This window comes from Bacteroides sp. NSJ-39 (assembly GCF_014287315.1).
In the GTDB taxonomy this organism is placed as follows: domain Bacteria; phylum Bacteroidota; class Bacteroidia; order Bacteroidales; family Bacteroidaceae; genus Bacteroides; species Bacteroides finegoldii.
The window spans coordinates 344,777-402,447 of sequence record NZ_JACOOB010000001.1 but is presented as its reverse complement, the minus strand read 5'-3'; the positions used below and the strand labels follow the sequence as shown (position 1 = coordinate 402,447).

The window sequence follows — 57,671 nt, the reverse complement described above, 5'->3', positions numbered from 1 at the left end:
AATATGCGTCGTTATGTGGATTATCTCAAGACTCGTGCAGATAAGGGTATTCTTTCTTTCGGATTGGGAGACTGGTATGATTACGGAGATTTTCGTGCGGGATTCTCACGGAATACACCCGTTCCTTTGGTGGCTACTGCGCATTATTACATGACAGTCATGTATTTGGTACAAGCTGCGAAAATGGTAGGTAATGACTTTGACATTCGTTATTACACTTCGTTGGCACAGGATATAATGGTTGCATTTAATAAATGTTTTCTTCATAAAGATACTGCACAATATGGTACAGGAAGCCAATGCAGTAATGCGCTTCCGCTGTTTCTCCAAATGACGCAGGATGCAGATGAACAAGGTAACTACCGACCGGATGCAGATTTGAATGAGAAAGTATTCGCGAATCTGATAAAAGATGTGGAAGCACATGGCAACCGTTTGACTACCGGTGATGTGGGAAACCGTTATCTGATTCAGACATTGGCGCGTAATGGAGAACATGAACTTATTTATAAAATGTTCAATCATGAAGAAGCTCCCGGATATGGTTTCCAGTTAAAATTCGGCGCTACAACTTTGACCGAGCAGTGGGATCCCCGTCAAGGTTCTTCCTGGAATCACTTTATGATGGGACAGATTGATGAATGGTTCTTTAATTCACTGGTCGGTATTCGTCCTTCTACCACTCCAAAACAAGGTTATCAGAAGTTCATCATCGCTCCCCAACCTGTGGGAGATTTGAAATATGTCAAAGCGTCGTATGAAACTTTATACGGTACCATTAATGTGGACTGGACTTGTGAGAATGGGACTTTCACTTTAAACGTGTCTGTTCCGGTGAATACTACCGCTGTTGTTTACCTCCCGGGCGAAAAAGAACCGAAAGAAATACAGAGCGGAACATATCAATTGGTTTGTGCAAAATGAAAGAACCTTTTTGTATATATTTGTAGAATTAAAAAAATATATGCATGATTTTTTAGAAGACAATGATAAAATATAATTTAATAATATCGATTATGAATTTACGAACAACTCTTATCGTCTTTCTTTGCTTCTGTGCAACCACAGTTCTTCGTGCCGAGCGTGTAGATATGCTGAAGGCCGGTGCAAAAGCAAATGGCAAGACTCTTAATACAAAGCTAATCAATTCAACGATTGACCGTTTGAACCGTGGTGGCGGAGGTACTCTTTTCTTTCCTGCCGGAACTTACCTGACGGGGAGTATCCATCTGAAAAGTAATATTACGCTGGAGTTGGAAGCCGGAGCTACCTTGCTCTTTTCCGATAACTTTGATGACTATCTTCCTTTTGTCGAGGTTCGTCACGAAGGAGTGATGATGAAAAGTTTCCAGCCTTTGATTTATGCGGTAGATGCCGAGAATATTACGATCAAAGGAGAAGGAACTTTGGACGGACAAGGAAAGAAATGGTGGATGGAGTTCTTTCGTGTCATGATTGATTTGAAAGACAATGGCATGCGTGATGTGAATAAATATCAGTCCATGTGGGATGCAGCAAACGATACGACAGCAATTTATGCTGAAACGAACAAAGATTATGTAAATACATTGCAACGTCGCTTTTTCCGTCCTCCGTTCATTCAGCCCGTTCGTTGTAAGAAAGTAAAGATTGAAGGAGTGAAAATCATAAATTCTCCCTTCTGGACGGTCAATCCGGAGTTTTGCGACAATGTAACCATAAAGGGGATCACCATAGATAATGCGCCCTCACCAAATACGGACGGAGTGAATCCGGAATCCTGCCGCAACGTACATATCAGCGACTGCCATATATCAGTAGGAGACGATTGCATCACAATCAAGTCGGGAAGAGATGCGCAGGCCCGTCGTTTGGGAGTACCTTGCGAGAATATCACTATCACCAACTGCACCATGCTTTCCGGTCATGGAGGCGTTGTTATCGGCAGCGAGATGAGTGGGAGTGTACGTAAAGTTACTATTTCCAATTGCGTGTTTGACGGAACAGATCGTGGAATCCGTATTAAGTCAACCCGTGGAAGGGGAGGAGTCGTTGAAGATATTCGTGTCAGCAACGTCGTAATGAGCAACATTAAACAGGAAGCTGTTGTATTGAATTTGAAATACAGTAAAATGCCTGCTGAACCTAAGAGTGAACGCACTCCGATATTCCGTAATGTACATATCAGCGGAATGACTGTGACAAACGTAAAGACTCCGATCAAAATAGTGGGCTTGGAAGAAGCGCCGATATCTGACATCGTTTTGCGTGATATTCATATTCAAGGAGGGAAACAGAAATGTATCTTCGAAAATTGTGAACGTATCACGATGGATGACGTAATCATCAATGGTGAAGTAATTAAAAGCACCACAGATACCACAGATTAACACAGATTTTTAATTCGACTAAATTATAAAAATAATAAATCTGTGAAAATCTGTGTAATCTGTGGTGAAAAAACAACTTGCATAAATTAAAAATAAATGAAACGAATCCTTTTTACTATGCTTCTTGCCGCATCTCTTTCGGCCGAAGCACAGACGCAAACATACGAGACGGAATTTGCTCGTCCCTTGAATGAGGTACTGACGGATATACAGAACCGTTTCGGAGTCCGTTTGAAATATGACATTGATACGGTGGGAAAAGTGCTGCCTTATGCCGATTTTCGTATTCGTCCTTATTCCGTGGAAGAATCCTTGACGAATGTATTGGCACCTTTCGATTATAAATTTGTTAAGCAGAAAGGAAATATGTATAAGCTGAAAGCATACGAGTATCCACGTCGTACAGATGCAGACGGAGAGAAGATGCTGGCTTATCTGAATACACTCTATACAGACCGACAGTCTTTTCAACTTCGTGCCGATTCTCTGAAAAAAGAGGTACGTCAGCGTTTAGGTATCGATACTTTGTTGGCTCAATGTGTCAAAACCAAACCTATTCTTTCAAAGATACGTAAGTTTGATGGCTATACCGTGCAGAATTTCGCACTTGAAACACTTCCCGGGTTATACGTTTGCGGTTCTATCTATACGCCCCAATCGAAAGGAAAACATGCGTTGATAATCTGCCCTAACGGACATTTTGGTGGCGGACGTTATCGGGAAGACCAACAACAACGTATGGGAACTTTGGCACGTATGGGAGCTGTTTGTGTAGACTATGATTTGTTCGGATGGGGAGAGTCGGCTTTGCAAGTTGGCAGTGCGGCACACCGTAGTAGCGCGGCGCACACTATTCAGGCAATGAACGGCTTACTGATTCTTGACTACATGCTTGCTTCCCGTAAGGACATTGATACCAGCCGTATCGGTACGAATGGCGGTTCGGGTGGAGGTACCCATACTGTATTGTTGAGCGTATTAGATGATCGTTTCACCGCTTCAGCTCCGGTGGTGAGCCTGGCTTCTCACTTCGACGGTGGCTGTCCCTGCGAAAGCGGAATGCCTATTCAACTATCTGCAGGAGGAACCTGTAATGCGGAATTAGCCGCTACTTTTGCTCCACGTCCACAACTGATCGTATCGGATGGCGGCGACTGGACGGCCAGTGTTCCTACTCTTGAATTTCCTTATCTGCAACGAATCTACGGATTCTACCAGGCAAAAGATAAAGTAACGAATGTACATCTTCCCAAAGAGAAACATGACTTTGGCCCGAATAAGCGGAATGCCGTTTATGACTTCTTCGCAGAAGTATTCAAATTGGATAAAAAGATGTTGGATGAAAGCAAGGTCACCATTGAACCGGAATCCGCTATGTATAGTTTTGGTGAAAAAGGAGCTTTGCTTCCTGAAGGCGCCATCCGTTCTTTTGACAAGGTAGCTGCTTATTTTGACAAGAAGGCTTATGCTAATTTAAAATCAGATGCTTCTCTCGAAAAGAAAGCCATCGACTGGGTAGCTTCTTTAGAGTTGAACGATGATAAAAAGGCAGGTTTTGCAGTAACTGCCATTTATAATCATCTTCGTAAAGTGCGTGACTGGCACAATGAGCACCCTTATACAACAATCCCCGAGGGTATCAATCCTCTGACAGGCAAACCGCTTTCCAAGCTCGACCGTGAAATGATTGCAGATTCCGCTATGCCGAAAGAAGTGCATGAAAGGCTAATGAAAGATTTACGCAGAGTATTGACGGAAGAAGAGATTGAACAAATCCTGGATAAATACACGGTAGGTAAAGTTGCTTTTACCTTGAAAGGTTATCAGGCCATTGTGCCCAATATGACGGAAGAGGAAACGGCTTTCGTTCTGGAACAGTTGAAACTGGCTCGCGAACAGGCTATTGACTACAAGAATATGAAGCAGATTTCTGCTATCTTCGAAATTTATAAAACCAAATGCGAACAGTATTTCAATGAGCATGGTCGCAACTGGCGGCAGATGTTCAAAGATTACGTGAATAAGCGAAACGCAGAAAAGAAGGCTCAAGGAAAGAAATAAAATGAAGGTAAACCCTTAACCTCCTACATAGCCGGAATATCTCCGGGATAATAGAAGAATATAATAGAGCTATGCTTTGCAACTGACAAAGCATAGCTTTATCATATCTAAAGCTATGCTTTAGTTCCCCTAAAACACTGCTATAATTTATTTCTTCACGATTACTAAACATCTTTTTCGCAGAAAATGTGTTATTTTGTAGATGGCTAACAGAAATTTATATGATATGGATAAGCAAAAAGTAGCATTAGTCCTTTCCATGGGGGGAGCACGTGGAATAGCACATATAGGAGTAATTGAAGAATTACTTCGTCACAACTTTGAGATTACTTCCATTGCAGGAAGTTCCATGGGAGCAATGGTGGGAGCAATGTATGCTTCAGGAAAAATGGAAGAATGTAAAGAATGGCTGTATAGTTGGGACAAACGCAAGATGTGGGAATTGGCGGATCTTACCTTAAGCCGGGATGGATTAGTGAAAGGTGACCGTTTTATTAAAGAACTGAAACAAATTATTCCGGATATGAATATCGAAGACCTGCCTGTCCCTTATGTAGCGATGGCTACGGATATTGTCCGCGATCAGGAAGTCAGGTTTGACAGAGGGAGCTTACATGAAGCTATCCGTACGTCTATTTCTATCCCTATGCTTTTCCGTCCGTTGAGAAAAGACGGTATGGTATTGATTGATGGAGGTATTCTGAATCCTCTTCCATTGAGTCATGTGCAACGCACTGAAGGAGACATTCTGATAGCTGTCGATGTGAATGCACCGATTGATACCGGAAAGAAAAAGAAAATATCTCCTTATAATCTGTTGACAGAATCTTCCAGGATGATGATGCAACAAATCACTCGTTACCAGATAGAACGTTGTCAGCCGGATATCTTAATTCAGATTTCCGGCGATACATATGATATGTTGGAGTTCCATCATGCTGCTTCGATAGTGAAGACAGGAGTGGAAGTCACCCGAAGCGTGTTGAAAGAGTCTCATGGCGATTAATGATATAATAAAGACATATCATTGTATCTGATAAATTCTCAAATTACTCCAGATAAATCATCTTTTTCGTCATTCCTCCGTCAATCGTGATATTTTCTCCATTGATGAAATCATTGTTTTCTTCACAGAGAAACAAACACATACGGGCAATATCTTCCGGTTTGCCTACCCGTCGCGAAGGATGTTGTGAATGATCTTCCGGCTGGAGTTGGTCATAATCATGAGTTTGTATCCATCCCGGAGCAATAGAGTTGACGGTGATATTCCATTCGGATAACGATAAAGCCAGTGCATGAGTTAAAGAATAGATACCGCCTTTAGAAGCTGCGTAACCTTCACTTCCTGGTTCACTCATCAGGTAACGTGTGGAGCAGATATTGATAATCCGACCGTATGGGTTAGGAGAGGACTGTTCTTTACGATGTATGGCAAGCAGGCGGGAGGTGATAAATACAGGACGTAGGTTGATAGAAAGTATTTTGTCGAAATCCTCTACGCTTGTTTCGGTGATAGACGAAAATTGACTGATACCGACGTTGTTGACAATAATATCAATATCATTCCATTCGGAAAGAATACGTTGTATACAACTTTCAAGTGCATCCTTATCGCTGACATCGACTTTATGGAATATAGATCCGGTTGCTTTTGCAGTCTCTTGTCCCGCTGTTTCGTTTATATCACAAAAAGCGACTTGATCGCCGGACAGGCAAAAAGCTTCTACTATTGCCTTGCCTATACCTTCCGCTCCTCCTGTTATAAATACTCTTTTGGGGGAGGTCTCTGGTTTTGAGGCCATTGGAGTACACGAAGCCGATTTGACCGGATGAACGGTTGTAGATTTCTTCTTACCATATTTCTGTGCTTGTTTCCAAGCAGCCTTTCTGGCTTCATATAGCTCTTGCTGTTTTTCTATATAGTTGTCTGCCATCGTTCTTTTTATTTATTGCAAATGTAAAACATAAAACGGATAAAAACAAAGAATCGACTGCTCGATTGAATAAGAACAACCGCTCGTCTGCGGAGAAAGGACCGTAGGATTATGACAAATCGACCGCTCATTCGGATAGGAATGAGCGGTCGATTTATGTAAAATGACTATTCGATTTTTAGAACTTCAGCGGATCTATCTCGGCATATTTTATCCGTTGACGACGCCAAGTGTAAATGGCATGCAGCTTTCCATCTTTACCTTCAATAATGCTAGGATAAGAATATTGACTGATCGGGCTATCCTCCAATGTGAGAACAGGCTTCCAGCTGATTCCATCCTCCGATATAGCTACACAAAGCGGTGTACGAGGCCCTTTCGGAGTTCCGGGCAATGTAGAGAAATTATTATAAATAAGCACATGCCTGCCATCTTTCATTGTCACGGCGTCTGTACCGGAATTATTATTCGGAACATCCAGCAGCGTTACTTTGCTCCACGTATCACCATTGTCACTGCTCCAGGCTGTTGCAATCTGTGCATTGCGCGTACGGCAGAGTATCTGCAATTTTCCGTCCTTATGCTTTAAAATACTAGGTTGTATCGCATAAATAGGTTTAGCGCCTTCCCCTTTGATGGCTTCCCCGCCTTCCTGATCATCCGTATTTATTCCTCCTTTTTTACGGTTCTGAGTCGGTACGGACAGTTCTGCTTCCAAAGGTCCTACCATTTTCCAGGTTTTTCCTTTATCATCAGAAATCTCGAAATGAACACGCCAGCCCTTACTCCCTTCCGTACTGGAAGGACAGATGATACGACCGTCGATATATTCCGGCTTATTCTTGATAGGACCTAGAAAACCTTTAGGAAGAGGTTCACGCTTGCTCCAGGTCTTTCCTCCGTCACGCGAACGAACCAACCATCCTGTCCAGTCACTCACTTTCAGACCTATTTTGTAGAAGAGAATCAAATCTCCGCCCGGAATTTGAAACAGTACCGGATTCCAACACGCTTTCCGACGTGCGACGAGTTTCCCTTTTGCATCTTTTACCGGTGTACAGGTGGAGTCGATTCCCGCTAATATAGCTTGCGGATCTTTGAGTGAAAACACACCATCGGCAGCAAGTTTGGGAGCACTCCACTCTTTGGCGCCTTTCGGCTTACGGCATACCCAAATACAACAATCGGGATTGCGTTCTTTCGTTCCTCCAAAGAAAGAGGCGACAAGATCTCCGTTCTTCATCTCTACAATAGTAGCTCCGTGACATTCGGGGAAAGCGGCCTTTTCGTACAGAAATTCATCACTTAGAATGGCTGTGTTCTTAGTCGGTATATCTACACTAAAATGATGTTTTCCCGAACCGATCTTCTCTTTTCGACCATCTGGCAAATGTACTTCGCCTGTTGTATTGGCAGGCAATTCAATATCCCATTCCAGATGCATGGGCGTTTTCTTCCATCGGCTGGTTATTTTTCCATAGATACTCATATAAGATGCATCTACATTGCTTAACTCTTGAATCTCAAAAGTCGGCTGGAAAATAATATGTTTGTAACCGGACTTCCAACGGTCTGCACGGATACCTGCCAGATTATTGAAACACCAAGGCAATAAATCTCCTAAAAGCATGACATGGTTGCCACTGTTCATTTCTGGATTTGCCGTATCACCATTCCATAATTCCCAAATGGTGGTAGCACCTTTTCCAACCATATACCCCCACGAAGGATACGTTTTGTTGGTAGCCAGCAAGTAAGCCACATCGGCATAACCACGACGGCTTAATTCACGCAACAGCCATTGCACACCAATGACTCCGGTGCTGATATGTCCCTTATTGGTGGTAATAATGGAAGTTACGGCATTTTTGGCAACCTCATGGATGTAATTCTTTGGCACTAACCCGAAAGCAAGTGGCAGAATATTGGCAGTGACCGTATTATTACCATAGTAGATACTGTCCGGATATAATGTATGTCCCGGCACATGGGATGTTCCCTCTTTTATATGCAAGAAGCGGGCATTGAATGCGTCTTTCATACGATGTTCCAGTTCTTCCCATTCTTCTGCATCGGCTTTCAGTCCTTGCAGGCTGGCAAAACGATGCATCAGTTGCAACACTTTCAAATAATAGGCAGTGGCGATCAGCGCACCGTCAGTCTTGCGGGAAGGATCCTTACTGTGAATCAGTTCCAAAGATTCGGGAGGAACACACCAGTCACCATATTTATCTTTAGTTATGATATATTCCTTTGTCATATAGTATTCACGGATATGAGCCACCCATTTTTTGATAGCCGGATAATTCTCCTCTATCGGACGTTTATCTCCGAAATTGGTAAAAAGCATATCACAAGCCATAGGCAACGCCGCGGGCCAAGTCACATTGTCCGAGTAATAATTCCAATAGGCCGGAGCGACATCGGGAATACAACCGTCTTCACGTTGTGCTTCGCGGATATCACGTGTCCATTTGGTATACATTGCGTAATTATCGAAAAGCATACTCTCTCCCCAACATCCCATGGTGCGGTCGCCCAACCAAGGCTGACGTTCATTCCGTTGCGGACAGTCTACCGGCATACCTTTATAATTACTCCGGATTCCCCAAAACGCATTACGGACAATCTTATTCAATGTCTCGTCAGAGCAACTGAAAGATCCTGTATGCGTCATCTCGTCTTCCACGACTTCAGCTACGAAGTCTCCAAGTTGCGCATCCGGATAATTGCTGACCTCCACATAACGGAAGCCATGATACACGAAACGAGGTGCCCACGTAGTGTCCTTCACTTCGCGTCCGCTTACGATATACGTATCTGTGGAACGGGCGTCACGTAGATTCCGGGTATAGAGTTCCCCATTGGCCTGCAAGGTTTCTGCGAAACGGAGACGAATACTGTCACCGGCTTGTCCTTTAATGCGGAACCGCACCCAACCAGCCATATTCTGACCAAAATCAAGGATGTACTTATCACCAAGTTTTTGGATGGAAACAGGTTTTAATGTATCCATTACTTTCATACCCGGCATTATTTGGGCACGCAATGTTCCTGAAGGAATACTGACTCTTTGTGCCGCTATCCAGCTTTTGTCGTCATAACCGCTTTGTGTCCAGTTGCCCAATTCCTTGCGGGCATCATATTCTTCGCCGTCATATTCGTTATTGCTACGGATAGCACCTTCGGTTGTCAGTTTCCATGAAGTGTTTGTAGCAATCGTTTCTTTACTGCCATCCATATATTCCACAATCAGATTCAGGCGGAGTTTGGGATAGCCGAATGTCGGTATCTTGTACGGTTTGTAATTCTGGCGCATCGTATAGAAACGTCCGTTGCCCAATGTCACACCAATAGCATTCTCTTTTCGAAGTTGTGGCGTCACATCGTAAGTGTTGTACAGAATTGTTTTCCGATAGTCGGTAGGAGCGGGGGCCAACACTTGATCGCCAATACGCTGTCCGTTAATAAATAATTCATAAAGTCCCATTCCAGCAATGTGTACCGTTGCACGTTTCACCTCTCTGCTCAAAGCAAATTCTTTGCGGAGATAACGGGCTGCCAAGCGGCTCCATTGGGTTTCACTGTCACCGGGAGCGGCACGGTCCAATCCAATCCACTGGCCTTGCCAGTCCGCTTCATTCAGCAATCCCATACTCCAAAAGGCCGGAGCACTCCAGTCCGCTTCCCCTCTATTAGTATAGACCTTCACTTTCCAATAATAGCGGGCATTACGCTTTAGCGGTTTACCTTGATAAGCAATCCATTGGGAAGCGTCGGACTCTATCTTTCCTGAATCCCAAATATCTCCCTTTCCTTGCGCCAGCAAGTCGGCAGAAGAAGCAACAAGAATGTGATACGCTGTTTGCATCACATTCTGTTCATCCGATTCGATGCGCCAACCCAATCGGGGCTGGCGCACGTCAATACCTAGCGGATTCTTTAATTGCTCCGTTCGCAGTTCGGTTATGCCTATGGCTGCATAGACTGAACCTGCTAAAAACAGAAACGCAAAGAATGCTACTATAAATATTCTCTTATTCATCATTTATCGCTGATATATTTCAGTTGGGCATCGGGAAGTTCCGTCCATGTCTTACCGAGGTAGTTTTTATTGCTGTCCACCACAATCAGAATATGATCGTTTCCACTGCAATAACCGCTATCGTGCTGGAAGGTATGTACACCGTTATTAAATTCACCGATATATTCCAGCTTACCGTCCTTTGTCGTATACCACCAGGCATTCTTCTTTGCCCCGCTAATCTTGCTGAAATCAACTTCCATCGGACGTCCGGTATAATTATACACCATCAGATAATCATTACCGCGTGTAGCGATGGCACGGTCGTAACGTTCTCCGTTCTTACCTGCGATGACAGACTGATCCGGTATACGTTCGAAGAACGGGAAAGTCAGCATCAGGTTTTTCAAATATTTCATTTGATTATAACCGGGATCATTCAATGCTTCATACCAAGGCTTCTTGGCTCCGTATGCACCACCCACACCCGGTTTGATAAACTGCATAATGGAATTATGCCCATACGTATGCCCGAAAGAACCGGCGAATACAGACCAATAAGCATAGCGGCGTACATCGTAATCTTTCCATAACAACTCGTTCTCGTCATGCAGGCCGTGAGGAATTTCTTCATAGATAGGTTCTCCATCGATAACCGGTTTCATGGGTTTCATAGCCATACTGCGCTCAACGAAACGCCAGTTGTCTTCTTCCGTATTCTCTTCGATAGGATAGTCGCCGTCACCAAAACGTTGTCCGTAACGACGGTGTCCGCTTTGAAACATATTGAAGTCCAGCCAGGAAGCGTTGTTGAACCAAGTTGCTGAGGTTGTTCTGCCACGCGGATGGAAGGTCATCAGGTGATTCTTGTCGATTGCTTTGATAGAAGTTGCCAATGCCTCCCATTCGGCTGTTTTCACATCACCGCGAATGTCTCCACCGATAAACCAAATGATATTCGGTTCGTCCTTATAACGTTCCGCCAGGAACTTTCCGTATGCTTTCGCCTGTTCGACAGTCATTTCTCCACGATTCACGGGACTTCCCCAGATACAAACCATACCGATATACAGTCCTTTTTTTGCAGCCGTACGAATGATATAATCCATGTGATCCCAATAACCATATACACCTTTCCGGTCGATGTTCTTGAAGTTATATCCATCTATCATGGAATATTGTCCGTAGATATTCATGGATGGCACATTATTCAAGGTCTGAACTTGAATTACATTGTATCCGCGATGTTTGCACTGTTCCAGATAATATTCGGCTTCGTCACGATTCAGACGCTCTGGGAGCAACCATCCTGTTTCCCCCAACCAGAAGAAAGGAGTACCATTTTCGTGTTTCAGATAACGCCCCTCTTCGGAGACTACAAGTTTACCGTTGCTCCAGGGAATATACGTTTTCTGTGTTTTCTTTTGTGCCGCCACTGAAGTACTCAAGCTCAGCAGTAGCAGTAAAAAAGGAAGAATCTTGAATTTTTTCATTGTTTTTTTATCGTTTTTAGTTTATTCCAGTTCACCACAAATTATTTCTCAATCATTTTTTCAAATTCAATTGCAGCCAGGATAAATGCTCCTACTGACTTCGGATCATTCTCGATAATCGGTTCGCTGATATAATACTCAAATGAACCGTCACGGTATCTTTTAGAGTCTCCGCCCAATCCGGCTACGGCACAACAATTGGTGATGGTATAACTTCCGTCTTCCTCCAAAAGGGTGAAATTTCCGGTCATGCCGTTGAAAGCTTTTCTTACCGGTTCGATATATTCATTTCCGATATATCCTTTGTTAATGGCTTTGGCGAGCGTATAAACAAACAAAGCGGTTGCCGAAGACTCCAGGTAATTACCTTTACGTGCACCTTGATCTGTCACTTGATACCATGTGCCGGATTGAGGGTCCTGATATTTTACAATCGCTTCGGCCAGCCTTTGAAGAATTTGCATGACGCTGTCCCGTCCTGCTGTTTCTTGTGGCAGATAATCCAGAACATCCACTATCGCAGCACCATACCATCCGATACTGCGGCTCCAGAAATTCGGAGAACACCCGGTTTCGGGATTTGCCCATTTCTGTTCACGGCTTTCATCCCATCCGTGATAGTAAAGACCGGTAGCCGGATCATACGTTTTACGGGCAATCAAAAGTATTTGCTTCACCGCTTCGTCAAACAAAGCCGGTTCCTGGAAAGTCGCACCATATTGTACCAGATAGGGAGAAGCCATAAAGATACCGTCCAACCACATCTGATGGGTATATTTCAATTTGTGCCAGAAGCCTCCTTCGCTGGTACGCGGCTGTTCGGTCATCTGCTTACGAAGCGTATCCATAGCCGTTTTGTAACGTTCATCTCCCGTCTTTGCGTAGAGGTCGAACAAAATCTTACCGCCATTTACATTGTCGATATTGAAAGAAAGATATTTCATGGTCTTTATACGTCCGTCAGTGTCAATCAGACTATCCGCATAAATCTTGGCATACTCGTAATATGTACCGTCGCCCGTATGTTTCCATGCTTCGAGCATTGATTTTACCACAAGGCCATGCGTATATCCCCATCGTGGTTTTTTAGCTTTTTCAATCATCCAGGGCTCTGGGAAACGTTTCATTTCGGAACGTGCCATACGTTCACTCCACTTTTCGGTTTCTGCTTTCTTGGTGGTCGTACAAGCAATAAAGCAGACAATTCCGCAGGCAATAATCGCCTTAAATAAATTTTGATTCATATAGTTGAGTTTTTATTTTCCAATCAGGATATATTCTTTTCCCGCTTTTGTGGGCAGGTCATACAAATAGGTTTCCGTCAGCTCTATTTTATTCAATTTTGCTTTCCCGTTAATCAATGGTTTGGTAATAGCGGGGACGGCAAAGAGAGGATTAGGGTTCTCGCCTTTGGCAGGTTTCAGTCCTTTACCTTTTAGCGGGTTGAGTGAGCGGAGACGACAGTTTCCTCCTTTGTGGGATTTTACTATCAGATGATTTACTTTTCCGTCTTTCCAACTCAAGTCAAGCTCAAAACCACCACGTGCGATAATACCTTTCACCGAACCTTCCTTCCACAAAGTAGGAAGGGCGGGAAGTAAATAGATGAATCCGTCATAACTCTGCATCAGCATTTCTACGATTCCTGCCGTACAACCGAAGTTCCCGTCAATCTGAAAGGGTGGATGTGCATCGAACAAATTAGGATAAGTACCACCTTTTTTCTTTTCGTTGCGTACAAGAGTCAACTGATCTGTTATCAGCTTATAAGCATGGTCACCATCAAGCAGACGCGCCCAAAGACAAACTTTCCATCCCATACTCCAGCCGGTAGACGGATCCCCGCGATGGATGAGCGAGGTGCGCGCCGCATCAAACAATTCCGGTGTGCGGTATGGGGAAATCTGATTGCTGGGGAACAATCCGTAAAGATGGGAGACATGACGATGTACGTCGTTCGGATCATCCCAATCGAACATCCATTCTTGCAATTGTCCCCAATGACCTATTTGCATAGGAGGCATTTCTTTCAAGCGTTGCTTTAGATGAGTTGCGAAATCTTTGTCGGTATCCAGAATTTCGGAAGCTGAAATAATAGCCGTCCAAAGATCGAAAATCAACTGATTATCCATCGTACATCCGGCGGCTGTCGTTGCCTTTCCGTTACTGCCCGAATGTACATTCTCCGGTGAATTGCTAGGACAAACCACCAACCAGTTGTGTATCGGTTCCTTTACCATGATTTCATCGAAGAAACGGCCGGACTCTTTCAGTATAGGATAGATGGAACGCAGAAAATCGGTATCTCCGGTATATAAATAACGTTCCCATAAATGTCGGCAGAGCCACGCTCCACCACTAGGCCACATGCCCGAAGGGGCTTTGTCAATTGCTCCTGTGACGCGCCAGATATCTGTGTTGTGATGGAGTACCCAGCCATTCGCTCCATACATGATTTTAGCCGTTTCCTTGCCTGTCTCGCTGACCTCTTTTATCAGCCGGAAAAGAGGCTCGTTCAGCTCGCTAAGATTGGTAACTTCAGACGGCCAATAGTTCATCTCCAAGTTGATGTTGCAAGTGTATTTGCTGTCCCAAGAAGGAAATAATTTATCATTCCAGATACCTTGCAAGTTAGCGGGTTGTCCGCCGGGTTGTGAAGAACAAATCAATAGGTAACGCCCGAACTGGAAGTAAGTAGCTACCAAATGAGCATCATTTGTATCTTTGAAGTTTTCTACACGTTTATCGGTTGTGATGTTTTCATATCGGTTTTTACCTAAGTTCAAAGATACTCTGGTCAAGTATCGGCGATAGAAATCAGTATGATTTTTCTTGGCTTCCGGAAATGGATGTTTCATTGCTTTGGAAAGATAGTCTTTAGCCCGTTCTATCTGATTTCCTGTGATATCCAGATAATTATTGAAATTGGTGGCTATTGACACGTAAATGATAGCTTCATCAGCTCCTTCTACCGATAGAATTCCATCTGCACATGCTATTTTTCCACCTCTATTCCGTGCAGTCAGCCGTCCTTGAAATTCCACTTTCCCTTTGAGACCTTCATGCCAGGAAGAGACACCGGAAAGCGTAACGCAATTTCCTTCCTCAGAGGAAATCATTACATCCTGATGAGGAGAGGTCAGTTGGGCATTAAAGGTTATTTGTCCCGGACGGCTGGCTGTCAGTCTGACCATTACCACTTGATCGGTAAATGAGGTAATCGTTTCGCGTTGGTATTGTACTCCGTCTACCTCATATCGCACGATGGCGCGGGCGGAATCCAGACTTAGCTCCCGATAGTAGTCCGAATAACGGGTATGTCCGGGAAAAGCGATTCGCAAGTCCCCGAAACTTTGATAAGGCATTCCCGAGTTTGTCTTAGCCATCACCTTCTCGGTAGCAAGAGTTTGCGCTTCGAGATATTTTCCTGCAAAGACCAGTTCACGCACTTTGGGAATATACTCAAGTGCGTTCGGATTGGCGTTGTTGTTAGGGCGTCCTGCCCAGATAGTTTCTTCGTTTAGTTGTATTTGTTCTGTACCCGGTATTCCATATACCATAGCTCCCAAACGGCCATTGCCCAAAGGCAGGGCTTCCGTCCATACCTGTGCGGGACGGTCATACCATAACTTATATTCTTGCGTAGAAGCGTTCGTTTCTTGTGCATGAATAGAAGTTACAGACAGCATGACGAGCACATATCCGATCAATCTCTTTTTATTCATTATCATCTAACGTCTTTTATACTTTTATAAAAGGACGGTTGAACGGATTTTTTGTACCCAATAAGTCGCTAAAAGAATATAATTACTCGGACATTATTTTTATCTTTTCAATCGGCTGCTGCCTGACGGTATCCATTGGAACAGCCCGATAATGCACTTTGGAAAAATCAATAGAGCGCAAATCAATGCTGCGGATCGTACTGTTGTACATCGTTCGGAAATAGATAATCCGGTTATTCATATCCGTTGCTGATGTCCATTGCGTGGCACTTGGAACGATCGTTTTTTCCATAAACAAATTACTTGAAAATAAGTTTGAAAGGAGACTGTCATATCCTCTGTATTTTCTTGTCATTTGAAATATACTTTCCTATATTTGTCAGTAAAATCATTAATCATTTCCGTTGCGAACGGAAATGTTAGCACAAACCGTTACTCCAAATAAGAAGTACATCACAAGGGAAGTAAAGAATGTGAGCAATATTTTTTTAATTTGAAGAAAAAAAGAACAATATGGAAACTATAAAGATTACACGATATCAATCGCCTGTGGGCGAGATGCTTGTCGGTTCTTACGGAGATAAGCTGTGTATTTGCGACTGGGCGGTGAAGAAACGGCGAGGTACGATAGACCGCCGCATACAGCGACATCTGAATGCGAAGTACGAAGAGGGGACTTCCGACATCATCGAACGGGCAATCGGGGAACTCGAAGAATATTTTGCCGGACACCGTAAGATATTCGACATTCCCGTTGTCTTTACCGGCTCGGAATTTCAGTGCACTGTATGGGAAGAACTGATGAAAATACCCTATGGAACGACCATATCTTATGGCGAGCTTGCCCGCCGCATCCATAACCCGAAGGCTGTGCGTGCAGTAGCATCGGCCAATGCCACCAATCCTATCTCTATCTTTGTTCCCTGCCATCGGGTAATCGGCAGCAATCATAAACTTACGGGATACGGAGGTGGTCTCGATGCGAAAAAAGGATTATTGGAGTTGGAATGTTCTAAAACGATGGGGCTCGGTTTATGGTAGATTTAATATACAAAATCACGAAAAGTGTCATTCACGCGAAACGATGGGTGGCACTTTTTATTATTTTTCAGTGAAATAAATGGCTATATGCCTGTATTTGGACTTGCAGGGCGTACCGAAATAGGGTCTTCGTTTTTTTGCTTTATTGAGTACAAAATACGGATAATTGCGTCTTTTTATAAAGATATTGTGTAAATTTTAAATTATCCATATTAATGAAACAGATAAAACTGTTACTTCTTTTAGCTTCCGCCTCCGTTACGGGAGCACTTGCGCAAAGCAATGGATTGACGGATATGAGTCAGAGCCGTTTTGCGAAGATGGCGAATACCGGAATCGACGCCGTACATTGGACGGATGGATTCTGGGGAGATCGCTTCCAGGTATTTAGCCAGACTTCCCTGCAAAGTATGTGGAACACTTGGAACACGCCGGAGATCTCTCACGGTTTCCGTAATTTTGAGATTGCTGCCGGAGTATGCAAAGGAGAGCATTGGGGACCTCCATTCCATGACGGAGATATGTATAAATGGATGGAAGGAGTGGCTTCTGTCTATGCAGTTAATAAAGATCCGGAGTTGGACAAATTAATGGATAACTTTATTACTTGTGTTGTAAAAGCCCAACGTGCAGATGGTTATATACATACTCCTGTTGTTATCGAAGAACTGAATAAAGGTATTGACTCTCATGCATTGGGTGATCAGCATAAACAAACGGTCATTGGAACGAAAGTAGGTGATGAGAATGAAAAAGGAGCTTTTGCCAATCGGCTGAACTTTGAGACTTATAATCTGGGACACTTGATGATGGCGGGTATTGTGCATCGTCGTGCCACCGGAAAGACTACTCTTTTTGATGCTGCCGTAAAAGCAACGGATTTTCTTTGCCACTTTTACGAAACGGCTTCTGCCGAACTGGCTCGTAATGCCATTTGCCCTTCACATTATATGGGGGTAGTCGAAATGTACCGGGCTACCGGAAATCCCCGTTATCTGGAACTTTCAAAGAATCTGATTGATATCCGTGGTATGGTGGAAAACGGAACGGATGATAATCAGGACCGTATTCCTTTCCGCGATCAATATCGTGCGATGGGACATGCCGTACGCGCCAACTATCTGTATGCCGGAGTAGCGGATGTATATGCAGAAACCGGTGAGCAGCAATTAATGAAGAACCTGACTAGTATCTGGAATGATATCGTGACCCGAAAAATGTATGTGACCGGTGCTTGCGGCGCTCTTTATGATGGTACATCGCCTGATGGAACGTGTTATGAGCCGGATAGTATTCAGAAAGTGCATCAGAGTTATGGACGTCCCTATCAGTTGCCGAATAGTACTGCTCACAATGAAACGTGTGCCAATATCGGTAATATGTTGTTCAACTGGCGGATGCTGGAAGTGACAGGGGATGCGAAATATGCCGATCTTGTGGAGACTTGTCTTTATAATAGTGTATTGAGCGGTATTAGTCTGGATGGAAAGAAGTATTTCTACACGAATCCGCTTCGTATCAGTGCCGATCTTCCTTACACGCTTCGCTGGCCGAAGGAACGGACAGAATATATCAGTTGTTTCTGCTGTCCTCCGAACACATTGCGTACGCTGTGTCAGGCACAAAACTATGCATATACATTGAGCCCGGAAGGGATTTATTGCAATTTGTATGGGGCAAATACATTGACAACGACTTGGAAAGAGAAGGGAGAAGTAGCTCTGACGCAGGAAACGGATTATCCTTGGGATGGAAATGTACGTGTAACGTTGGATAAAGTTCCTCGTAAGGCAGGTACTTTCTCGCTCTTCTTACGCATCCCTGAATGGTGTGAAAAGGCTACGCTTAGGGTGAATGGACAGCCGTTGCAAGTCAATGCGAAGGCAAATTCGTATGCGGAAGTAAATCGTGCATGGAAGAAGGGGGATGTAGTGGAGTTAGTGATGGATATGCCTGTGCGTTTGCTCGAAGCTCATCCGTTGGCAGAGGAGATTCGTAATCAGGTGGTCGTGAAGCGCGGACCGTTGGTTTATTGCCTGGAAAGTATGGATATTGCAAACGGGGAAAAGATTGATAATGTATTGATTCCTGCTGATATAAAATTGACTCCGAAGAAGATCACGATTGAAGGTAGTCCGATTGTAGCGCTCGAAGGTAAAGCGCGTCTGGCACCTGCAATTTCTTGGGAAGGAGTACTTTATCGTCCGGTGGTTCAGACAGAGAAGACGGTGGATATTCGTTTGATTCCTTATTATGCCTGGGGAAATAGAGGAAAAGGAGAGATGACCGTATGGATGCCTCTTGCCAGATAATCATGATACAGAAATGAAGAAATCAGGAGGAAAAATAAAGAAATGAGGATGAGAAAGTTATTTTTAACGGCTATATGTATTTTGTGTAGTCATTGGTTATGGTCCGGTGAGATATGGGTTTCTCCCAAAGGTAATGACTTTAATGATGGAACCCGCCAGTCTCCCAAAGCAACGCTGACTGCTGCTTTACGGCAGGCACGTGAATGGCGGAGGACGGGAGATGACCGTATGCAGGGAGGAATCACTGTTTATATGGAAGGGGGAACGTACGCTCTGTATGAGCCGGTTTTTATTCGTCCGGAAGATAGTGGGACAAAGGAATCCCCGACTGTGATCCGTTCGGCGATCAATGAAAAGACTGTGATCCGTTCGGCAGCCGATGAAAAGGTGGTGTTGAGTGGGGGAGTCCGTATCAAGAATTGGAAGAAACAAGGAAAGCTCTGGGTGGCAGATGTGCCGACATTTAATGGGCGTCCATTGGATTTCCGTCAGTTGTGGGTGAATGGAGAAAAGGCTGTCCGTGCCCGTGATGTAGAGGATTTCGAAAAGATGAACCGTATTTGCAGCGTGGATGAAAATAATGAAGTTCTTTATGTTCCTGCGGTTGCGGTACGCAGACTTATTGATAATAAGGGAAAAATGAAGGCTGAATATGCCGAGATGGTACTCCATCAGATGTGGTGTGTGGCTAATCTTCGGATTCGGTCTATTGAGGTGCAGGGAGATAGTGCGGCGGTACGTTTTCACCAGCCGGAAAGCCGGATTCAGTTTGAACATCCTTGGCCGCGTCCAATGGTGACGACGGACGGACATAATTCCGCTTTCTATCTGACGAATGCCCGTGAGCTATTGGATGTACCGGGCGAATGGTATCACGATATGAATGCCCGTAGAGTGTATTATTATCCACGGGAAGGAGAGAAGATGCAGGAGGCGGAAGTGATGGTACCTGCCATTGAGACGTTAGTACAGGTAGAAGGTACTTTGGATCGTCCTGTGTGTCATATTCGTTTTGAGAAAATTACTTTTTCTTATACTACGTGGATGCGTCCGTCAGAGAAAGGACACGTGCCTCTTCAGGCAGGCATGTATCTGACGGATGGGTACCGGATTGATCCGAAGATGCAACGGGATTATCTGAATCATCCGTTGGATAATCAAGGATGGTTGGGACGTCCTGCGGCTGCTGTCCGGATAGCTGCTGCCAAACAGATTGATTTTGAGCGTTGCCGATTTGAACATCTGGGTTCTACCGGATTGGATTATGAAGAAGCGGTGCAGGATGGTATTGTTCGTGGTTGTCTCTTTCGCGATATTGCAGGAAATGGTTTGCTGACCGGTAGTTTTTCTCCGGCTGCTCACGAAACACATTTGCCATACGATCCTGCTGACCGCCGGGAGGTATGTACACACCAGCAAATCAATAATTGCTATTTCACGGAAGTAGGTAATGAGGACTGGGGATGTCTCGCCATTGCTGCGGGATATGTGAGTGATATTAATATCGAGCATAATGAAATCAGTGAAGTTCCTTATAGTGGCATCAGTCTTGGTTGGGGATGGACACAAACTGTGAATTGTATGCGTAATAACAGAGTTCATGCAAATCTGATTCATCATTATGCGAAACATATGTATGATGTAGCGGGTGTTTACACGCTCGGTTCACAGCCCAAAAGCTATGTAACGGAGAATTGCGTGCATAGTATCTATAAGCCGGGGTATGTACACGATCCTAATCACTGGTTCTATCTTTATACGGATGAAGGTTCTTCCTTTATCACTGTACGTGATAATTGGACAGAAGGAGAGAAGTATCTGCAAAATGCCAATGGTCCGGGAAATGTATGGGAAAACAATGGTCCGAAGGTGGATAGCGTTATTCGTGAACGTGCGGGACTGGAAGCAGGATATAAGGATTTACTAAATATTCAGTAGGTATTGACAAGTCATTTAACTGTAATACATGATTCGTTCCACATATATGGAACTAAAGGAAAACAATTGTAGAACTAAAGGGAAACAGATGTGGAACTAAACGTCAACTACTGTGGAACGAATTATTTCTTATGATTCAGTTTGTTAGTAATAGAAAGAAAAATGAAAAAGAAATATATGATATTGCTTAGTGCCTTGTCTTTGGCAAGCAGCACATTTGCCCAGACCTGGATATGGTATCCGGGAGACTACGAAATCTGGCTGGGAAATCAAATGAATAATCGTCGTACGGAACGAGGTGCATTTTTCCCTCCTTTTTGGAAAACGGACAGTCATTATGTTGTCGTAGAATTCAGTAAGCAACTGAATCTTTCCGAGCCGGAAGAGATTTTTATTGCTGCAGAAGGAAAGTATAATGTCAAACTGGATGGAAAGCTCCAATTCGGTATGCCGGAAATGATAACTCTTCCTGCCGGTAAGCATAACCTGAACATCAAAGTTTGGAATCAGGCTACTCCTCCCACTATTTATGTGAAAGGGAAGACGGTGAATTCTGATTCCTCCTGGCGAGTGACTTACGAAGATAAAGAATGGATTGATGAGAGCGGAAAAGCCAGTGACACATCTGCCACTATCTATATGGATGCCGGATGCTGGAACTTTGACGGGGCTACCCAACTTCCTTCCCAATTCAGTCTGATGCGTGAGCCACAGCAACCTGTTGCAAAGACAGAACAGTCCGAAGGAGGTATTCTTTATGATTTTGGAAAAGAAACATTCGGGTTCATCACATTGAAGAATCTTTCCGGAAAAGGAAAAATAGAAATTTATTATGGTGAAAGCCCGGAAGAAGCAAAAGATAAAGCATATTGCGAAACATTAGACAAACTCTTGCTCGAACCGGGACAAGTGACCGACCTTGCCATCCGCAGCACTTCTCCTTTGAGTAATTCTGAAAACGAATATACATTGGAGAACAGCAAAGCCTTCCGTTATGTTTATGTAACTCACGAGCCGGGTGTACAGATTGGAGAAGTCTCCATGCAATATGAATATCTTCCTGAAGAGTATCGTGGAAGTTTCCGTTGCAATGATGAAGAATTGAACCGTATTTGGGAAGTGGGGGCCTATACCATGCATCTCACTACCCGCGAGTTCTTTATTGACGGTATCAAACGCGACCGCTGGGTATGGAGTGGTGATGCTATCCAAAGTTATCTGATGAATTATTATCTTTTCTTCGATAGTGAATCCGTGAAACGTACAATCTGGCTGCTTCGTGGCAAGGACCCTGTGACCAGCCACAGTAATACAATCATGGACTATACTTTCTACTGGTTCCTTAGTGTATATGATTATTATATGTATAGTGGCGACCGCCACTTTGTCAACCAACTGTATCCACGTATGCAAACGATGATGGATTATGTATTGGGACGTACAAATAAAAATGGCATGGTGGAAGGTATGACCGGTGACTGGGTATTTGTGGATTGGGCGGACGGCTATCTGGATAAAAAAGGCGAACTCTCTTTTGAACAAATCTTATTTTGCAGGAGTCTGGAAACAATGGCTTTGTGTGCGGAACTGGTTGGAGATGCCAATAGCAAACAGAAATACGAGAAACTGGCTGCTGCTTTGAAAGCAAAGTTAGAACCTGCCTTCTGGAATAATCAGAAACAGGCATTTGTACATAACTGTGTCGACGGTCAGCAAAGTGATGCGGTCACCCGTTATGCGAATATGTTTTCTGTCTTCTTTCAATATTTGAATGAAGATAAGCAACAAGCCATCAAACAGTCTGTTTTGCTAAATGACAGTATTCTGAAAATAACAACTCCCTATATGCGTTTTTACGAACTGGAAGCACTTTGTGCTCTTGGCGAACAAGATGCTGTAATGAAAGAAATGAAAGCCTATTGGGGAGGAATGTTAAAGGAAGGAGCTACTTCCTTCTGGGAAAAATATAACCCTGAAGAAACCGGAACACAACATCTTGCCATGTACGGCCGTCCATACGGCAAGAGTCTATGTCATGCCTGGGGAGCAAGTCCTATCTATTTGCTCGGCAAATATTATTTGGGTGTGAAACCTGTGAAAGAAGGGTATAAGGAGTTTGCTATTGCTCCTGTATTGGGAGGACTGAAATGGATGGAGGGTACTGTACCCACTCCGAATGGCGATATCCATGTCTATATGAATGGCAAAACGATGAAAGTGAAAGCAACAGAAGGGAAAGGGTATTTGACGATCAATAGTCGTCGTCCACCCAAAGCAAATATCGGAACACCGGAGAAGGTGTCGGAAGGAGTATGGCGGCTCTGGATCGATTCACCTGAAGAAAGAATTGTTACCTATCATTTATAATTCATGGTTAATTAGTGGAGTACTGCTATTCATTTCGCAGGCTATAACCCTCTCAAACTGTCGGACAATAGACCAATTAGCGGTGATTCTTCGGAGTTGCCGCTAATTTTATATTTATAGTAAAATAGTAAGCCCCTTGTTCCCTTGATTTAAAAAGGAGGTAATATGAAAACAGTAGAAGTGATTGTAGAACATGCAGGAAAAAATTTGAGTGCCTATATTGAAGGTGTTCCGGTGATCACTGTAGGCAATGACATGAAAGAGATTGAGGATAATATGAAGGAAGCAATTGAGTTGTATCTGGAAGATAATCCTAATCCTTGTGAAGTGTTGTCTGAGGAGTTTGAATTGAAGTTCAAAATAGACGCTGCTACTTTTATCAACTATTATAGTAGTATCGTAAAAGATAAGATTATTACTGAGCTAAAAAACATTATTGACTGTCTTGTCATTTTTTTAAATCAACAGAAAGACTAGGTGTGGCAAACATTATTAAAAATCTCCAAATGAACAAAGAAAAACTCCATAGGCTATGAAGTTGTAGTGTATCTAAAAGTATTTTTCAAAATCAATTTGTAAATTAATTCATTCTTTATAATTTGTATTACGACGAGTGACAATGATAGTAACTTATGGCAGAACGCAGTAATTAGCACAGTTGCCAAGTCATTACCTCAAAAACGGGTAATTCTCCCAAAGTCCTTTGTATAAGACACTAAGAAAAATCTTCTAGAATTACCAAAAAACAATTGATGTACGAGTCAAACGTACTGACTTCGGTAAATATATACCGGCTTGCATACATGATTTACGATCCATACCAAAATCAAAAAACAAGCAATTCATTAAATACCATACGTACAATACCATAAATGATACTTTACTAAAAAAATACTTCACCAATGGGGAGATGGCTTTGCAATACATTATCCGGTATAAAGAAAAAGAGATAATTGCTGGAAAGACGAAAGTGGAAGTACGGTGTCGAAAAATGAAAAAACAGACGAATGAGTACAAACAGGGGATTATTTCGTCTTTCTCTTAGTGAAGAAGTGAATTATATAATCTATAATATATATCAGAAGAATGAAAAATACCAGATTATTCATGTTTGCGGCATGCACACTTTTTTTGGCAGCGTGTGGCAGGCAAACCGTGAAGATTATGACTCCGCCGGATGCGTCAAATCGTGTTTTGTTTGGTGCGGAGCAGTTACAGACTACCTTGGATAAAGCCGGTTATCAGGTAATGATGCAACAGGGAGACACGACATTCTCCGATCCCGAAATCAAAACGATTCTGTTGACGGAAGTAAATGACACGACGCTCAAGAAAGAAGGTTTTCATATTTCGACGACGGGCAATCTGACTAGAGTGTCCGGCAGGGATGGGAGTGGTGTCATTTACGGATGCCGTGAACTGATTGACCGTGTGAATGATTCGGATGGTAAGTTGAACTTCCCGGAGGAACTGAAAGACGGTCCTGAAATGGTATTGCGTGGTGCATGTGTAGGATTACAGAAAATGACCTACCTGCCGGGGCATGGTGTATACGAATATCCGTATACGCCGGAAAGTTTCCCCTGGTTTTATGATAAGGAACAGTGGATTAAATACTTGGATATGTTGGTTGCCAACCGCATGAATTCGCTGTACCTTTGGAATGGCCATCCGTTTGCGTCATTGGTGAAACTGGAAGATTATCCGTTTGCGCTGGAAGTAGATGAAGAAACTTTCAAAATGAACGAAGAAATGTTCTCTTTCCTCACGGAAGAAGCGGACAAGCGCGGTATCTTTGTCATACAGATGTTTTATAATATCATTCTTTCCAAACCTTTTGCTGAACATTACGGACTGAAAACACAGGACCGTAACCGTCCTATTACTCCTCTGATTGCCGATTATACACGCAAGAGTATTACCGCTTTCATTGAAAAATATCCCAATGTAGGATTACTTGTTTGTCTGGGTGAAGCGATGTGTACAGTGGAGGACGATGTGGAATGGTTTACTAAAACAATTATTCCGGGAGTGAAAGACGGATTACAGGCATTGGGACGTACGGATGAACCGCCTCTTTTGTTGCGTGCACACGACACGGACTGCAAACTGGTGATGGACGCTGCCTTGCCGCTCTATAAGAATCTTTATACGATGCATAAGTATAATGGTGAATCGTTGACTACCTACGAACCTCGTGGTCCCTGGTCGAAAATTCATACGGATTTGAGTTCGTTGGGTTCTATTCATATCAGTAACGTACATATCCTGGCAAATTTGGAACCGTTCCGCTGGGGTTCTCCGGATTTCGTTCAGAAGGCGGTAACTGCCATGCACAATGTACACGGTGCCAATGCGTTGCACCTTTATCCGCAGGCTTCATATTGGGACTGGCCTTATACGGCGGACAAATTACCGAACAATGAACGTGAATTCCAGTTGGATCGTGATTGGATCTGGTATCAGACCTGGGGACGCTATGCGTGGAACTGCCATCGCGACCGTACAGATGAAATGGGTTACTGGGACCATCAGTTGGGCAAGTTCTACGGAACCTCTGACGAAAATGCAAGTAATATCCGTGTAGCATACGAAGAAAGCGGAGAGATCGCTCCGAAGTTATTGCGTCGTTTCGGTATCACAGAGGGAAATCGCCAAACGTTATTACTGGGAATGTTTATGAGTCAGCTTGTCAATCCATACAAATATACGATCTATCCGGGATTCTATGAAAGTTGCGGGCCGGAAGGAGAGAAGCTGATAGAGTATGTAGAGAAAGAATGGAAAAAGCAACCTCATGTAGGTGAAATGCCTTTGGATATTGTTGCTCAAGTAATAGAACATGGAGATAAAGCAGTAGCGGCTATTGATAAAGCAGCTGGTTCCGTCTCTTCAAATAAGGATGAATTTGCACGTTTACAGAATGATATGCATTGTTATCGTGAGTTTGCGTATGCATTCAACCTGAAAGTGAAAGCTGCCAAACTGGTATTGGATTATCAATGGGGAAAAGAGATTAAGAATCTTGAAGAAGCTATTCCTTTGATGGAACAAAGCTTGGAACACTATCGCAAATTGGTGGAACTGACGGACGAACATTACTTGTATGCCAACAGTATGCAGACTGCCCAACGTCGTATTCCTATCGGTGGAGATGATGGAAAGAATAAGACTTGGAAAGAACTGCTGGTACACTATGAGAAGGAATTGGAGAATTTCAAAGCCAACCTCGCTTTGTTGAAAGAAAAACAGAATGGAAATGCAGTGACTGAAACTGTCGAGATTGCTGCCTGGACTCCTGCAAACGTGAAACTGATCTCTAATTATCCGACAGTGAAAGTAGATGAGGGGACTTCTTTATTTGTGGATGTTCCAGGTAAGATAGAAGCAGTAGCTCCGGAATTGAAAGGAATGAAAGCGCTCCGCTTCAATGGAAATGAACAGAGAGAGAAAGGCACAAGCATCACTTTCGAAACGGATGCTCCGGTGAAATTGTTAGTCGCTTATTTCAAAGACGACCAGAAAAAATATGCAAAAGCTCCGAAACTGGAAATCGATGCGTCAGCCAATGACTACGGTCAGGCGGAACCCGTGTTGACGAATGCTGTCCGTATCAACGGAATGCCTTTGGCAAATGTGCATGCATATAGTTTTCCGGCTGGAAAGCATACGTTGATGTTACCCAAAGGTTATCTGCAAGTGTTGGGATTCACGGCTGCGGAAACGAAAGTGCGTAATGCCGGGCTTGCCGGGGATGAAGAGACAATGGATTGGTTGTTTTATTAATGGGAATTTATATTTCACCACAGAGGACACGGAGGACACAGAGTTCTTCTCTCTCTCTTTTCCGCAAGTAAAACAGAGCGACAAACGCGATTATAAATACGTGAGACTCTGTGTTACTCTATAATAAATAAAAAAGATTAAACCTCTGTGTCCTCCGTGTCCTCTGTGGTGAAATATTAAGTATTAAACGATTAGAAAAAGTATCATGAAGAAATTATTGCTGGCAGTTTTTAGTATAGCCACCACTTTCTCTCTGTATGCGCAACGGGAAGTTCCGCAGGAACGAATGGAGCAGATTTACGAGGAAGTAAAGACACCATACAAGTACGGGCTCGCAGTTGCCCCGGCAGACAATTATCATAAGATTGATTGTCCTACCGTTTTTCGCCAGGGAGACAAGTGGCTGATGACTTATGTGGTTTACAACGGCAAAGGTGGAACCGATGGTCGTGGTTACGAAACGTGGATAGCAGAAAGTGATAATTTGCTCGAATGGCGCACTTTGGGACGGGTTCTTTCTTATCGGGATGGAAAATGGGACTGCAATCAGCGTGGCGGATTTCCTGCATTGCCGGATATGGAATGGGGTGGAAGCTATGAGCTTCAGACTTATAAAGGTCGCCATTGGATGACTTATATCGGTGGTGAAGGAACGGGCTACGAAGCTGTAAAAGCTCCGCTTTATGTCGGACTGGCATGGACGAAAGGAGATATTTCTACGTCACATGAATGGGAATCTCTGGACAAACCGATTTTGAGCATCCATGATAAAGATGCCCAATGGTGGGAAAAACTGACTCAATATAAGAGTACCGTTTATTGGGATAAAGATAAAACACTGGGAGCTCCGTTTGTGATGTATTACAACGCGGGCGGGCGTCATCCGGAAACGGATTTAAAGGGCGAACGTGTCGGCATTGCACTTTCCAAAGATATGAAAACATGGAAACGCTACTCCGGAAATCCGGTCTTTGCGCATGAAGCAGATGGAACCATAACAGGAGATGCGCATATCCAAAAGATGGGAGATGTGTATGTGATGTTCTATTTCTCTGCTTTTGAACCTTCGCGTAAATATAAAGCATTCAATACATTTGCCGCCAGCTATGATTTAGTGAACTGGACCGACTGGAAAGGGGCCGACCTGATTATCCCCTCCAAGAACTACGATGAACTGTTTGCTCATAAGAGCTATGTGGTGAAACATGACGGAGTGGTTTATCATTTCTATTGTGCGGTAAACAACGCAGAGCAACGTGGTATTGCCATTGCTACCAGTAAGCCGATGGGACGTTCGGCTGTCCGTTTCCCGGCTCCGGAGAGTAAGAATCGTCGGCAAATTATTGAATTAAATGAAGGCTGGAAAACTTGGAGAGTTGAGAATGGAAAGTTGAGAGTTGAGAGTGAAAAGACTGTGAATATACCTCATAACTGGGATGATTATTATGGGTATCGTCAATTGACTCACGGCAATCTTCACGGAACCGTTCTTTACAAAAAAGACTTCATCCTCAACAACTCTCAATTCTCAACTCTCAACTCTCAACTTAAAAAATATTTCCTTCGTTTTGACGGAGTAGGTACATACGCCACCATTACAGTGAACGGAAAGGACTTCGGTCGTCATCCCATAGGGCGCACCACATTGACTTTGGATGTCACAGATGAATTGAAACAGGGAGTAAATCGCCTGGAAGTGAAAGCCGAGCATCCTGAAATGATTGCCGATATGCCTTGGGTATGTGGAGGATGTTCGTCGGAATGGGGATTCAGTGAGGGTTCCCAACCGTTAGGTATCTTCCGTCCTGTGGTATTGGAAGTAACGGATGAGATTCGTATAGAACCTTTCGGTGTACATATTTGGAATGACGAAAAGGCTACTAACGTATTTGTAGAAACAGAGGTTAAGAATTATAGTAAAACAACAGAAACGGTAGAGTTAGTCAATAAACTAAGTAATGCCGATGGAAAACAAGTTTTCCGTTTGGTAGAGAAAGTTACTTTAGCTCCGGGAGAAATGAAAGTGATCCGCCAGCAGGCGCCTGTTGAGAATCCTGTTTTGTGGAATACGGAAAATCCATATCTCTATAAATTGGCCAGCATGATAAAGCGTGATATGAAAACGACGGATGAAATTTCGACACCCTTCGGCATTCGTACCATTAGCTGGCCGGTAAAACGAAACGATGGAAACGGACGTTTTTACCTGAATGGAAAGCCGGTGTTTATCAATGGAGTATGCGAGTATGAGCATCAGTTCGGACAAAGTCATGCGTTCAGCAATGAACAGGTTGCCGCAAGGGTAAAACAGATACGTGCAGCCGGTTTCAATGCATTCCGGGATGCTCATCAGCCCCATCATCTCGATTATCAAAAATACTGGGATGAAGAGGGAATCTTGTTTTGGACACAATTTTCCGCCCACGTGTGGTATGACACTCCGGAGTTTCGTGAGAACTTTAAAAAGTTGCTTCGTCAATGGGTGAAAGAACGTCGTAATTCTCCGTCAGTGGTGATGTGGGGATTGCAGAATGAAAGCACTTTGCCTCGTGAGTTTGCACAGGAGTGCAGTGATATTATTCGGGAGATGGATCCGACTGCAAAGACAATGCGTGTCATAACAACCTGTAATGGCGGTGAGGGTACAGACTGGAATGTGATTCAAAATTGGAGTGGTACGTATGGAGGAGATGTGACGAAATACGGTCGTGAGCTCTCTCAAGCGAACCAATTGTTGAACGGAGAATATGGAGCGTGGAGAAGCATCGACCTACATACGGAGCCGGGAGATTTCCAGGTGAACGGAGTGTGGAGTGAAGACCGTATGTGTCAGCTGATGGAAACAAAAATCCGTTTGGCAGAACAGGCTAAAGATAGTGTTTGCGGACAATTCCAATGGATATATAGCAGTCATGACAATCCCGGACGCCGCCAACCGGATGAAGCGTATCGCAAGATAGATAAAGTAGGTCCGTTCAATTATAAAGGATTGGTTACTCCGTGGGAAGAACCGTTGGACGTATATTATATGTATCGCGCCAACTATGTTCCGGCTGCAAAAGACCCGATGGTTTACCTGGTATCACATACATGGGCCAACCGCTTTGAAAAAGGACGTCGCCGTGCCACTATCGAGGCTTACAGCAATTGTGATTCTGTATTGCTATACAACGATCTGACAAATGAAAAGGCAACCTTCCTCGGACGTAAAAAGAACAACGGAACAGGCACTCATTTTATGTGGGAAAACCGGGATATTCGTTATAATGTGCTTCGTGCTGTAGGATATTATAAAGGTAAACCGGTAGCAGAAGACCTGATCCTATTAAATGGTCTGGAGCAAGCCCCTAACTTCGAACTTCTTTATCAGGATGATAAAAAGATATTGAAAGGAGAGGCAGGATATAATTATCTGTATCGTCTCAACTGTGGAGGGGATGATTATACAGATAGCTTCGGACAGCTCTGGTTGCAGGACAATACGAATTATTCCCGTTCATGGGCGGAGAATTTCAAGGATCTGAATCCTTATCTTGCCAGTCAACGTACCACCAATGATCCGATTCATGGCACTCGTGACTGGACGTTATTCCAACATTTCCGCTTCGGACGTCACCAACTGGAATATCGTTTCCCTGTGGCAGACGGAACATATCGTATTGAACTGTATTTCACAGAGCCTTGGCATGGCACGGGCGGAAGCGCTTCTGCCGACTGTGAAGGACTGCGCATATTCGATGTTGCCGTGAATGATTCTGTTGTATTAGATGACTTGGATATTTGGGCTGAAAGCGGTCACGATGGAGTTTGTAAGAAAGTGGTATATGCCATAGTGAAAGGTGGGATGTTGAAAATTCATTTCCCGGAAGTGAAAGCAGGACAAGCCTTGATTTCAGGCATTGCTATCGCCAGCACAGATCAGGAACTGAAACCGACGGTATTCCCTGCGTCCGGCTGGAGTTGGGAAAAGGCGGATAAAGAAGTGATGGAAAAGACTCCGAAAGAGTTACTTCCGGAAGACAAAAATGCTCGTGTCAGTATATCATACGAAGCAGAAACGGCTGTACTGAAAGGCAAATTCCAAAAGAAAGAACATCGCAAACAGATGGGAGTGTTTTTTGGTAAAGGAAAAGGCAACAGCATTGAATGGAATGTTTCTACCGGGTTGGCGCAAGTGTACGCCCTTCGCTTTAAATATATGAACACTACCGGAAAGCCAATACCTGTCTTAATGAAATTCATTGATTCAAAAGGAGTAGTATTGAAAGAGGACGTATTGAACTTCCCGGAAACACCGGATAAATGGAAGATGATGAGCACCACCACCGGAACCTTTATCAATGCCGGACATTACAAAGTATTACTTTCGGCAGAAAATATGGACGGAATTGCTTTTGACGCATTGGATATTCAATAAATAAAAAACGGGACACTTGGAAGTATACATAGCTTTTCAGTGTCCCGTTTTTATTTCTTTCTTTATTTGGTAAGTTTTACTCCATTTATTTGCCAATCGTTTTTGGCTGTTCCTTCTGTGAAATTGAATGATTTAGTTTTGAGAGGTAATGGTTTGAAAGTTAGGGAAAATTCGGCTTCTCCGCTTTCAGGCAGAAAGAAATGCTTACCGGGGGTAATGCCGTCAGCTTTTTGTAATGTGTATGATGCACCTTGCTCGTCTACTAGTTTGGCATTTACACTTACTTGTATCCAGTATTTGGGTATGTAATATGCATAAAAATGAACGATAGTGGCTGTGTCAGTCAATTCTACCTGCTTCACTTCAAGAATATCAGTATTGGTTGATTCAAAACTCGGATGATTAACGACTTTTCTATTGGTGTCCCCGGTGATACTCATTTCACGCTTTGGTGCATCCAAATATCTACGCATCTTTAATTTCAAGCTGCCTTTACCATAGCCCGACCACATTTTCACGATTTTGCCTTCGGGAGAGATAAGAACATAATTCGGAATACCGTTGACGTCATACACAGCATATAGTCCTGCAGTCTGTTTCAAGTCGCTTAAGTTTTGCCAAGTCATTTCATGTTGTGCAGAAGCAGCTTTCCATCTAGTTTGCGTATCTGAACTCAAACTGATGATGGTGAGTCGGTCTTTATATTGCTCTTGAATCTCTTTCATTTCGGGCAAAGCCATGATGCAGGGACCACAACCGCTGCTCCAGAAATCAAGTAACATATATTTTCCTTTGAAATCAGCCAAATGATGCACCTTTCCATCTAAATCAAAAAGATCGGCATCTGCCATGTCATCTCCTTCTTTCACCGTTTTAGGAGGAAAGAGATTAACCCTGATTTCTTGTCCTTCAATGGAAGCTTTCTGTTCTTCGTTTAATCTGTCATACAAAGCCAGTATTTTTTCCTTATTGGTAAACTTTGGATTGTACTTCAATGACATACTCAAACGGAGCAATTTTTCCATCCAGACATTAGAAATAGGGAGTTCCTTCATCAACTTTAATTCCCGTTGATAAAGATTTTCTTCATAGAGTGTTACTCCTTTTATTGTTCTTTAATATTTCTGTAAAAGAAAGGGGTACAAAATACCCTTTCGTCCGTCTACTTGATATGAAGAAAAAAGAACGAATGAAAATATATACTTTACTGCTTGGCGCATTGTTTGTAAGTCCTACACAGGCACAAACAATGCATGATTGGGAGAATCATCATGTTCTCCAGATCAATCGTGAACCGGCAAGAGCCGCTTTTACCCCTTTCTCTGTACAGAAAGGAGACGGTTCAATCTCTTTAGACGGAACCTGGAAATTCCGTTGGACTCCCGTTCCCAATGAAAGAGTCGTGAATTTCTATCAAACAAATTTTAATGATAAAGATTGGACGGATTTTCCTGTTCCCGCCAATTGGGAAGTGAACGGATATGGCACGCCTATCTATGTTTCAGCAGGCTATCCGTTTAAAATAGATCCTCCACGGGTGATGGGAGAACCGAAAACTGACTATACCACGTATAAAGAACGAAACCCGGTAGGGCAATATCGGCGTACCTTTGTCTTGCCGGCCGGATGGGAAGCGAATGGACAGACTTTTCTACGATTTGAGGGCGTAATGAGCGCCTTTTATGTTTGGATCAATGGCGAACGGGTAGGGTATAGCCAAGGCAGTATGGAACCGAGTGAATTTAATGTCACGAAGTATCTGAAATCCGGAGAAAATCAAATTTCACTGGAAGTCTACCGATATAGTGACGGTTCTTATCTGGAAGATCAGGATTTCTGGCGTTTTGGTGGTATTCATCGTAGTATTCATCTGATACATACGCCGGATATTCATGTCCGTGATTATGCAGTACGCACTCTTCCTGCATCTGCTGGTGATTATGAAGACTTTATTTTGCAGATTGATCCGCAATTCAGTGTATATCGAGGGATGACTGGAAAAGGGTATGTCTTACAGGGAGTATTAAAGGATGCTTCAGGCAAAGAAGTTGCCACATTGAAAGGCGATGTGGAAGATATGCTTGATTTGGAGCATAAAGCAAGCCGGATGAATGAATGGTATCCGCAGCGTGGCCCGCGTAAGATGGGACGTTTGTCAGCCATTATAAAATCGCCGGAAAGATGGACGGCAGAAACACCCTATCTTTATAAATTACACTTAACTCTCCAAAATGGAGAAGGAAAAGTCATAGAACAGATAGAACAGGCCGTGGGCTTCCGCTCTGTAGAAATCAAAAAAGGACAACTGTTAGTGAACGGTAATCCGGTTCGTTTTCGTGGAGTGAACCGCCACGAACATGATCCACGGACGGCACGTGTCATGAGCGAAGAACGGATGCTTCAGGATATTCTTTTAATGAAGCAGGCAAATATAAATGCTGTGCGCACCAGTCATTACCCGAATGTAAGCCGTTGGTACGAGCTATGCGACAGCTTGGGATTGTACGTGATGGACGAAGCGGATATAGAAGAACACGGATTGCGTGGAACACTCGCAAGTACCCCCGACTGGCATGCAGCATTTATGGACCGTGCGGTCCGTATGGCGGAACGTGATAAGAATTATCCATGTATTGTAATGTGGAGCATGGGAAACGAAAGCGGTTACGGACCGAACTTCGCTGCTATTTCGGCATGGCTGCATGATTTCGATCCCACTCGTCCTGTACACTATGAGGGGGCGCAGGGAGTGGACGGAAATCCTGACCCGAAGACGGTCGATGTTATCAGCCGCTTTTATACCCGGGTGAAACAGGAATACTTAAATCCCGGCATTGCAGAGGGAGAGGATAAGGAACGCGCTGAAAATGCACGTTGGGAGCGGTTGCTGGAGATTGCGGAGCGTACCAATGACGACCGTCCGGTAATGACGAGTGAATATGCACATTCCATGGGGAATGCATTAGGAAATTTCAAGGAATATTGGGATGAGATATATAGCAATCCCCGTATGCTGGGTGGTTTTATATGGGATTGGGTAGATCAGGGAATCTACAAGACATTACCCGATGGCCGTACCATGGTGGCTTACGGCGGTGACTTTGGCGATAAGCCGAATTTAAAAGCTTTCTGCTTTAATGGATTACTGATGAGTGACCGTGTAACTACGCCTAAATATTGGGAGGTAAAGAAGGTATATGCACCGGTTGAGTTGAGAGTTGAGAATGGAGAGTTGAGAGTAACCAACCGAAATCATCATATTGATTTATCACTTTATCGTTGTCTGTGGACATTATCAGTGGATGGTAAGGAGAAAGAACGGGGAGAAATAACATTGCCGGAAATAGCTCCAGGGGAAAGTGGCACAATCGGTTTGCCGGCTTTCCGTTCATTGAAACCTCTTTCCGATTGCCAACTGAAAGTAAGCATTGTTTTGAAATCGGATGCTCTTTGGGCAAAGGCAGGACATGAAGTGGCCTGGGAACAATTCTGCTTGCAGAAAGGAGATTTAGCTTCTGCCGATCTGATTAATAAAGGAGCGCTTCAGGTGAAAGAGGATGATAAATCTTTATTGATTAGCGGACGCAGTTTTTCTGTTCAGTGGGAAAAGAAAGTGAACGGAAGTATGACTTCCCTTATATATAAGGACAAAGAAATGCTGGCTCACTCCGATGATTTTCCGGTTCAGCCTGTCACTCAAGTTTTCCGTGCTCCGACAGATAATGACAAGAGCTTCGGAAACTGGTTGGCTAAAGACTGGAAATTGCATGGGATGGATCATCCGCAGATAAATCTGGAATCTTTCCACCATGAAAAACGTGCAGACGGGGCGGTCATTGTCCGGATTCAAACAAGTAATTTATATAAAGAAGGAAAAGTGGTGACGACTTCTGTCTATACGGTCTTTTCAGATGGAACGATTGATCTGAAAACAACTTTCTTGCCACAAGGAGTTCTTCCTGAAATTCCCCGTTTAGGAATCGCATTCTGTCTGGCGCCTGCTTATGATACATTTACCTGGTATGGCAGAGGACCACAGGATAACTATCCTGACCGCAAAACATCTGCTATGATAGGGCTTTGGAAAGGAAGTGTTGCAGACCAATACGTACATTATCCACGTCCGCAGGACAGTGGAAACAAAGAGGAAGTGCATTATCTTACCTTGACCGACAAACAGAATAAAGGCATTCGTGTTGACGCGGTAGAAAACGCATTTTCTGCATCTGCCCTGCATTACACCGTACAAGACATCTATGAAGAAACTCACGATTGCGATTTAAAACCACGTGCAGAAGTTATTCTTAGTATGGATGCTGCCGTACTTGGATTAGGAAACAGTAGTTGCGGACCGGGTGTATTGAAGAAATATGCCATAGAGAAAAAAGAACATACGTTGCATCTCCGTATCAGTAGTAAACAATAATAGCAATAAATAACTAACACAATAATAAAAGTAACAATGAAAAAAGTAACCACTTTATTATCAACCTTGGCGTTGGCAACTACCCTGGCTGCTCAAAACCTTCCACAAACGGAAAGGCAATATCTCTCCGGTCACGGATGCGACGATATGGTTGAATGGGACTTCTTTTGTACCGACGGACGCAATTCCGGCAAATGGACGAAAATCGGCGTACCTTCCTGCTGGGAATTGCAAGGCTTCGGCACTTATCAGTATGGGATCACTTTCTATGGAAAGCCATTTCCTGAAGGTGTTGCCGATGAAAAAGGTATGTATAAGTACGAATTTGAAGTTCCGGAAAAGTTTCGCGGCAAACAGGTCAATCTTGTATTCGAAGCTTCAATGACAGATACGGAAGTAAAAGTAAACGGACGCAAAGTTGGTTCCAAACATCAGGGAGCCTTCTATCGTTTTTCATACAACGTCACGGATTTCCTGAAATATGGCAAAAAGAATTTACTGGAAGTCACTGTTGCCAAAGAGAGTGAAAATGCTAGTGTGAACCTTGCCGAACGTCGTGCTGATTATTGGAATTTCGGCGGTATCTTCCGTCCGGTGTTCCTGGAGGTGAAACCAGCCGTAAACCTGCGGCACATTGCCATTGACGCAAAGATGGATGGAACTTTCCGTGCCAACTGCTACACAAATATCTCTAATGACGGAATGAGCATCCGTACACAGATTTTAGATAAAAAAGGGAAAAAGATAACGGAAACCACCGTACCCGTAAAAGCAGGAGGCGACTGGACTTCCCTGCAACTGAATGTATCTAATCCCGCATTATGGACAGCGGAAACTCCGAATCTTTATAAAGCGCAATTCTCTCTATTGGATAAGACCGGTAAGGTTTTGCATAGTGAAACAGAAAATTTTGGTTTCCGCACAATTGAAGTACGCGAAAGCGACGGACTTTATATAAACGGAGTACGTATCAATGTACGTGGTGTCAATCGCCATAGTTTCCGTCCTGAAAGTGGCCGTACGTTGAGTAAAGAGAAGAATATCGAAGATGTTCTTTTGATGAAAGGCATGAACATGAATTCTGTCCGTTTGAGCCACTATCCGGCTGACCCGGAATTTTTGGAAGCCTGTGATTCTCTCGGACTTTATGTGATGGATGAATTGGGAGGCTGGCATGGCAAGTATGATACCCCCACCGGAGTACGTCTGATTGAAGGCATGATAGAACGTGACGTGAATCATCCGTCTATTATTTGGTGGAGTAATGGTAATGAAAAAGGATGGAATACCGAACTGGATGGAGAGTTTCATAAATACGATCCGCAGAAACGTCCGGTTATTCACCCGCAAGGTAACTTCTCCGGTTTTGAAACCATGCATTACCGCTCTTACGGAGAAAGCCAGAACTACATGCGCTTACCGGAAATCTTTATGCCTACGGAATTCTTGCATGGTTTGTATGATGGCGGCCATGGTGCGGGATTATATGATTATTGGGAAATGATGCGCAAGCATCCCCGTTGTATCGGTGGCTTCCTTTGGGTATTGGCAGACGAAGGTGTGAAGCGTGTGGATATGGACGGATTCATTGATAACCAAGGAAACTTTGGAGCAGACGGTATTGTAGGACCACATCACGAAAAGGAAGGTAGCTACTACACTATCAAGCAGTTATGGAGTCCGGTGCAAATCATGAATACTTCTATCAACAAGCAATTTGATGGCAAATTCTCCGTAGAAAACCGTTACGATTATCTGAATCTGAATACTTGCCGTTTCCTTTGGAAGCAAGTAAAATTCCCGCTGGCAACAGATGCGTCCAATGCTGCTATTCAAGTGTTGAAAGAGGGTGAAGTGCAAGGCAGTGACGTGGTTGCTCACTCGGCAGGCATTTTGGATATAAAAACAAATATCCTCCCCAATGCAGACGCCCTCTTCCTGACAGCAATCGACTCATACGGCCATGAACTTTGGCGCTGGACTTTCCCGGTCAACAAACTGAATCAGCAGACAGAACAGCTTTCTCCCTTGTCCAGTCGTCCTACTTATACAAAGACAGAAAATGAGCTTACTGTGAAAGCGAATAAGCGTACATTCATCTTCTCAAAGAAAGACGGACAACTGAAAGGAGTATCTGTAGATAATCGTAAGATTAACTTCGCCAATGGACCCCGTTTCATCGGAGCCCGTCGTGCAGACCGCTCATTGGATCAGTTCTATAACCATGATGATGAGAAAGCAAAAGAAAAAGACCGCACATACAGCGAATTCCCTGATGCTGCCGTATTTACGAAACTGGATGTGAAAGAAGACGGAGGTAATCTGGTTGTTACCGCCAATTATAAACTGGGCAACCTGGATAAGGCCCAATGGACAATTAACCCGAGTGGAGAACTGGCTTTGGATTATACCTACAATTTCTCCGGTGTCGTAGACTTGATGGGTATTCGTTTCGACTATCCTGAAGATCAGGTAATCAGCAAACGCTGGTTGGGTGCCGGACCTTACCGTGTATGGCAAAACCGTATTCACGGAACACAATACGATGTTTGGGAAAACGACTATAATGATCCTATTCCGGGTGAGACTTTCACATATCCCGAATTCAAAGGATACTTTGGTGATGTTTCCTGGATGAATATCCAAACGAAAGAAGGCACTATCAGCCTGACAAACGAAACTCCCGACGCATATATCGGAGTATATCAGCCTCGTGATGGCCGCGATCGTTTGCTTTATACTCTTCCCGAAAGCGGAATCTCTGTCCTGAACGTGATTCCTCCGGTACGTAATAAAGTAAACTCCACCGATTTGTGTGGTCCCTCTTCACAACCGAAATGGGTAAATGGTCCACAAACCGGACGAGTCATTTTCCGGTTTATGTAAATGAATCATATAAAGGTATCCACATTGCGTTGGGTACCTTTTTTATTTAATCTTTTGAAGTTCGGGAATGAAAATGGCTACAAAATTCTTTTCCATAAAATAAATTTTCTATATTTGGAGGCAAGAATTCTTATTTATTTGAGGTTTACGAATTTTCTAATATTCAAGCACGATGAAACACTATTATTCCTTTCTGATAATAACCTCATTGTTATTAGCCGGATGCGGGCAAAAAGACCGGGCAAAATTTCAATTCGAATCATCTGTACAGACAGAAGAAAGTTATCCGTTAGCGAAAGAATATATTAAAGAGGCTGTTATCACAGGAAAAGTGTTGAACCGGGATTTTTATCCTCAAGAAAAAGAATTAACTCTCATCATTCCATTTTTTTGGAAAATGGAAAATCAATATCGTACCCCCATACAAGAAGACGGCTCATTTTCATTCCGCTTTCCGGTTTATGCAAAATTAAGAGAAGTTTCCATTCGCAATTATGCGGAACATTTGTATATCCACCCGGGAGATAGCATACATGTGGAAATAGACTTCAAAGATCTTTTTCATCCCAAAGTAACAGGTGATGCAGAAAAACTGAATCAAGAAATACTGGCATTTACAGAAAGCGCCTACTATTACATACAGAATTATAGTATAAACCCGAATTTGAATATTAAGGATTTTGAGGCTGAATTAAAGAAAGAATATGACTTTCGTTTGGAGCGGAGAAACGAGTATCTGACGGAGTATAAGCCAATGGAAGATGTTACGTTATTTACTGAAGAGTTACTGAAACAGGACTATTATTACGCTTTGTTATCCTATGGCAGCCAATGCCAGTTTAAAACGAGAAAAGAAATGGATCGGTATCATAAACTTCTGCCTGCAATCAATAAACTTTATAATAAAGGGATTCTTTCGGCACGTTTATATGATATTGCCGATGAGGTAGAACGTTATATAGCTTATGGGATAACATACAAAGATAAAAAAAATCCATCTGTAGAAGAGATTATGTCGGCAGTAGGAGAGAATGAACTGAACCAGTATATATATACCAAAATGGCAGTTGGCTCTTTGAATGCAAATGATACACTTGCTTTAACAACGAGGCATACACAGTTTGATTCGATCGTAAAAATGCCGCATTTGCGTGCACAAGTGATGCAGATATATAATCAGACTAAATCTTACCTGGAAAATCCGCAACCAGTTTCCAATAATTTATTATATGGTGAGTTTCACGAAAACTCAAAGCTAAAAACATCTATGCCTTACATGGAACCCGTCTATAATATACTTGAGAAGAATCACGGGAAAGTGATCTATTTCGATTTTTGGGCTAGGTGGTGTCCACCATGCCTGGCAGAAATGGAACCTTTGAAACAATTGCGGAGTAAGTATTCCACCAAAGACCTGGTCATATATTCCATATGTGTAAGTGAACCCAAGGAAGAATGGGAAGAATGTCTGAATGAGTATTCATTGAAAAACCGGGGAATTGAATGTATTTATGCATCTGATTATTTTGGAAAAGAGAACTTACAGAAAATTCGCAAACAATGGAAAATAGATAGAATGCCCTATTATCTGTTGATTAATAGAAAAGGGCAAATTGTAGATTTCGGAACTACAGCACGTCCCAGCAATCCGCAATTTGTATCTCGAATTGAGGAAGCCGTAAAGGACAGCAAATAATGTTGTAAGAGAAATAAGGCAAACAAGGCAAACAAGAAAAAGTATAACAACCCACACAAAAAACATCAAATACTTCTGATTTATCATATATTAATATATGTTGCTGTGTTGAATTAATTTAGGATAGTTCAAGAACTATCTATCAACACATTGATTCTTTCCACATTGCATCTTCGTCAAATATTTGGTGTGCAATAGGGAAGTGTTGGGACTGTTTTCAATAAGTCACGAAATTATATTAATAGTGAGTACAAAACAGACCTTTTTTCGTCTTCTTTATTGTAAAAATATAGATTGGAATGAAAAATCGACTGAAACAACGAATATTTGCACTTTCTCTATTAGCATGGACAGCCGTATGCCCTGCCGATGCACAACAAACACGCTCACTTAGGGAGCAATTTCAAAATCCGTCAGACGAAGCAAAACCCTGGACCTTTTGGTATTGGATGTATGGTGTCGTGTCTAAAGAAGGGATTACAGCCGATTTGGAGGCAATGAAACATGCAGGATTGGGAGGTACTTACCTGATGCCGATTAAAGGTATTCATGAAGGCGCCCAATACGATGGCAAGGCGCAGCAGTTGACCCCTGAATGGTGGGAAATGGTGCGTTTCAGCATGGAGGAAGCCGACCGTTTAGGGTTGAAACTGGGAATGCATATTTGTGACGGTTTTGCATTGGCGGGAGGTCCCTGGATTACTCCGAAAGAATCAATGCAGAAAGTTGTTTGGAGTGATACAATCGTTGATGGTGGAAAGCTCAATGCATTACGTCTGCCACAGCCGGAAGCTTATGAAAACTATTATGAAGATATTGCGCTATTTGCTTTACCGGTAGAGGATGCAGCAGACGAAATGCCAGCAAAGATCACTTGCGTAAACTTAGCAACAGCGAACAATGTAAAATCTGCTCAAACAGTGAATATGGATGCGGCAGGCGTTATCCGTTCTTCGTATCCATGCTATATTCAATATGAATATAAACAGGCTTTTACCTGCCGGAATATAGAAATCGTTTTAAATGGCAATAATTATCAGGCACATCGCCTGAAAGTAATGGCAAGTGACGATGGCGTAAATTATCGTTTCGTGAAACAGCTAGTCCCTGCCCGTCAGGGATGGCAAAATACAGATGAAAATTCTACTCATAGTATTCCCGCAACTACAGCCCGTTATTTCCGTTTCTACTGGACACCCGAGGGAAGTGAACCGGGAAGTGAAGATATGGATGCCGCAAAATGGAAACCTAATCTGAAGATCAAACAACTGCGCCTGCATCAGGAAGCCCGTTTGAATCAGTGGGAAGGAAAAGCCGGACTGGTATGGCGGGTGGCTGAATCTACTAGGGAAGAGGAGATAGGAAAAGAGGACTGCTATTCCCTTTCACAGGTTATTAATCTAACGGAACAATATAAGAATGCCCCGGCTAGTCATTCTAAAGAGAAAACAATCACAGCTGTTCTCCCGAAAGGGAAATGGAAGCTGCTGCGGATGGGACATACCGCTACCGGACATACCAATGCAACGGGCGGAGGAGGAAAAGGGCTGGAATGTGATAAGTTCAATCCTCGGACCGTCCGGAAACAGTTTGACAACTGGTTTGCACAGGCTTTTGTAAAGACTCATCCGGAGGTGGCACGTCGGGTACTGAAATACATGCACGTAGATAGTTGGGAGTGTGGCAGCCAGAATTGGAGTGATAGTTTTGCAAAGGAGTTCCGTACACGTCGCGGGTATGACCTGCTACCTTATTTGCCTTTGTTGGCAGGCATTCCGATGGAGAGTGCCGGACGTAGCGAAGAGATTCTGAGAGATGTCCGTACGACTATCGCTGAACTGGTAGTGGATGTATTCTATCAGGTGTTGTCTGATTGTGCCAAAGAATATGATTGCCAGTTCTCGGCAGAATGTGTAGCTCCGACGATGGTAAGCGATGGTCTACTGCATTATCAGAAAGTAGATCTTCCTATGGGAGAGTTCTGGTTGAACAGTCCCACTCATGACAAACCGAATGATATGCTCGATGCCATCAGTGGAGCGCATATCTATGGAAAGAATATTATTCAGGCAGAAGGATTCACCGAAGTGCGTGGAACATGGGACGAATATCCTGCTATGTTGAAAGCATTGCTGGACCGTAACTATGCGCTAGGTATCAACCGACTTTTCTATCATGTCTACGTACATAATCCTTGGCTGGACTGTCAGCCGGGCATGACTTTGGATGGTATCGGACTTTTCTTTCAGCGTAACCAGACTTGGTGGGATAAAGGAGCGAAAGCATTTTCCGAATATGCTACCCGTTGCCAGTCGTTGTTACAATATGGTCATCCGGTAACGGATATTGCTGTGTTTACTGGAGAAGAGGTTCCCCGACGTTCCGTATTGCCGGAGCGGTTGGTTTCCTCACTTCCGGGACTTTTCGGTACGGAACGGGTAGAAAGTGAACGTATTCGTTTGGCGAATGAAGGTCAACCTTTGCGTGTGCGTCCGGTAGGCGTCACTCATTCCGCTAATATGGCTGATCCCGAAAAATGGGTGAATCCGCTTCGTGGATATGCTTACGACAGTTTTAATAAGGATGCGTTACTCCGTTTGGCAAAGGCGGAGAATGGCAGAATGAAGTTGGCGGAGGGAATGGGTTATAAGGTGGTCGTCCTGCCGCTTTCACGCCCTATGAATCCGGAGCCGGTGCTTTCTCCGGCAGTGCGGAAAAAGATGAATGAATTAAAAGCCGCGGGAGTCATTGTACCTGCTCTTCCTTATACAGAAGAAGATTTCTCGGCATACGGACTGGAACGGGATATGATTGTGCCGGAAGATGTCGCTTGGATGCATCGGAGTGGCGAACTCGGTGATATTTATTTCGTTGCCAATCAGCGGGAAGAAACACGTACGTTTACGGCAAGTATGCGTATTAATGGAAGAAAGCCCGAATGCTGGAATCCAGTAACGGGGGAAATGAATACTCATCCTTCTTATCGCATCCACGACAACCGGACAGAGGTTACGCTGACGTTGGCTCCGAATGAATCCGTATTCATTGTCTTTCCGACAGAAGAAGCTGCCGATAAAGAGAGGACATCGACAGATAAGAGAGAACCGTTGAATAGGACATTGGAAACAGAAGAATATACCGTAACATTTCTGGCTACGGGAAAGACTGTGGTCAGGAAAGACCTTTTCGATTGGAGTAAAGAAGAAGACGAGCAGATCCGTTATTATTCGGGAACAGCCGTTTATAAGGCCACTTTTCGCTGGAAGGATAAACTCAAGAAAGGACAACCCGTGTATCTGAACCTGGGGAAAGTCTGCAATCTGGCTACGGTTCGTGTAAACGGAATAGATTGCGGGACTGTCTGGACGGCTCCGTATCGAGCAGACATTACGTCCGCTTTGAAAAAAGGAACGAACGAACTGGAGATAGAAGTCACCAATACGTGGGCGAATGCGCTGAAAGGAGTGGACGAAGGAAAAGCACCGTATGACGGTATCTGGACAAATGCCAAATACCGAAAACAAGAAGATACTTTGCTTCCGGCAGGTTTACTGGGCATATTGACAATAGAAAATTAGGATAGACTTGAAAACTTATATAAATAGAATGATGAGAAGTTCAGTAATTAAAAAAGGCACATGGCTGGCTAGCTTTATGTTGGCTGTTTGCTTATGCGCACATGCAGAAGTAAAGCTACCCGCTATATTCTCCGACGGGATGGTGATGCAGCAACAGACAAAAGCGAATCTTTGGGGGACGTCCACCCCTAATAAGAAAATAACGGTTACTACCGGATGGAATGGAAAACAATATGCGGCAACAGCGGACAAGAACGGCGCATGGCAACTTTCTGTTTCCACTCCCGAAGCAGGAGGTCCTTATTCCATTACTTTCAACGATGGAAGCAAAAAAACATTAAATAATATCTTGATAGGCGAATTGTGGCTATGTTCCGGACAAAGCAATATGGAAATGCCCATGAAAGGATTCAAGAATCAGCCTGTAGAGAATGCCAACATGGATATTCTTCGTAGCAAGAATCCGAATATTCGTTTGTTTACGGTAAAACGTACTTCTACCTTCACTCCGCAAACGGACGTAGTCGGCACATGGAAAGAAGCCACACCAGCGAATGTCCGCGATTTCAGTGCGACAGCTTATTATTTCGGCAGATTAATCAATGAAATACTGGATGTTCCTGTGGGATTGGTGGTCACCGCTTGGGGCGGTTCGGCTTGCGAGGCATGGATGACAGCCGACTGGCTGAAAGCGTTCCCCGACGCAAAGATACCCCAGTCCGAAGCGGATATCAAATCGAAAAACCGGACGCCGACTGTCCTCTACAACGGTATGTTGCATCCCTTGATTGGCATGACGATGAAAGGGGTTATCTGGTATCAGGGAGAAGATAACTGGAATCGCGCACACACGTATGCGGATATGTTTACTACCTTGATTAACGGATGGCGTGCCGAATGGAAACAAGGCGATTTTCCTTTCTATTATTGTCAGATAGCTCCCTATGATTATGGAATTATTACGGAAAAAGGAAAAGAAGTGATAAATTCTGCTTATCTTCGGGAGGCGCAGGCAAAAGTAGAACATCGTGTGCCTAACAGTGGCATGGCGGTATTGCTGGATGCAGGCATGGAGAAAGGGATTCATCCCGCCAAGAAACAAATAGCAGGAGAGCGGCTGGCACTGCTGGCGCTGACAAAGACCTACGGAATAGAAGGGGTGAACGGTGAAAGTCCATATTATAAGAGTATGGAAATAAAGAATGATACGGTCATTGTGAGCTTTGAACGGGCAAAAATGTGGATTAGCGGCAAGAATTGCTTTGAATCGAAGAACTTTGAAGTAGCCGGTGAAGACAGAGTATTCTATCCTGCCAAAGCATGGATTGAACGCAGCAAGATACTTGTGAAAAGCGAGCATGTCCCGCATCCGGTAGCCGTTCGTTACGGATTCAAGAATTATGTAGAAGGAGATGTTTATTGTGACGGACTGCCTTTGGGATCTTTCCGTTCGGACAATTGGTGATCCTGCTCACCACACTGTGGTGAGCGAAACAAACTAATGAAGTGATAAATTTATGAATTATTTACGTCGCATTTTTGTTCTTTTATTCGTATTTGTTAGCGTGTCAGCTCTTTGGAGTCGGCATGCTAATGTCATTTGGAACACTCCCAGTCGGAATTCCTCCGAATCCATGCCCTGCGGTGGTGGTGATATCGGCATGAATATATGGGTAGAGGAAGGTGATATACTATTCTATCTGAGTCGTAGCGGTACATTCGACGAGAATAACTGCCAACTGAAACAAGGACGTTTTAGGATTCGTCTGTTTCCTAGTCCATTCAAAGATGCAAAAGATTTCCGACAGGAACTGAAATTGAAAGACGGGTATGTAGAAGTATCGGCAGGAGGCACACAGATACAGTTGTGGGCAGATGTCTATCATCCCGTAGTCCATGTGGAAATCACCAACGCACAACCTTTGCGGACAGAAGTCTCTTATGAGAACTGGCGGTATAAGGAACGAATGATCAGAAAAGGAGAGGGGCAACAATGCTCTTACAAATGGGCACCCCCGAAAGGAGCTGTTACCACTGCCGACTTTGTTTCTTTATCTTCCAAAAGGGAACTACCAGGAATGACCAAAAAAGAAAACTTACTTTTATTCTATCACCGCAATCCCGAACAAACAGTTTTTGACATTGTCGTAGCGCAACAAGGAATGGAAAATGTCAAATCTCAAATGATGAATCCTTTAAAGCATCTGACTTTTGGTGGCTATCTTTTCGGGGATAATCTGGAATATACAGGTACAACAGATAATATCTATGCCGGTACAGACTACCGTGCCTGGAACTTTCGCTCCTCAAAAGTTTCCCGGAAGGAGCAGTTCTGTATCGTCCTGCACACAGAACAGACGGCAACAGTAGAACAATGGGAACAAGACTTGCAAATCAATCTGCAAAGAATAGCCCCACAAGGAAAGATTTCGTCAAAAATTGTATCACAGGATAAAAAACAAACTCGCCTGTGGTGGAATGCCTTTTGGCAACGTAGCTTTATCGAACCTATTGGAGATACAGAAAACAAAAATGATAGCGATATAAAAGAAATTACCCGAAACTACACTCTTTTCCGCTATATGCTAGGTTGCAATGCTTACGGTAGTGTCCCGACCAAATTCAATGGTGGATTATTTACCTTTGATCCCTGTCATATAGACGAAAAACAGGCGTTCACTCCTGATTACCGTAAATGGGGAGGAGGTACGATGACCGCACAGAATCAGCGGCTTGTATACTGGCCGATGTTGAAAAGCGGAGACTTCGATATGATGTCTTCCCAATTCGATTTCTACAACCGAATGCTAAAAAATGCAGAACTCCGCACCCAAGTATATTGGCAACACAATGGAGCATGTTTCTGTGAGCAAATAGAGAACTATGGTTTGCCTAATCCTGCGGAGTATGGCTTCAAACGTCCGGAATGGTTTGACAAAGGAGTGGAATATAATGCATGGCTGGAGTATGAGTGGGATACTATACTGGAATTCTGTCAAATGATATTGGAAACCAAGAATTATGCAAATGCAGACATTACTCCATATCTGCCTTTAATTGAAAGCTCGCTGACATTCTTTGACGAACATTATCGCCAACTTGCTTCCCGTCGAGGACGGAAAGCGCTGGATGGTAACGGACAGCTTGTCCTGTTTCCGGGCTCTGCCTGTGAAACATATAAGATGACTAACAATGCCAGCAGTACAATTGCCGCTTTGCGGACTGTATTGGAAAATTATGGGAAGAAAGATGAAATGCTGAAAACGATTCCTCCGATTCCATTGCGGTACATAGAAATCAAGGATTCCTTGAATCCCACAGCTTCACCCGAACTGAAGCAAACGATTTCTCCTGCTGTAAGTTGGGAACGAATCAATAATGTAGAAACTCCGCAATTGTATCCTGTATTTCCCTGGCGCATCTACGGAGTAGGAAAAGAAAATCTTGAATTAGCCCGTAATACTTATTTCTATGATCCGGAAGCAATCAAATTCCGTTCTCATGTCGGATGGAAACAAGATAACATTTGGGCAGCTTGTCTGGGATTGACCGAAGAAGCCAAGAGGTTGACCCTCGCCAAACTGTCAAACGGACCACATCGTTTTCCTGCTTTTTGGGGACCGGGATATGACTGGACACCCGATCACAATTGGGGAGGTAGCGGTATGATAGGACTTCAAGAAATGTTATTGCAGACGAATGGTGAGCAAATACTCCTTTTTCCCGCATGGTCTAAAGAATGGGATATACATTTCAAACTTCATGCACCAGGTGAAACGACAGTAGAAGCAACCTTGAAAGACGGAAAAGTTACAGACTTGAAAGTTCTTCCCGAAAGTCGGAAAAAGGACATAATAATAATGATTTAAAAAGTCTACATCCCTATATTATGAAATGAAAGAAGCCATAAATAAAAGTATTATGAATAAAAGACTGTTTTTAATTTTATCAGCTTTTCTATTGTTATTCTCACTGATAGAGAAAGGGTGGACAATAGAAACTTACCGCCCCGAAACATCAGTTGCCGGATTCATTCAGCTCCCCGGTAGCGGACGACAAGTGTATAACTTCAACCCGGGATGGAGATTTTTCAAGGGGGACATTCGTGGAGCCGAATCCGTTGATTTCGACGATTGTTCCTGGACAATTGTTTCCACCCCTCATACAGTAGAGTTAATGCCTGCCGAAGCTAGCGGCTGTCGTAACTATCAAGGCCCTGCCTGGTATCGCAAGCATTTCGTACTTCCTGCGGAAACCAAAGGGAAACAGGTCCTGCTCCACTTTGAGGCAGCGATGGGAAAGCAAATCCTTTACTTAAACGGAAAGCGTATTCAAGAACATATTGGCGGTTATCTTCCTTTTACTTTGGATTTGACAGCCAATGGTGTACAGGCAGGAGACTCTTGTCTGCTTGCCGTTTTTGTAGACAATAGCAATGATAAATCCTTTCCTCCCGGCAAGCCCCAATATACGTTGGATTTTGCCTATCATGGCGGTATCTACCGTGATGTATGGATGATAGCTAAATCACCGGTATCCATTACTGACGCAATAGAGTCCCAGACTATTGCAGGTGGTGGAGTTTTTGTTCATTTCGACAAGATCAGTGAAAAGAGCGCACAAGTTTATGTAAATACGGAACTACAAAATAAGGATCAGCGTTCCGAAACCGTTACTGTGGAAACGGCCCTGACAGATACTGATGGAAAGGTTATCAGACGAGCTTCCGGCAAGCTTTCCCTAAAACCCGGAGAAAAGAAAACGATCCGGCAGCAGATAGAGATAAAGAACCCTAAACTGTGGTCGCCCGATTCACCTTATTTATATAGAGTACAATCACGGGTTAAAAAAGGCAATCAGTCCATTGACGGAGGCATCACACGTATCGGAATCCGCCAAGCGGAATTTCGTGGCAAAGATGGTTTCTGGCTGAACGGAAAGCCCTTCGGTCAATTAGTAGGCGCCAACCGCCATCAGGACTTTGCATACGTAGGCAATGCCCTGCCTAATTCTCAGCAATGGCGGGATGCAAAACGCCTGCGGGATGCCGGTTGCACAATTATCCGGGTAGCACACTATCCACAAGATCCTGCTTTTATGGATGCTTGCGATGAACTCGGTATGTTTGTTATCGTAGCTACTCCGGGATGGCAATATTGGAACAAGGATGTGAAATTCGGAGAATTGGTTCATCAAAACACCCGCGAAATGATTCGCCGTGACCGTAATCACCCATCTGTTTTGATGTGGGAACCTATTCTGAATGAAACCCGCTATCCGCTCGACTTTGCCTTGAAAGCACTCGAAATAACCAAAGAAGAATTTCCTTATCCGGGACGTCCCGTAGCTGCTGCCGATGTGCATTCCGCCGGTGTGAAAGAACATTATGACGTAGTTTACGGTTGGCCGGGAGATGACGAAAAGACTGATAGGCCGGAGCAATGTATTTTCACCCGTGAATTCGGAGAGAATGTAGACGATTGGTACGCTCACAACAACAATAACCGTGCGAGCCGCAGTTGGGGGGAACGTCCGCTGCTCGTACAGGCGCTGTCTTTGGCTAAAAGTTATGATGAGATGTACCGTACTACCGGTCAGTTTATCGGTGGAGCACAATGGCATCCGTTCGATCATCAGCGCGGTTATCATCCCGATCCTTATTGGGGAGGTATATATGATGCTTTCCGACAAAAGAAATATGCCTACGAAATGTTCCGTAGTCAATCACCCGCCAATCTTCACCATCCGCTGACAGAATGTGGACCAATGGTATTCATTGCTCATGAAATGTCACAGTTCTCCGATAAAGATGTAGTGATATTCAGTAACTGCGACTCGGTGCGTCTTTCTATCTATGATGGGACGAAATCATGGACTAAGCCTGTAATTCATGCCAAAGGGCATATGCCGAATGCACCTGTTATATTCGAAGATGTATGGGATTTCTGGGAAGCACGCGGATATAGCTATACACAAAAGAACTGGCAGAAAGTAAATATGGTTGCCGAAGGTATCATTGACGGAAAAGTGGTGTGTACACAAAAGAAAATGCCTTCCCGTCGGTCTACCAAACTTCGTTTGTATGCAGATACTCAAAAAGTAAATTTGATAGCGGACGGTTCGGATTTCATTGTGGTAGTTGCCGAAGTGACAGATGATAGCGGTAATGTGCGTCGTCTGGCAAAAGAAAATATTGTGTTCACTGTAGAAGGAGAAGGACAAATTATTGGTGACGCTACCATTGGCGCCAATCCTCGTACTGTAGAATTCGGTTCGGCTCCTTTGTTGGTCCGGTCTACTCGGAAAGCCGGAAAGATTAAGGTGAAAGCTCATGTACAATTTGAAGGAACACAGGCTCCTATGGCTGCCGAATTGGAGTTTGAAAGTATTCCGGCCGAATTTCCTTTCTGCTACAAAGAACAAACAATCACTTCACCTACAATGAAAACCGGTTTGTCGGAAAGGAAATCGGAAGGAAAGCTACAGCTCACCGAAGAAGAACGTCAACGAGTATTGGACGAAGTAGAACGCCAACAGACTGAATTCGGAACTGAAAAATAGCACAAGAAACAATAAGAAGATAGTGATTCTAGTCACTATCTTCAAAAAAAAGACTACCTTTGGGAGCATTAAAACCTCTATTATTATCATAAATGAGAAAACGGAATATTCTAATACTATTATTATCGTTGGCGGGTGTATGTGCTTTTGCCTATCCAAATATGATTGTAGAACATTATACGGCTGAACGTGGTTTGCCCAATAACATCGTCAACTGCACTTTAAAAGGGACAGATGGATTTGTCTGGTTTGGCACATGGTACGGATTATGCAGCTTTGACGGAGCTAAATTCCGTTCGTATGATAATCGGGACGGTTTTTATTCTGCAGATATTCCTCCTCGCAAGATTCAGCGTATTGTAGAAGATAAGAATGGTTTTCTATGGCTCAAGACTATTGACCGCAAACTATATTTATTTGACAAGAAGCATGAAACTTTTCATGCCGTCTATGATGATGTAAAAGAATACTCCGAGAATATTCAGATTATCAAGATTCAAACGACAGAAGACGGAGACGTTCTACTGTTGACTAAAGATAAAAGTTTGTTGCGTGCACATACCGATAAAACAGGCAAGATTACAATGAAGCAGTTGCACGACTCACGCCCCAACGTGAACGTATATGATATGCGTTTGAAACATAATGTGTTTTGTGAAACTGCTGAATTTATTAATTGGATAGGTATGGATTACCAGATTCTGTCTCTTAGAAAAGGAAGTACCTTGAAAGATAAACCTTCCGATTTTATACAAAAAAAAGTTTCTGCCGATCCCAAATTGTTCACTTGCGCTTCTTATAATTCCAAGTTCCTGTGGTTGGGAGATCAAAACGGGCATATCTATAGCATTGATCCTCAAAATGGGGTTGTGAATCGTTACGAGATACCGGAGATCAAACAGGCTATCTCTCGTTTACTGGTCACCGAGTCCGGCTTGATGTATATAACTACCAATGACGGAGCATACGAATACAACATCGGTTACAAACAGCTAACCAAACTACCGTTTACAATCCCCCAAGAGGATAGTGGCATCATATTCTATGACAAATATGATAAAATATGGTTTCAGGAAGGCAATCACGCATTGATATATTATGATCCTCTGAATAAAAGTAGTCATCGTTTTACTTTTCCCAATCAGAATACCATTGGCAATTTTGAGATGCAGGATGCAGGTGAGCAAGGAATGTTTTTTCTCACTCCGGGCGGAGAAATTCTTCTTTTCGACAGGGATAAGCTGGAAATGACCCGTATCAATCAAATGAAACCTTTCTCTGAGGATCTTCCCAATCAACTTTTTTTTCATTTGTTATTGGATAAAGATGGAATCCTTTGGTTAGCATCTACCGGTAGCGGGGTGTATCGAGTGAATTTCCCCAAAAAACAATTCCAGTTACTGACCGATATATCTCCCGTTCCAGTTTCTACAGAAAAACAGACATCCTGGAATCAAGGAATCCGTGCTCTCTATCAGGCACAAAACGGAGATATTTGGGTAGGAACCCGATGGCAGGCTCTATACCGTCTTGATCGTAACGGACAAGTGAAGCAGATTTTCTCGGACCATAACTACCTGTTGGGAGCAGTCTATCATATTATGGAAGATAAAGACGGAAATCTATGGTTCTCTACCAAAGGTAATGGATTGGTGAAAGCTGAACCGGATATGAACTCACCTCATGGACTGCGTTTTACCCGTTACAAGAATGATCCGAAAGATTCAAACTCCATTAGTAATAATGACGTATACTTTACTTACCAAGATAGTCAGGAACGCATTTGGGTAGGATTATTGGGAGGAGGATTAAATCTGATTGCCGAAGAAAACGGAGAAGTTGTTTTCAAACATAAATACAACGGACTGAAACAGTATCCTCCTTATGGACTATATATGGAGGTACGCACAATGACAGAAGATGAAGACGGTCGGATGTGGGTAGGAACAATGGATGGTTTAATGTCTTTCGACGGACATTTTGCAACACCCGAACAGATACAATTTGAGACTTACCGTCAAGTCAGCGAACGATCCAATGTCGCTGATAATGATATTTATGTGCTATATAAGGACACTGACTCACAAATCTGGGTAAGCGTATTTGGTGGAGGTCTGAACAAACTTGTTCGATATGATAAAGAAAAGCATGAACCGATCTTTAAATCATACGGCATACGTGAAGGAATGAATAATGACGTGGTCAAGTCAATTGTAGAAGATAAAAACGGAAATCTCTGGTTTACAACAGAAATCGGTTTGTCCTGCTTTAATAAAGCTACCGAACAGTTCCGCAATTATGATAAATATGACGGTTTCCTAAACGTAGAATTGGAAGAGGGAAGTACACTTCGTACATTAAACGGAGATTTATGGCTCGGTACACGACAAGGTATATTGGCATTTTCTCCGGATAAGTTGGAAACACAACACATGGACTATGATACACGTATTGTCGATTTCAAAATATCCAATCGCGATCTGCGGAGTTTTCAGGATTGCCCCATTCTAAAAGAATCCATTATTTATACCGATGCGATTCAACTGAAACACAACCAGTCCATGTTCACAATAGAATTCGCCGCTCTGAATTTTTATAATCAGAACAGGGTATCTTATCGTTACATACTTGAAGGATATGAAAAAGAATGGCATTATAATGGAAAGAACCGGATTGCTTCTTATACCAATGTGCCTCCCGGTGATTACACTTTCCGTGTAGAAACGCTGGATGAAGCCAATCCCGAACTTGTTTCGAGCCGAACTTTAGCCGTTACGGTTCTTCCACCCTGGTGGCTGAGTTGGTGGGCAATGATTATTTATGTCATACTTGGATTGGCAGCTCTTTATTTCGGTTTGCGCCTGGCTTTTTTCATGATCAAAATGAAGAATGATATCTATATAGAGCAAAAAGTATCGGAAATGAAAATTAAGTTCTTTACCAATATTTCCCATGAACTTCGCACTCCCTTGACATTGATAAAAGGACCTATACAGGAACTGAAAGAACGGGAAAAATTATCCCCGAAAGGATTGCAGTATGTTGATCTGATGGAGAAGAATACCAATCAAATGTTACAATTGGTGAATCAGATATTGGATTTCCGGAAGATTCAGAATGGCAAGATGCGCTTGCATGTTTCTTTGATTGATTTTAATGAAATGATAGCTTCTTTCCAGAAAGAATTCCGTGTACTTTCAGAAGAGAATGAAGTTAGTTTCACTTTCCAGTTACCGGACGAATCTATTATGGTATGGGCAGACAAGGAAAAATTAAGTATTGTCATCCGCAACATTATATCCAATGCGTTTAAGTTCACGCATTCCGGTGGAAGTATCTACGTCACTACCGGATTGACGGATGACGGAAAACGCTGTTTCGTACGGGTAGAAGATAATGGAGAGGGGATTCCACAAAGTAAGCTGACTGAAATATTCGAACGCTTCTCACAAGGAGAGAATACTAAGAATCCATACTATCAAGGTACAGGCATTGGTCTGGCGCTTTCTAAAGAAATCGTAAACCTGCATCATGGATCTATTTATGCTGAAAGTCCCGAAGGACAGGGAGCCGTATTTACAGTTGAACTTCTGATGAATAAGGAACACTATCGTCCGTCGGAAGTCGACTTCTATGTCAGCGACACGGAAACTGCTCCAACCGCTTCCGAAGAAGAAGTTGTTACGAATATTTCTTCGGTAGAAACTACAGAAGAAGAACCGGAAATAGACTCTTCACTACCGACCCTGTTATTAGTAGAAGATAACAGAGATCTTTGTCAACTGATAAAATTGCAATTAGAAGACAAATTCAACATCCATATTGCCAATAATGGAGTAGAAGGTTTGAAGAAAGTCCATCTTTACCATCCGGACATTGTGGTGACAGATCAGATGATGCCTGAGATGGACGGGTTGGAAATGTTACAGTCTATCCGTAAAGATTTCCAAATCAGCCATATTCCTGTAATAATACTGACTGCAAAGAATGATGAAGGTGCCAAGACAAAAGCCATAACTTTGGGTGCCAATGCTTATATAACCAAACCATTCAGCAAAGAATACCTGTTGGCACGAATCGACCAGTTATTGTCTGAGCGAAAATTATTCCGTGAACGTATCCGACAGCAAATGGAGAACCAGACAACGACGGAAGAGGATAGTTATGAACAGTACCTGGTAAAGAAAGATGTACAGTTCCTCGAGAAAATCCATCAAGTGATCGAAGAGAATATGGATGATAGTGATTTCAATATAGATACAATAGCTTCCGGTATCGGTTTGAGTCGTTCGGCATTCTTTAAAAAGTTGAAGAGCCTGACCGGGTTAGCCCCCGTAGATTTGGTTAAAGAAATTCGTCTGAACAAATCTATTGAATTGATTAAGAGTACGGATTTAAGTGTCTCTGAAATTGCTTTTGCTGTCGGATTCAAGGATTCCGGCTATTATAGTAAATGTTTCCGGAAGAAATATAACCAAACTCCCCGCGAATATATGAATGAATGGCGGAAAGGAGAGAAATAACCGGTTACAAAACGCTTTCTTAATCGTCTTTTTAGAAAACCTATTAAGATTCGAAAGAATGAACAACATCAAGAAAGTATTATCAGCATGGATGCTGGTTGCCTGTATATTACCTGTGGCAGCGCAGTATCCGGTGATTCCGGACTCTGTAAAGGCAAGAGGGGCAAAACAAGAAGCCGAGTTTGAACATCAATCAAATGTAGCATGGGAAAAAGCTCTGCCGACAGTTTTGGAAGAGGCACAAAAAGGACGTCCCTATAAACCGTGGGCTTCAAAACCGGAAGATTTGGTAAAAAGTAATATCCCCGCTTTTCCCGGTGCGGAGGGAGGGGGAATGTATACTCCCGGTGGTCGTGGAGGGAAAGTAATCGTAGTCACATCGCTCGGAGATTCCGGTCCCGGAACATTCCGTGAAGCTTGTGAAACGGGGGGGGCACGTATTATCGTTTTCAATGTATCGGGCGTAATACATCTCAAGAGTCCTATCAGTGTACGTGCACCGTATGTGACCATTGCCGGACAAACGGCTCCGGGAGACGGCATATGTGTGGCAGGACAGTCTTTTCTGATTGATACACACGATGTTGTTATCCGTCATATGAGTTTCCGTCGTGGTGCACAGGATGTTGCCTTTCGTGATGATGCGGTAGGCGGAAATGCAGTCGGGAATATCATGATAGACCACTGTTCGGCAAGTTGGGGACTGGATGAAAATATGTCTATCTACCGACACGTATACAATAGAGGTGCAGATGGACACGGACTGAAACTTCCGACTGTAAATATCACTATTCAGAACTCTATATTCTCCGAAGCGTTGGACACTTACAATCATGCTTTCGGCGCTACCATCGGCGGGCATAACAGTATGTTCTGCCGTAATCTATTTGCTTCCAATATCAGCCGTAACAGTTCGGTAGGGATGGACGGAGATTTCAATTTTGTTAATAATGTCGTATTTAATTGGTGGAATCGTTCTGTGGACGGAGGAGATAATAAAAGTTTCTATAACATGATTAATAATTACTTCAAACCGGGCCCCATTACTCCATTAGACAAACCGATCTCATATCGTATCCTCAAACCGGAAGCCGGACGTGACAAAAACCGTCCTTTATCTTTTGGAAAAGCTTATGTCAACGGAAATATCATTCATGGAAATGCAAAAGTGACAAAGAACAATTGGGATGGCGGTGTACAGCTTAAGGATGGCGTAGACTCAGAAAAGTTCCTTCCGCAAATTAAATCGGACGAAGCATTCAAAATGCCTCCTGTCACTATAATGGATACTCCAAAAGCCTATAGCTTTGTATTGGACAATGCAGGAGCTAACTTTCCAAAACGTGATGCAGTCGATTCCCGTGTGATCAAAACAGTACGAATGGGTAAAGCCATTTATGTAAAAGACGCTCCGGAATTTGTGTCACCATATGTAAAGAGACGTTTACCGGCAGACTCTTATAAACAAGGAATTATTACAGACATCCGTCAAGTAGGCGGACTTCCCGAATATAAAGGAGAACCGTATGCCGATACAGATAATGACGGGATGCCGGATGTTTGGGAAGTTGCCAACGGGCTGAATCCGAACGATCCTTCCGACGCAGTGAAAGATTGTAATGGGGACGGCTATACTAACATTGAGAAATATATCAATGGTATCGATACAAAGAAGAAAGTGGATTGGACAGATTTGAAAAACAATCATGATACACTTTCTAAAAGGAAAAGTCTGTTTTAGCCAAATAAATTGATAATAAAGTTTATTGTAATGAATATACAAATAAGAACTATCCTTTTGGGATTATTAAGTATCGGGTTTGCGCAGAGTCATGCGCAAACCTTTGCTTTACAAGTAAAAGACGACCGGATTACTTACCTTAATGACGAATTGGGAAATAGGATTCTCGATTTCTCAACGTGTGGTTATCAGGCTTCGGAACAGGATATTCCTTCCGTTCGGAATGTCGTATTTGTATCTTGGAAACCCGGAGACAATACAACAAGAATTCAACGTGCCATAGACTATGTAGCCTCCTTGCCTCCTGATATTTCAGGTTTCCGCGGTGCTGTGTTATTGGATAAAGGCGAGTTTTCCCTGTCCGGAAGTATCCGCATTGCTACATCCGGAATCGTATTACGGGGAATGGATAAAGAAAGTACAATATTATTAAAGAAAGGAGTGGATCGGGGTTCTCTTATCTATATGGAAGGAGAAAACGACTTGGTAATAAAAGATACATTACAAGTACTCTCAAACTATGTTCCGGTGAATACAAAAACGTTGGAAGTCGCTTTGGGGACTTCTCTGAAAAAAGGAGACCGGATTATGGTAACCCGTCCTTCCGGTAAGGAGTGGATTGCTTCTTTAGGTTGTAACATCTTTGGAGGAGGAATCAGCGCCTTAGGATGGAAAGAAGGGGATATGGATTTAACATGGGACCGGGTTGTTAGCGATATTAATGGTAACCTGCTTACCTTAGATGCACCGTTGACTGTGGCATTGGATGCCAAATACGGTGTATCTACCA

Annotated in this window: 25 protein-coding genes and 3 pseudogenes (2 of these 28 running past the window's edge); 21 read left to right on the top strand and 7 right to left on the bottom strand. The window is 43.3% G+C overall.

The genetic code is table 11. The annotated features are described in order from the left end of the window. The 4 genes from H8S63_RS01830 to H8S63_RS01815 form a co-directional block, all read left to right on the top strand. Positions 1–924: the 3' end of a glycoside hydrolase family 78 protein gene (locus H8S63_RS01830; RefSeq protein WP_186925555.1), read on the top strand. 1,911 nt of this gene lie to the left of the window's left edge; 924 of the gene's 2,835 nt are visible here — the last part of the coding sequence; the start codon falls outside the window, past its left edge; it ends in the stop codon at positions 922–924. A 92-nt stretch (positions 925–1,016) separates the two neighbouring features. Then, positions 1,017–2,369, top strand: coding sequence for a glycoside hydrolase family 28 protein (locus H8S63_RS01825; protein WP_186925554.1), 1,353 nt, complete (start codon positions 1,017–1,019; stop codon positions 2,367–2,369). Positions 2,370–2,465: 96 nt separating this feature from the next. Then, a complete protein-coding gene (locus tag H8S63_RS01820) occupies positions 2,466–4,430 on the top strand; it encodes a DUF3826 domain-containing protein (protein ID WP_186925553.1) in 1,965 nt (654 codons plus the stop codon). A gap of 202 nt (positions 4,431–4,632) precedes the next feature. Further along, positions 4,633–5,436, top strand: coding sequence for a patatin-like phospholipase family protein (locus tag H8S63_RS01815; RefSeq protein WP_186925552.1), 804 nt, complete (start codon positions 4,633–4,635; stop codon positions 5,434–5,436). Positions 5,437–5,479: 43 nt separating this feature from the next. Here the strand turns inward: H8S63_RS01815 and H8S63_RS01810 are convergent, their stop codons facing one another. The 6 genes and pseudogenes from H8S63_RS01810 to H8S63_RS01785 form a co-directional block, all read right to left on the bottom strand. Further along, complete coding sequence (locus tag H8S63_RS01810) at positions 5,480–6,367, bottom strand: SDR family NAD(P)-dependent oxidoreductase (RefSeq protein ID WP_186925551.1); 888 nt, start codon at positions 6,365–6,367, stop codon at positions 5,480–5,482. Between the two features lie 178 nt (positions 6,368–6,545). After that, entirely contained in the window at positions 6,546–10,412 is a 3,867-nt protein-coding gene (locus tag H8S63_RS01805; protein ID WP_186925550.1) for a family 78 glycoside hydrolase catalytic domain, read from the bottom strand. Next, the gene (locus H8S63_RS01800; protein WP_007752941.1) at positions 10,412–11,884 is read right to left on the bottom strand and encodes a glycoside hydrolase family 140 protein; all 1,473 of its coding nucleotides are present in this window, start codon (positions 11,882–11,884) and stop codon (positions 10,412–10,414) included. The genes H8S63_RS01805 and H8S63_RS01800 overlap by 1 nt, the downstream gene beginning before the upstream one ends. 41 nt (positions 11,885–11,925) lie before the next feature. Then, positions 11,926–13,128: a glycoside hydrolase family 105 protein gene (locus H8S63_RS01795; protein WP_186925549.1), complete on the bottom strand. Its 1,203-nt coding sequence runs from the start codon at positions 13,126–13,128 to the stop codon at positions 11,926–11,928. A 12-nt stretch (positions 13,129–13,140) separates the two neighbouring features. Next, complete coding sequence (locus H8S63_RS01790) at positions 13,141–15,609, bottom strand: glycoside hydrolase N-terminal domain-containing protein (RefSeq protein WP_186925548.1); 2,469 nt, start codon at positions 15,607–15,609, stop codon at positions 13,141–13,143. Between the two features lie 82 nt (positions 15,610–15,691). Next, positions 15,692–15,886 (bottom strand): annotated as a pseudogene (locus H8S63_RS01785) (choloylglycine hydrolase); the annotation flags it as partial. Positions 15,887–16,122: 236 nt separating this feature from the next. On the opposite strand from H8S63_RS01785, the gene H8S63_RS01780 reads away from it, so the two are divergent. The 7 genes and pseudogenes from H8S63_RS01780 (at position 16,123) to H8S63_RS01750 (ending at position 31,470) form a co-directional block, all read left to right on the top strand. After that, the gene (locus H8S63_RS01780; RefSeq protein ID WP_186925547.1) at positions 16,123–16,650 is read left to right on the top strand and encodes a methylated-DNA--[protein]-cysteine S-methyltransferase; all 528 of its coding nucleotides are present in this window, start codon (positions 16,123–16,125) and stop codon (positions 16,648–16,650) included. A 215-nt stretch (positions 16,651–16,865) separates the two neighbouring features. Beyond that, positions 16,866–18,962: a glycoside hydrolase family 127 protein gene (locus H8S63_RS01775; RefSeq protein WP_186925546.1), complete on the top strand. Its 2,097-nt coding sequence runs from the start codon at positions 16,866–16,868 to the stop codon at positions 18,960–18,962. A 48-nt stretch (positions 18,963–19,010) separates the two neighbouring features. Further along, positions 19,011–20,900: a right-handed parallel beta-helix repeat-containing protein gene (locus H8S63_RS01770; RefSeq protein WP_186925545.1), complete on the top strand. Its 1,890-nt coding sequence runs from the start codon at positions 19,011–19,013 to the stop codon at positions 20,898–20,900. A 162-nt stretch (positions 20,901–21,062) separates the two neighbouring features. Next, complete coding sequence (locus H8S63_RS01765) at positions 21,063–23,267, top strand: alpha-L-rhamnosidase C-terminal domain-containing protein (RefSeq protein WP_186925544.1); 2,205 nt, start codon at positions 21,063–21,065, stop codon at positions 23,265–23,267. Positions 23,268–23,432: 165 nt separating this feature from the next. After that, a pseudogene (locus H8S63_RS01760) lies at positions 23,433–23,702 on the top strand (type II toxin-antitoxin system HicB family antitoxin); the annotation flags it as partial. 651 nt (positions 23,703–24,353) lie between these two features. Further along, positions 24,354–27,053 carry a hypothetical protein gene (locus tag H8S63_RS01755; protein ID WP_008997713.1) on the top strand — a complete coding sequence of 900 codons (2,700 nt, stop codon included), beginning with the start codon at positions 24,354–24,356 and terminating at the stop codon, positions 27,051–27,053. 205 nt (positions 27,054–27,258) lie between these two features. Continuing rightward, positions 27,259–31,470, top strand: a complete 4,212-nt coding sequence (locus H8S63_RS01750) for a malectin domain-containing carbohydrate-binding protein (protein WP_186925543.1) — start codon at positions 27,259–27,261, stop codon at positions 31,468–31,470. Positions 31,471–31,532: 62 nt separating this feature from the next. Here the strand turns inward: H8S63_RS01750 and H8S63_RS01745 are convergent. Continuing rightward, positions 31,533–32,543 (bottom strand): annotated as a pseudogene (locus H8S63_RS01745) (TlpA family protein disulfide reductase); the annotation flags it as partial. Positions 32,544–32,641: 98 nt separating this feature from the next. Between H8S63_RS01745 and H8S63_RS01740 the strand changes: the two are divergent. From H8S63_RS01740 to H8S63_RS01695, 10 genes are all read left to right on the top strand, one after another. Further along, complete coding sequence (locus tag H8S63_RS01740) at positions 32,642–35,896, top strand: glycoside hydrolase family 2 TIM barrel-domain containing protein (RefSeq protein ID WP_229102220.1); 3,255 nt, start codon at positions 32,642–32,644, stop codon at positions 35,894–35,896. A gap of 36 nt (positions 35,897–35,932) precedes the next feature. Then, on the top strand, positions 35,933–38,782 hold the full coding sequence (locus H8S63_RS01735) for a glycoside hydrolase family 2 TIM barrel-domain containing protein (protein ID WP_186925541.1): 2,850 nt from the start codon (positions 35,933–35,935) through the stop codon (positions 38,780–38,782). A gap of 172 nt (positions 38,783–38,954) precedes the next feature. Next, on the top strand, positions 38,955–40,478 hold the full coding sequence (locus H8S63_RS01730; protein ID WP_186925540.1) for a TlpA disulfide reductase family protein: 1,524 nt from the start codon (positions 38,955–38,957) through the stop codon (positions 40,476–40,478). A gap of 299 nt (positions 40,479–40,777) precedes the next feature. Further along, positions 40,778–44,056, top strand: a complete 3,279-nt coding sequence (locus H8S63_RS01725) for a glycosyl hydrolase (protein ID WP_186925539.1) — start codon at positions 40,778–40,780, stop codon at positions 44,054–44,056. Positions 44,057–44,087: 31 nt separating this feature from the next. Further along, complete coding sequence (locus H8S63_RS01720) at positions 44,088–45,521, top strand: sialate O-acetylesterase (RefSeq protein WP_186925682.1); 1,434 nt, start codon at positions 44,088–44,090, stop codon at positions 45,519–45,521. 52 nt (positions 45,522–45,573) lie between these two features. Next, positions 45,574–47,925 carry a DUF5703 domain-containing protein gene (locus H8S63_RS01715; RefSeq protein ID WP_186925538.1) on the top strand — a complete coding sequence of 784 codons (2,352 nt, stop codon included), beginning with the start codon at positions 45,574–45,576 and terminating at the stop codon, positions 47,923–47,925. 52 nt (positions 47,926–47,977) lie between these two features. After that, positions 47,978–50,617 carry a glycoside hydrolase family 2 protein gene (locus tag H8S63_RS01710; protein ID WP_186925537.1) on the top strand — a complete coding sequence of 880 codons (2,640 nt, stop codon included), beginning with the start codon at positions 47,978–47,980 and terminating at the stop codon, positions 50,615–50,617. A gap of 92 nt (positions 50,618–50,709) precedes the next feature. Then, positions 50,710–55,140: a two-component regulator propeller domain-containing protein gene (locus H8S63_RS01705; protein WP_186925536.1), complete on the top strand. Its 4,431-nt coding sequence runs from the start codon at positions 50,710–50,712 to the stop codon at positions 55,138–55,140. 58 nt (positions 55,141–55,198) lie between these two features. Continuing rightward, complete coding sequence (locus H8S63_RS01700) at positions 55,199–56,881, top strand: thrombospondin type 3 repeat-containing protein (RefSeq protein ID WP_186925535.1); 1,683 nt, start codon at positions 55,199–55,201, stop codon at positions 56,879–56,881. Positions 56,882–56,911: 30 nt separating this feature from the next. Next, on the top strand, positions 56,912–57,671 hold the beginning of the coding sequence (locus H8S63_RS01695; RefSeq protein ID WP_186925534.1) for a DUF6298 domain-containing protein. Its footprint extends 2,336 nt past the window's final position; the window shows 760 of its 3,096 coding nt (coding positions 1–760); the start codon lies at positions 56,912–56,914; its stop codon lies off the right edge, out of view.

Bases quoted from the DNA above. Each gene is read 5' to 3' on its own strand.
- H8S63_RS01715 (WP_186925538.1), top strand. From the start codon at position 45,574: ATGAATTATTTACGTCGCATTTTTGTTCTTTTATTCGTATTTGTTAGC.
- H8S63_RS01700 (WP_186925535.1), top strand. From the start codon at position 55,199: ATGAACAACATCAAGAAAGTATTATCAGCATGGATGCTGGTTGCCTGT.
- H8S63_RS01740 (WP_229102220.1), top strand. From the start codon at position 32,642: ATGAAGAAAAAAGAACGAATGAAAATATATACTTTACTGCTTGGCGCA.
- H8S63_RS01780 (WP_186925547.1), top strand. From the start codon at position 16,123: ATGGAAACTATAAAGATTACACGATATCAATCGCCTGTGGGCGAGATG.
- H8S63_RS01705 (WP_186925536.1), top strand. From the start codon at position 50,710: ATGAGAAAACGGAATATTCTAATACTATTATTATCGTTGGCGGGTGTA.
- H8S63_RS01790 (WP_186925548.1), bottom strand. From the start codon at position 15,609: ATGAATAAAAAGAGATTGATCGGATATGTGCTCGTCATGCTGTCTGTA.
- H8S63_RS01775 (WP_186925546.1), top strand. From the start codon at position 16,866: ATGAAACAGATAAAACTGTTACTTCTTTTAGCTTCCGCCTCCGTTACG.
- H8S63_RS01710 (WP_186925537.1), top strand. From the start codon at position 47,978: ATGAATAAAAGACTGTTTTTAATTTTATCAGCTTTTCTATTGTTATTC.
- H8S63_RS01735 (WP_186925541.1), top strand. From the start codon at position 35,933: ATGAAAAAAGTAACCACTTTATTATCAACCTTGGCGTTGGCAACTACC.
- H8S63_RS01805 (WP_186925550.1), bottom strand. From the start codon at position 10,412: ATGAATAAGAGAATATTTATAGTAGCATTCTTTGCGTTTCTGTTTTTA.
- H8S63_RS01815 (WP_186925552.1), top strand. From the start codon at position 4,633: ATGGCTAACAGAAATTTATATGATATGGATAAGCAAAAAGTAGCATTA.
- H8S63_RS01820 (WP_186925553.1), top strand. From the start codon at position 2,466: ATGAAACGAATCCTTTTTACTATGCTTCTTGCCGCATCTCTTTCGGCC.
- H8S63_RS01765 (WP_186925544.1), top strand. From the start codon at position 21,063: ATGAAAAAGAAATATATGATATTGCTTAGTGCCTTGTCTTTGGCAAGC.
- H8S63_RS01770 (WP_186925545.1), top strand. From the start codon at position 19,011: ATGAGAAAGTTATTTTTAACGGCTATATGTATTTTGTGTAGTCATTGG.
- H8S63_RS01795 (WP_186925549.1), bottom strand. From the start codon at position 13,128: ATGAATCAAAATTTATTTAAGGCGATTATTGCCTGCGGAATTGTCTGC.
- H8S63_RS01750 (WP_186925543.1), top strand. From the start codon at position 27,259: ATGAAGAAATTATTGCTGGCAGTTTTTAGTATAGCCACCACTTTCTCT.
- H8S63_RS01720 (WP_186925682.1), top strand. From the start codon at position 44,088: ATGAGAAGTTCAGTAATTAAAAAAGGCACATGGCTGGCTAGCTTTATG.
- H8S63_RS01810 (WP_186925551.1), bottom strand. From the start codon at position 6,367: ATGGCAGACAACTATATAGAAAAACAGCAAGAGCTATATGAAGCCAGA.
- H8S63_RS01730 (WP_186925540.1), top strand. From the start codon at position 38,955: ATGAAACACTATTATTCCTTTCTGATAATAACCTCATTGTTATTAGCC.
- H8S63_RS01800 (WP_007752941.1), bottom strand. From the start codon at position 11,884: ATGAAAAAATTCAAGATTCTTCCTTTTTTACTGCTACTGCTGAGCTTG.
- H8S63_RS01755 (WP_008997713.1), top strand. From the start codon at position 24,354: ATGAAAAATACCAGATTATTCATGTTTGCGGCATGCACACTTTTTTTG.
- H8S63_RS01825 (WP_186925554.1), top strand. From the start codon at position 1,017: ATGAATTTACGAACAACTCTTATCGTCTTTCTTTGCTTCTGTGCAACC.
- H8S63_RS01725 (WP_186925539.1), top strand. From the start codon at position 40,778: ATGAAAAATCGACTGAAACAACGAATATTTGCACTTTCTCTATTAGCA.